The sequence below is a fragment of the Crateriforma conspicua genome, from assembly GCF_007752935.1.
Taxonomy (GTDB): domain Bacteria; phylum Planctomycetota; class Planctomycetia; order Pirellulales; family Pirellulaceae; genus Crateriforma; species Crateriforma conspicua.
In genome coordinates this window covers 1,384,113-1,441,783 of sequence record NZ_CP036319.1, presented here as the reverse complement: position 1 = coordinate 1,441,783, position 57,671 = coordinate 1,384,113, and the positions used below count along the sequence as shown (strand labels likewise).

At 58.9% G+C, this 57,671-nt stretch carries 40 protein-coding genes and 1 tRNA gene (2 of these 41 cut by a window edge); 16 read left to right on the top strand and 25 right to left on the bottom strand.

Annotated features, from left to right (window positions below):
• On the top strand, positions 1 to 306 hold the 3' end of the coding sequence (locus Mal65_RS05235; protein ID WP_165701078.1) for an ankyrin repeat domain-containing protein. 402 nt of this gene lie to the left of the window's left edge; the window shows 306 of its 708 coding nt (coding positions 403–708); its start codon lies off the left edge, out of view; it ends in the stop codon at positions 304 to 306.
• A gap of 69 nt (positions 307 to 375) precedes the next feature.
• On the opposite strand, the gene Mal65_RS05230 is transcribed toward Mal65_RS05235, so the two are convergent.
• Genes Mal65_RS05230 through Mal65_RS05220 form a run of 3 tightly spaced genes read right to left on the bottom strand, consistent with a single transcriptional unit; the run spans position 376 to position 2,946 of the window.
• Positions 376 to 1,209, bottom strand: a complete 834-nt coding sequence (locus tag Mal65_RS05230) for a toll/interleukin-1 receptor domain-containing protein (RefSeq protein WP_231131284.1) — start codon at positions 1,207 to 1,209, stop codon at positions 376 to 378.
• Positions 1,210 to 1,250: 41 nt separating this feature from the next.
• Entirely contained in the window at positions 1,251 to 2,291 is a 1,041-nt protein-coding gene (locus tag Mal65_RS05225; protein ID WP_145294438.1) for a tyrosine-type recombinase/integrase, read from the bottom strand.
• A 10-nt stretch (positions 2,292 to 2,301) separates the two neighbouring features.
• Positions 2,302 to 2,946: a DUF4145 domain-containing protein gene (locus Mal65_RS05220; protein WP_145294435.1), complete on the bottom strand. Its 645-nt coding sequence runs from the start codon at positions 2,944 to 2,946 to the stop codon at positions 2,302 to 2,304.
• A 996-nt stretch (positions 2,947 to 3,942) separates the two neighbouring features.
• On the opposite strand from Mal65_RS05220, the gene Mal65_RS05215 reads away from it, so the two are divergent.
• Positions 3,943 to 4,254, top strand: a complete 312-nt coding sequence (locus tag Mal65_RS05215; protein WP_165701077.1) for a hypothetical protein — start codon at positions 3,943 to 3,945, stop codon at positions 4,252 to 4,254.
• A 442-nt stretch (positions 4,255 to 4,696) separates the two neighbouring features.
• Here the strand turns inward: Mal65_RS05215 and Mal65_RS27135 are convergent, their stop codons facing one another.
• Positions 4,697 to 5,698, bottom strand: a complete 1,002-nt coding sequence (locus Mal65_RS27135; RefSeq protein WP_174820135.1) for a tyrosine-type recombinase/integrase — start codon at positions 5,696 to 5,698, stop codon at positions 4,697 to 4,699.
• A gap of 119 nt (positions 5,699 to 5,817) precedes the next feature.
• Positions 5,818 to 5,891 (bottom strand) — tRNA-Pro (locus Mal65_RS05205).
• A gap of 266 nt (positions 5,892 to 6,157) precedes the next feature.
• Between Mal65_RS05205 and Mal65_RS05200 the strand changes: the two genes are divergently transcribed.
• The 5 genes from Mal65_RS05200 (at position 6,158) to recG (ending at position 15,564) form a co-directional block, all read left to right on the top strand.
• A complete protein-coding gene (locus Mal65_RS05200) occupies positions 6,158 to 9,778 on the top strand; it encodes a mechanosensitive ion channel domain-containing protein (protein WP_165701076.1) in 3,621 nt (1,206 codons plus the stop codon).
• A 245-nt stretch (positions 9,779 to 10,023) separates the two neighbouring features.
• Positions 10,024 to 11,247 (top strand): nucleoside monophosphate kinase, encoded by a 1,224-nt coding sequence (locus tag Mal65_RS05195; protein WP_145294428.1) that lies wholly within the window; start codon positions 10,024 to 10,026, stop codon positions 11,245 to 11,247.
• A gap of 108 nt (positions 11,248 to 11,355) precedes the next feature.
• Positions 11,356 to 12,033 (top strand): toprim domain-containing protein, encoded by a 678-nt coding sequence (locus Mal65_RS05190; RefSeq protein ID WP_145294424.1) that lies wholly within the window; start codon positions 11,356 to 11,358, stop codon positions 12,031 to 12,033.
• A 169-nt stretch (positions 12,034 to 12,202) separates the two neighbouring features.
• Entirely contained in the window at positions 12,203 to 13,237 is a 1,035-nt protein-coding gene (locus tag Mal65_RS05185; RefSeq protein ID WP_145294412.1) for an EF-hand domain-containing protein, read from the top strand.
• Positions 13,238 to 13,380: 143 nt separating this feature from the next.
• The gene (gene recG / locus Mal65_RS05180) at positions 13,381 to 15,564 is read left to right on the top strand and encodes an ATP-dependent DNA helicase RecG (protein WP_145294410.1); all 2,184 of its coding nucleotides are present in this window, start codon (positions 13,381 to 13,383) and stop codon (positions 15,562 to 15,564) included.
• A 141-nt stretch (positions 15,565 to 15,705) separates the two neighbouring features.
• On the opposite strand, the gene Mal65_RS05175 is transcribed toward recG, so the two are convergent.
• The 10 genes from Mal65_RS05175 to Mal65_RS05130 all read right to left on the bottom strand — a co-directional run bounded on the left by Mal65_RS05175 (position 15,706) and on the right by Mal65_RS05130 (position 34,756).
• On the bottom strand, positions 15,706 to 18,162 hold the full coding sequence (locus tag Mal65_RS05175) for a glutamine amidotransferase (protein WP_145294407.1): 2,457 nt from the start codon (positions 18,160 to 18,162) through the stop codon (positions 15,706 to 15,708).
• The gene (locus tag Mal65_RS05170) at positions 18,159 to 22,094 is read right to left on the bottom strand and encodes a hypothetical protein (protein WP_145294404.1); all 3,936 of its coding nucleotides are present in this window, start codon (positions 22,092 to 22,094) and stop codon (positions 18,159 to 18,161) included. The genes Mal65_RS05175 and Mal65_RS05170 overlap by 4 nt, the downstream gene beginning before the upstream one ends.
• A complete protein-coding gene (locus Mal65_RS05165; protein WP_145294401.1) occupies positions 22,094 to 24,196 on the bottom strand; it encodes an N-terminal double-transmembrane domain-containing protein in 2,103 nt (700 codons plus the stop codon). Before Mal65_RS05165 ends, Mal65_RS05170 begins: the two co-directional genes overlap by 1 nt.
• A complete protein-coding gene (locus tag Mal65_RS05160) occupies positions 24,196 to 25,320 on the bottom strand; it encodes a DUF58 domain-containing protein (protein WP_231131283.1) in 1,125 nt (374 codons plus the stop codon). Before Mal65_RS05160 ends, Mal65_RS05165 begins: the two co-directional genes overlap by 1 nt.
• A gap of 157 nt (positions 25,321 to 25,477) precedes the next feature.
• Complete coding sequence (locus tag Mal65_RS05155) at positions 25,478 to 26,380, bottom strand: hypothetical protein (RefSeq protein ID WP_196784588.1); 903 nt, start codon at positions 26,378 to 26,380, stop codon at positions 25,478 to 25,480.
• A 133-nt stretch (positions 26,381 to 26,513) separates the two neighbouring features.
• Positions 26,514 to 27,137 carry a peptidylprolyl isomerase gene (locus Mal65_RS05150; protein ID WP_145294399.1) on the bottom strand — a complete coding sequence of 208 codons (624 nt, stop codon included), beginning with the start codon at positions 27,135 to 27,137 and terminating at the stop codon, positions 26,514 to 26,516.
• 168 nt (positions 27,138 to 27,305) lie between these two features.
• Positions 27,306 to 28,106, bottom strand: coding sequence for a formylmethanofuran dehydrogenase subunit C (locus Mal65_RS05145; RefSeq protein ID WP_145294396.1), 801 nt, complete (start codon positions 28,104 to 28,106; stop codon positions 27,306 to 27,308).
• On the bottom strand, positions 28,103 to 29,065 hold the full coding sequence (gene fhcD, locus Mal65_RS05140; RefSeq protein ID WP_145294394.1) for a formylmethanofuran--tetrahydromethanopterin N-formyltransferase: 963 nt from the start codon (positions 29,063 to 29,065) through the stop codon (positions 28,103 to 28,105). The genes Mal65_RS05145 and fhcD overlap by 4 nt, the downstream gene beginning before the upstream one ends.
• Before the next feature lie 44 nt (positions 29,066 to 29,109).
• Positions 29,110 to 30,798 carry a formylmethanofuran dehydrogenase subunit A gene (locus tag Mal65_RS05135; protein WP_145294391.1) on the bottom strand — a complete coding sequence of 563 codons (1,689 nt, stop codon included), beginning with the start codon at positions 30,796 to 30,798 and terminating at the stop codon, positions 29,110 to 29,112.
• Between the two features lie 46 nt (positions 30,799 to 30,844).
• A complete protein-coding gene (locus Mal65_RS05130) occupies positions 30,845 to 34,756 on the bottom strand; it encodes an efflux RND transporter permease subunit (RefSeq protein ID WP_145294388.1) in 3,912 nt (1,303 codons plus the stop codon).
• A gap of 602 nt (positions 34,757 to 35,358) precedes the next feature.
• Between Mal65_RS05130 and Mal65_RS05125 the strand changes: the two genes are divergently transcribed.
• On the top strand, positions 35,359 to 36,414 hold the full coding sequence (locus Mal65_RS05125) for a transaldolase family protein (protein WP_145294386.1): 1,056 nt from the start codon (positions 35,359 to 35,361) through the stop codon (positions 36,412 to 36,414).
• Positions 36,415 to 36,565: 151 nt separating this feature from the next.
• Here the strand turns inward: Mal65_RS05125 and Mal65_RS05120 are convergent, their stop codons facing one another.
• Together Mal65_RS05120 and Mal65_RS05115 are read right to left on the bottom strand one after the other, a co-directional pair.
• On the bottom strand, positions 36,566 to 37,765 hold the full coding sequence (locus tag Mal65_RS05120) for a GIY-YIG nuclease family protein (protein WP_196784587.1): 1,200 nt from the start codon (positions 37,763 to 37,765) through the stop codon (positions 36,566 to 36,568).
• Between the two features lie 115 nt (positions 37,766 to 37,880).
• Positions 37,881 to 38,882, bottom strand: coding sequence for a Gfo/Idh/MocA family protein (locus tag Mal65_RS05115; RefSeq protein WP_145294380.1), 1,002 nt, complete (start codon positions 38,880 to 38,882; stop codon positions 37,881 to 37,883).
• Positions 38,883 to 39,181: 299 nt separating this feature from the next.
• Here Mal65_RS05115 and Mal65_RS05110 point away from each other — a divergent pair, with 299 nt between their 5' ends.
• The 3 genes from Mal65_RS05110 (at position 39,182) to Mal65_RS05100 (ending at position 42,615) form a co-directional block, all read left to right on the top strand.
• Entirely contained in the window at positions 39,182 to 40,501 is a 1,320-nt protein-coding gene (locus Mal65_RS05110) for a TadA family conjugal transfer-associated ATPase (RefSeq protein WP_145294377.1), read from the top strand.
• 69 nt (positions 40,502 to 40,570) lie between these two features.
• Positions 40,571 to 41,539, top strand: a complete 969-nt coding sequence (locus tag Mal65_RS05105; RefSeq protein WP_145294374.1) for a type II secretion system F family protein — start codon at positions 40,571 to 40,573, stop codon at positions 41,537 to 41,539.
• A 95-nt stretch (positions 41,540 to 41,634) separates the two neighbouring features.
• Complete coding sequence (locus Mal65_RS05100; RefSeq protein ID WP_145294372.1) at positions 41,635 to 42,615, top strand: type II secretion system F family protein; 981 nt, start codon at positions 41,635 to 41,637, stop codon at positions 42,613 to 42,615.
• 20 nt (positions 42,616 to 42,635) lie between these two features.
• On the opposite strand, the gene Mal65_RS05095 is transcribed toward Mal65_RS05100, so the two are convergent.
• Complete coding sequence (locus tag Mal65_RS05095; protein ID WP_145294369.1) at positions 42,636 to 43,766, bottom strand: tRNA-queuosine alpha-mannosyltransferase domain-containing protein; 1,131 nt, start codon at positions 43,764 to 43,766, stop codon at positions 42,636 to 42,638.
• A gap of 35 nt (positions 43,767 to 43,801) precedes the next feature.
• Here Mal65_RS05095 and Mal65_RS05090 point away from each other — a divergent pair, with 35 nt between their 5' ends.
• On the top strand, positions 43,802 to 44,983 hold the full coding sequence (locus Mal65_RS05090) for an alanine racemase (protein ID WP_145294366.1): 1,182 nt from the start codon (positions 43,802 to 43,804) through the stop codon (positions 44,981 to 44,983).
• Here Mal65_RS05090 and Mal65_RS05085 read toward each other — a convergent pair.
• Positions 44,949 to 46,277, bottom strand: coding sequence for a 3-hydroxyacyl-CoA dehydrogenase family protein (locus tag Mal65_RS05085; protein ID WP_145294363.1), 1,329 nt, complete (start codon positions 46,275 to 46,277; stop codon positions 44,949 to 44,951). The genes Mal65_RS05090 and Mal65_RS05085 overlap by 35 nt on opposite strands.
• On the bottom strand, positions 46,274 to 47,341 hold the full coding sequence (locus Mal65_RS05080; RefSeq protein ID WP_145294360.1) for a YdjY domain-containing protein: 1,068 nt from the start codon (positions 47,339 to 47,341) through the stop codon (positions 46,274 to 46,276). Before Mal65_RS05080 ends, Mal65_RS05085 begins: the two co-directional genes overlap by 4 nt.
• 165 nt (positions 47,342 to 47,506) lie before the next feature.
• On the opposite strand from Mal65_RS05080, the gene Mal65_RS05075 reads away from it, so the two are divergent.
• Together Mal65_RS05075 and Mal65_RS05070 are read left to right on the top strand one after the other, a co-directional pair.
• Positions 47,507 to 49,432, top strand: a complete 1,926-nt coding sequence (locus tag Mal65_RS05075) for a hypothetical protein (RefSeq protein WP_145294357.1) — start codon at positions 47,507 to 47,509, stop codon at positions 49,430 to 49,432.
• A complete protein-coding gene (locus Mal65_RS05070) occupies positions 49,425 to 50,174 on the top strand; it encodes a YggS family pyridoxal phosphate-dependent enzyme (protein WP_145294354.1) in 750 nt (249 codons plus the stop codon). The genes Mal65_RS05075 and Mal65_RS05070 overlap by 8 nt, the downstream gene beginning before the upstream one ends.
• A gap of 39 nt (positions 50,175 to 50,213) precedes the next feature.
• Here Mal65_RS05070 and Mal65_RS05065 read toward each other — a convergent pair whose 3' ends face one another.
• From Mal65_RS05065 to Mal65_RS05050, 4 genes are all read right to left on the bottom strand, one after another.
• Entirely contained in the window at positions 50,214 to 50,888 is a 675-nt protein-coding gene (locus tag Mal65_RS05065; protein ID WP_145294351.1) for an esterase/lipase family protein, read from the bottom strand.
• The gene (locus Mal65_RS05060; protein ID WP_145294347.1) at positions 50,885 to 54,148 is read right to left on the bottom strand and encodes a hypothetical protein; all 3,264 of its coding nucleotides are present in this window, start codon (positions 54,146 to 54,148) and stop codon (positions 50,885 to 50,887) included. Before Mal65_RS05060 ends, Mal65_RS05065 begins: the two co-directional genes overlap by 4 nt.
• A gap of 87 nt (positions 54,149 to 54,235) precedes the next feature.
• Positions 54,236 to 54,772, bottom strand: a complete 537-nt coding sequence (locus Mal65_RS05055) for a KdsC family phosphatase (protein ID WP_145294344.1) — start codon at positions 54,770 to 54,772, stop codon at positions 54,236 to 54,238.
• Positions 54,765 to 55,913 (bottom strand): KpsF/GutQ family sugar-phosphate isomerase, encoded by a 1,149-nt coding sequence (locus tag Mal65_RS05050; RefSeq protein ID WP_145304691.1) that lies wholly within the window; start codon positions 55,911 to 55,913, stop codon positions 54,765 to 54,767. Before Mal65_RS05050 ends, Mal65_RS05055 begins: the two co-directional genes overlap by 8 nt.
• A 229-nt stretch (positions 55,914 to 56,142) precedes the next feature.
• On the opposite strand from Mal65_RS05050, the gene Mal65_RS05045 reads away from it, so the two are divergent.
• Both Mal65_RS05045 and hisG read left to right on the top strand, forming a co-directional pair.
• Positions 56,143 to 56,484, top strand: a complete 342-nt coding sequence (locus Mal65_RS05045; RefSeq protein ID WP_145294342.1) for a phosphoribosyl-ATP diphosphatase — start codon at positions 56,143 to 56,145, stop codon at positions 56,482 to 56,484.
• Positions 56,485 to 56,584: 100 nt separating this feature from the next.
• A complete protein-coding gene (gene hisG / locus Mal65_RS05040; protein WP_196784585.1) occupies positions 56,585 to 57,454 on the top strand; it encodes an ATP phosphoribosyltransferase in 870 nt (289 codons plus the stop codon).
• A 78-nt stretch (positions 57,455 to 57,532) separates the two neighbouring features.
• Here hisG and Mal65_RS05035 read toward each other — a convergent pair whose 3' ends face one another.
• Positions 57,533 to 57,671 carry the final stretch of an MBL fold metallo-hydrolase gene (locus Mal65_RS05035; RefSeq protein WP_145294339.1) on the bottom strand. Its footprint extends 665 nt past the window's final position, so 139 of the gene's 804 nt are visible here — the last part of the coding sequence; its start codon lies off the right edge, out of view; the stop codon is at positions 57,533 to 57,535.

Sequence of the window (57,671 nt, the reverse complement as noted above, 5' to 3'; positions counted from 1 at the left end):
GTTCGTGACACTCCACTCCACATTGCAGCCGCGACAAACCAGCCAGCAATGATTCGCCGGCTCATAAAGAGCGGTGCCGATCCCCTCGCCACGAACCGAACCAACTACACCGCCATGCACGTCGCGGCTGCGGGCGGCAAGCGTGAAGCCCTTGACGTGTTCCTCAAGCACGATCAACTACGTCCTCCCAGATCCGATCGGTTATGGCATCGGGTTGCAAAAGCCGCAGAAATTCATGGATGTGATGAGATCGCAAACGCGATCCTTGCCGCCAAAGGGCAGTCCTGCTTGGAGGCTAGACGCTAATGAGGATAGTCAGGAACTAAAACGCGGATCGGCATCTCGCTTCCATGTCGTATGGGCAGATAGCAGATTTTATCTTGACCGAGACCCTTTGCTCGCCTTCGGAAGGGCCATGTCATTTGCCTTGAGATCATTCTCTAGGCGTGGTCTGATACTGTCGAACTTGTCAGGGTGATTGCTTCGCGAGAACACAATGTGCTCATAGATGCTCTGCAGCTCTCCCACGTATTCTCTATCTATCCCCTCTTCGACGAGCAGGAGCGGGCGTTTCCCGAATGCGACGGCAACCCCAGTCTCTTGATAGAGCCATACGCTAGACGCAGAACCACCTGCTGTGAGGCTATTCCGTTTAGTGAGAAGGCAAACAAAGAACCTCGCTCGACGAATCTTCTCGACGATCGCGGTGCGGAAAGCTTCGAGACCATCTGCTCGACCGTCGATGGCGTTGAATCCTGCAGGCTCTAGAACACGGCCACGGATGTAGGAAACAAGCTCGCTGTCTTGGGTGTTGAATTGATGTGCGATAAAGACCTCGTGTGGCTCTTCTTGTCCGTGAAGCAACCTTCGGTCTTCTTCAGCGAGCTCACCCTTCTTGGCCGCAGCACGTCCCTTCTCCGTCAGTTCAGTCCAAATGCTCTGGCCTCCGAAATTCACCTCTTTTGAGCCGATTAGGTAGTCGCAATAGGTCAACCATCGCAATGCGGCATCGATCGTCGTAAGATCGAACTTCGGAAGTAGGGCTCTATACAGCTCGGGATCTTTGAAGCACTCAGGGCGTGAAACCACTTCTTCCGTGCGATCGGCTCCAGATCCGGATGTCCGTCGTTGTTCGAGAACATGGGCCGCTGCGAACGATAGAATTGCCATGCAGGATGGTTCTGACAGCAACCGGGCGCTCTGATTCATTTCACTTCAGCAGTGTCGTTGAGTGGCTGGATGGAAAGCAACTAGCCGTACCGAATGGTGTAAGCTGGACTACGATCGAGGTTTTCAGTTCCTCGAATATAGCGAAGCGTTGTTCGCGGGTCTTTGTGCCCAAGCCAATGCTGAATATCGATCAGCGGAATCCCCGCCTTGTCGGCTTCGGTCGCGGCGGTCACCCGGAGCGAGTGAACACTGACTTCCTCGTCGATCCCGACGGCTAGGCAATACTTCTTCACCAGACGCTGTATCGAGCGGATGGTCATTCGCCCACGTTTGAAGCCGTCTCGGCCCTGACCGCGGGGCGATAGGGATGGACGAAACAGGGGACCAGAGCGGTCTTTTTCGATCTTGGCGTGTTCGATCCATTCGTTGACGGCCGAGGCTGCGATCGGTGGCATCACACCGCGACGAAGCTCATTGCCTTTGCCCTTGATGCGGACGACGGTGTGTTCCCCGTCACGCTGGATGTTGCCGACGTTGATGTGGTACAGCTCGTCGACGCGAAGGGCCATGTAGGCGAACACCGCCAAGACAGCCCGGTCGCGTTTCCCCGATGGCGTGTCGCAAGAGGGGGCATCCAGCAATTGCCCGACCATCTTCGGCAGGATCGAAGGTGTCAGCCCTTTGTCGGACACCTTGGGAGCTTTCACGAAGTCCGGAGCGGCGGGGTTGGCTCCGCGGTAGCCGTAGTTTTGCAGGAACGAGAAAAACGAGCGGAGGGAAGTGATCTTGCGAGTAACGGTTGAGTTCTCGCCAGGCGTCTTGTTTCCGACGCGATCCGGGCGACCGCCTTCGGAAAGCAGGTGATCCCGCCACCGCGTGACATCATCGGGAACGAACTGGATCATGGTCTCCAAGTGGTCGATGTCGACGTTCTGAAACCGCAAAAACTGCTCGACATCGTTGCGATAGGCCGTGCGTGTTGCCTTGCTCTCGGTCTTGTTGAGCCAGGCTTCGAACGCTTGGGCGACCAGCGGCCGGAGCTCCATCGGCTCGGCGGGAAGTTGACCACCGAAAGACGGGGGCAGGGCGTTGTTGGTGGTGATCAGTTCTGTTTTGGTCATGGTGCTCTCCTTAGCTCATGTGTTTGGCCACAAAATCACGGATCCCCGTGATCATTTGGTTGACCTGCTGGTGGTCGAATTCGTCCGGTCGACCGTGGGCAGCGTCATTTCGGATGTCGCCCCATGATCCAACCTGTTTATTGACGGCTTTTCCGTACACGCCGCCCGTGTAGAGATCGGTGTTCATACCGTTGATGTTGTCGGATGGCGACAACTCCGGATGCGTGTCGCACATCCTGCGAAGCGTGGTTTCCAGCACGGTGCCCGCGATGACGGCAGCGGCAACCTTGAAGTTGTTGTCCAGGAAGTGTTTTGCTTGTTCGAGTTCGTCAGCGAAGACGTCGGCATGGACGAGATTGGCCACGTCGAACAGGTAGCCGCCTTCAAAATCATTCTTTGCCGACCGAAACAGCGATTCGAGCCGACGGAAATCTTGGTGCGATTGAGTATTCGGAGAGTATGCGGACCGGAAACTCTCACGCGTCGGATGGCTTTCGCCGAGGATCCGGTCAATTAGGGACAGGACCGATGCATGCCATTCGGTGAGCAGACTGCAGTCCAGCACCTCGAATTTCCGATCGCTGCTTCCATCGCCATACCAATTCGCGACACGTCGTGTCTCGATCGAAAGACTGTCCGAAATCTCTTTCGCCATCTCCGCGAGTTCGTCGAACCGCTTCTGAATTCTGTCCAATCCGGCCATCTCGTCCTCCTATTGCCCGATCGCGGGCGGTGAAAACCGGTCCACCACCGAGCTCGTTTTAACGTCGTATAACCCACTTTATACGACGTTAAAAATCAAGTCAATGAGAGAGGTGGTGGGAAACACCCCCTCTTCAGGTGTTGATCGTCTATATTCCCGATCACGTTTATGTCGCTTGACGGGGATAGTCGTCAGGACGTGGGCTTTCAATCACGACGCACATTTGGAGATATGCATGAAATCGGGCTTACTTCTTCTTTGCATTTTTGTTTCGTTGCCGTCGGTGGCCTTTGGCCAGTGTCGGTTTTCCTGTGGGCCAGGAGAACGACCATCGGGAAGCTGTTGTCGTACCTGGTACTACGATCAAGACGGGAACCGGATTTGTACTGGCTATGGAACTTATTGTGTCCCAGACAATTGGGGTTGCGGAGTCCCTGTTCAGGACTGCGACGTTGTGTGCCAGCAGCGATCGAGTTGCTCACCCTGTGCGGTAACGACCGTTCCGGTGCAGTCCTGCCCAGGAATCAGTGATGTCTGTGGACCAAACGAGTATCCCTGTGGCCAGTATTGTTGCGGATGGTACTACGACGAGAACGGCAACCGCATCTGCACTCGTTACTGCACCCGTTGCTGTTACGATCCAACCTCTTCAGCCTGCGGACCTGGTGAGTATCCTTCTCGGCAATACTGCGAAACGGATGTTTCTGTATGCGGCAAGAAGAAGTACTGCACCCCCTGGACCGGAACCGAGGCGGACCCATGCATCCGATTCCGCGATTGCAGATACTGCAAGAAGGATCCAATCACTGGCTTGCCGTATAGCTGCGGTAGCTCTTTCAGTGAGCAGAAGCGGGTTTGTCTTACCACCGTCCGATAAGCGGCGGTTTGTTGCGTTCGCCAAAACGCCTGCCGTCGGGTTGGCCGGAAGCGATTTCCTAAGGAGACAGAATGCTCGTTAGATTGACGCACGAGGGCGGACCGCTCGACGGTACAATTGAATTCGAAGAAGGCAGTCCTCCGCCAACTGACAAAGGAATGGATGTATTCCTCGCGTGGGGTACATTTGATTTGACGGGCGGGGAGGTTGGCAAAGGAGCAATGGCGGCGGCACCCTCGGTTACCGAGGCGGCCATAAGTAACACGCTTCCGAAGGAGGAAGCGGGGAAATCAACCATTCACAAGTACTTCATCACCGAGAATGAAGTCCGTGACGGTGTTCGCTATGTGAAGGCCGAGCATCGCCCTCAGTTTCGTGGCTAAATGAGAATTTGAAGGCAGAACACGCCAACGCGGCTTCCCTCGGGGTTGGCCGTTTTTTTTTCTTTGAGTCAGGTCTCCGAAACTGCCCCTCTCGCTTCGCAAATGCCCTTCCAGTCGGGTCATTGGCCACGAAAACAAAGCCTGAGGCTGTCCGAGATAGGATGGCCGAGCGGGTATGTAATCCCGTCGGACGGTGGACGACATCGCGTTTTGACTCCGGTCCGAAAAAGGGTGTACCTTTTTTCGGACACGATGGCCAACGTTGAGGGGGCGATCGATGCTCAAGAGTCCCGCTCAGCACCGCAGTGCAGCGGTCGCGATCCGTGCACGATATAGCTCCAAATCAGTGAAAGATCGTGCATTGGGTGAAACACAATTTCGCCTAGAACTCTGTAAAAACGACGTTTTTGACCCGAGAACGCCGCACTGGGGGTGCGGAGCCCTAGGCGGTTGGACTTACGGCATTCAATGCTTGCTTCCGAAGGAAGTCGGGGTTCTTGGCGATGTGGCTATAGACGCGTGCCACCATCGTCGGATCTCGGTGTCCCATCAGATGGGCGGCCGAAATCGGATCGACACCGCCGGAGGTCAACGCATTGGTCGCCCAGCTATGCCGAGCACCGTAGGCGATACATCGGAAACCGACCTTGCCCGAGATGCGATCGAGCCTGCACTTGATCGAGTCCTTTGTCCATGGATTTCCGCGACTGTTGATGAACACTGGTCCGGACGGATGCTTCGCCGCCAGTCGATCCAAGATCGTTTTTGCTTTCGGCACCAGATAGATCACCCGCGGTTCAATTTCGCCTTTGGATTCATCGGTGGGAAAGATCACCATGTCGTTCAGGATGAATCTGGCTTCGATCGTGCGAGCTTCTTTCGGGCGGCAGCCCGTGCAATATAGGAAGTCGAGGAAGTCGTCGAATGGCGGGCGGGCGTGTTCGCGAATTTGTTCCCATTGCTCTGGCGTGTAGAACACGTCTCGCCGTTTCCGTCGTGGCTTCGCCATACCCGCGATCGGGTTTCGATTCAGATAGCCTTGCTCGACGGACCAATTCAGCATCCGTTGTACTTTCTGTATCGCATCGTTTTGGCTGGTCGAGTTGATCGTCGTCAGTGTCTCCAGCCATCTCGTGACGTGGTGGACTCTCAATTGTCCTGGTCTTAGCCTGCGACCGACGTGGCCAATAAACGTTTTCAGGTAGTGACGGTGCAGCTTGTACGTGCCCGGTTTGCGATTGGCTTGGCACCAGTCGAGGTAGCACTGGGTCAACTCGTCGAGCGTTGTCATCTCGCCTGCGAGTTGATCGCGGTCTGCCATCAGGCTGTGAAACTTCTCGAACGCGGCTTCGCGGTTCTTGCCCAGAGAGATTTGCCGACCACCAATCGAGCAATACCAGCTCTTGGTTTGTTTGCGAAGGAAGGGCCTGGACTGACGTGGCATGGAATCGGCTCCGTTTCGTGCATTGAATCGTGCAAAGACGATTTCATGGTCACAATCGAAGCCAAAGTGGCAAATAAAAAACCCTCTGAAACACTTGGCTTCAGAGGGTTTTGAATGAGTCGGGGCGACTAGATTCGAACTAGCGACCTCTACGTCCCGAACGTAGCGCTCTACCAGGCTGAGCCACGCCCCGAGGGAAGTCGCCAATGTTGGCGACTGGAAGACGTCGCGTCAATGCCGGTTTGCGAGGGCGGCATGAAAATTGCCCGCAGGTGGCGGCAACGTCCCGGCGTCCACCGCCCACGCGGACGCCTCCGACACCGCTCGCATTGGTCTTTCGCCGACGCGATCACTTTCACGACAATCCGCGCCGGGGATGCGCCCATTTGGGGGCATCCTTTATGCATGCCCGTCGAATGCTCTGTTGGCCCCTTCCCTAAAATTCTGTCGCTAGCGTTGATGCCCAAATTCCGACCGAATCCGCGATCGTTCGCCCTTCGTCGGCAGGTCGTCTTGGCCTTGGCCGCATCGTTGATGGCGGTTCTGTGTGCGTCGGTCCCGGCATGGGTGACCGCACAGAATTTTGTGATCCCCACCGGCCCACAGCCCCAACACACCGCGCCCGCCTCGTCCGGGTCACTGGCACAGGGCACCGTACGGCAAGCGTCATCCGGAGTGGTGCGTCAGCCCGGGGCGGGTGTCCCGACATCGCCCACCGCGTCAGCCCCCCAGATCCGACTGGCCGCCGCCCGAATGCAGGCGACCGAGACGGCGACATCCGATCCGGCAGAAGATGCGGCACCGCTGCTGGACGCCGAAGACTTGACCAACGAAGAGGCGATCACAACTGCGATTGCCAACGTTAAAAAATCCGAAATCGATGACGATCTGCGTGAACGGATACTGAAGATCCTGGCAACGGCCCAATCGGCATACAAAGACCGTCGATCCGATAGCGAAAAGCAATCCTCCTATGAGAAAACGCTATCGACCATCGGCTTTGACACCGCCGATGCGAGACGCCAGGTCGAAGCCAAGGAACCATCGCCGGTCGAGCGTCCCGACAGCCGCTTTTTGAGCCTGGAACAACTGCGGCAAGAGCTGGCCAACCAGGACGCCGTTGTGGAGGCGGCCCGACAAAAGTTGCAGGCAATCAATCAAGAGATCAGCCAACGTCAACCACGCCGCGCCGCCCTGCCGCAACTGATCGCCGAAGCGAAACAACAACTGGCGGACTTGCAATCCAAAGGCGATGCCAAGCCGGTGGACGACGAAAACGGCGACGTGGCCGAAGCCTTGCAAGCCCAACGGGAAGCCCAAATCGCGGCGACCGAACAGCGGATCAAAACGCTGGAAAACGAACTGAAGGCGATCGAGGCCGAAGCGGATTTGTTGCCGCTGAATCGGACGTTGGCCGAGCGTGAACTGGCACGTGCGACCCAATTGCAACAGTACTGGGCCGAAGCGGTCCGGCAAAGCAAGGAAGCACGCACCCGGTCCGATCTTAGACAATACCGCGATTCGCTGAGTGAAACAGAGGCGGAAGAATCGGCAATCTTGAAGTCCGAAGATTCATGGATCGAGATCTTGTCGGAGACCGAACGAGTCCGCCGACGATTGACCGAAGAGGAAGCGAAGGCCGAAGAGATCACTCGGCTGTTGAACGAAAAGATCGAAACGATCGAACGGGATTTGGAATCCGAAGGCCGCATTCGCCCCAGCTTGGGTGTCGAATTGCAACTGTTGCAGGGCAGATTGCCTGATCCTGGATCGCTGGCATCGGAAATACGCCGTGTTCGCACGCGGATCGATCAACTGCGTGCCGAGAAAGCGGAGCTGCAGATCCAAACCCAGTGGAACAGTTCCGCCAGTTCCAGCCTTTGGTCGGGATCCATTCCGAAGAGCCAGATCAGCGAAACCGAACAACGTCTGCTTGATCGCTTTATCGCGGACATCGACACCGACATCGACCTACATCTTCGCACACAGCGTCAACTGGAAACGCAGCAAAGCAACCTGGATGAACTGCGTCACTTGATCAATCGACATGTGCTGTGGATCCGCAACCGCAGCCCGCTGTCGATGCGAGACTTTCCGACCGCATGGAACAGTCTGATTCGGATCATGCATCCGTTCACGTTGGGTCAAGTCTTGACGGCATTCTGGGTTGGCTTGAAAGGGCAACCGCATCTGCCCGCCCTACTGATTTTGGCGTTGCTTTCGATGATCTTTGCCGGCACGCGATTGCGGCGGCGGATGACGGCACTGGCAAAGAAAGCAAGGGCTTGGAACACGACGTCGCTGGTTCCCACGTTGTCGGCGATTTTGATCACCGTCGCGTTAGCCTTACCCGTCTTTATCTTGCTGTATTTCATCGGCGAGGCGATCGAGAAATCTGAATCGTCTGATCGTTTGATCCAAGCGTATGCGCAAGGTTTCAAGGTCGCGGCGTACTTCATCCTGCCCTTGGAACTGATGCGTCAGGTATTGCGTCCGCAAGGCTTGGCGATCGCCCACTTCAACAGCGACGAACCGTCCGTTGAACAACTGCGCAAGGGATTAAGGATTCTGATCGACGTCGGATTACCGATTTTGTTGCTGTGGACCGTGTGCCAGCAAATCGGAAACCCTCAAGTCGAAGGATCTTTGGGGCGTGGCCTGTTCGTCGCCGGCATGTTTTTGGCGTCGGTGTTCTTCTGGGATTGTTTTCATCCCAAGCACGGCATCTTCACAACGCGGATGCAGCATTATCCCGACAGCTGGCTCAGTCGCTTGCGGATGTTCTGGTTTCCATTGATCGTGGCCACACCGTTTATTCTGTGCACGATTTCATTGCTGGGGTATCAATACGCGGCGTTGTCGCTGGCCGAATGCGGATACGGGACGATTTGGTTGATCGTCATCGCATTTGTCGTCAGCGGTTTCCTGTGGCGTTGGTTGCTTCTGCAGCGTCGGCGGGTCGCGTACGCGTTGTACAAGGAAAAACGCGATGAGACGGACCGTGTCAATGTCGAAGGCTTTGACATTGAACAGGAAGACAATTTGCCGGCCGCAGAAATCAGCGCTCAGACAACGCGGATGATGCAAGCGATCATCTGGTTGTCCGTGATCGTCGGCTTGGTCCTGGTTTGGGCACCGGTGTTGCCCGCGGTCGAGTTTCTGAATCGCTTTGAATTGTGGAGCGTCTCGGTCAGCAACCCCGACGGCACGGTGGAAGTCCGCTGGATCACCCTGGCCAATGTGGTGTTGGCCATTCCCGTGGTCGTGCTGACGTGGGTGATCGTTCGCAACCTGCCCGGCCTGGTCGAAGGATTGTTGCTGGAGCGTTTGCCGATCGACAAAGCGGCGCGTTACGCGATCACATCGGTCGGCACTTATGCGTTGGCCGCCTTTGGGATTTTCATGTCTTGCCAAACGCTGGGTTTGCGATGGGACAGCATCCAGTGGCTGGTCGCCGCGTTGGGTGTAGGCTTGGGATTCGGGCTGCAAGAGATCTTTGCGAACTTTATCAGCGGGATCATCTTGTTGTTCGAACAACCCATCCGCGTCGGCGACATCGTGACGCTGGGCGACACCACAGGCGTGGTGTCACGGATACGGATTCGGGCCACAACGATCACCAATTGGGATCGTCAGGAATTGGTCGTTCCGAACAAGGACTTGGTCACCGGACGCCTGATCAACTGGACGTTGACCGACAGCACCAACCGTGTCGTGATGAACATCGGCATTGCGTATGGCAGCGACACGCGGCGGGCGTGCGAATTGCTGAAAGAGATTTGCGACCAACACGAAAACATCAGCGAAGATCCAGGACCGATCGTTACCTTCGAAGGCTTCGGCGATTCGACGCTGAACCTGGTGTTGCGATGCTATCTGTCGACGCTGGATGTGCGTTTGACGACGATCCATGAGCTGCACACCGCCATCAACGATCGCTTCAACGCCGAAGGCATCGAGATTGCTTTCCCGCAGCGGGATTTGCACATCCGATCGTTTCCCCCTGGGATGACAGTGCCCACGACACCGCCGACGGTGATGCCGCCGACTGCGGGCGGGTCGGAAACAGCGGCCAGCTGAGGCAGTCGGGTCGACCAACGCCACGGTGTCACGCGTCACCATGCCGCATTCCGGGCATCGGGCGAACAAAAGCCACGAAAACACGGGTCAAATCAGCCCCCGACGGCGGCCGCCAACCGCACCATTCGCGACAAGGCGTCACACTTGGACCGATGGTGGTTGAAAGAATTGGTCCGCGGCGACACGATGCACCGGTCACTTCGCGTGCGTCCCTCCCCTCCTTCATTTGTTTTGACAAGAAAGCCATGTCGTCCAACTTAGACGAATTGCCGCAGACCCAGCAAAACGACAACGAAGACTTGGAAGTCAAAGACGCCCAGGTCATCTTCACCAACGTGTGGACGGAGCTGGAAGAAGAACTGGGCCACGAAAACTTGCGTTTCGGCAAGGAGCTGATCCTGCTGGGCGGGGCACCTGGTGCGGGGAAAGGAACCAACACCGAGTTCATTGCCAAAGCCCGTGGATTGACCTGTCCGCCGATCGTGGTCAGCGATTTGCTGGACAGTCCTGAGGCCAGAGCGATCAAGGAATCCGGCGGCATGGTCGGTGATACCGACGTGATCAACTTGCTGTTTCGCAAGATGCTGCACGAGGAATTCCGCGACGGGTGCATCATCGACGGCTTCCCGCGGACGCGTGTCCAAGTCGAGTGTTTGAAGCTGTTGGTCCAGAAGATGAACTTGCTGTATCGCGAGTACCATCAAACGCCGCTGGCCATCAACTTTCGTAAGCCGACCATTCACGCGGTCGTGCTGTTCGTCGACGAACGAACCAGTATTGATCGCCAATTGGAACGTGGTCGCAAGATCGCCGCGGAGAATGAAAAGATCCTGTCCGAGGGTGGCACCGAAGACATGCTGTTGGAACAGCGTCCGACGGACATCGATCCCGCGGCCGCCAAGCACCGTTACCGTGTGTTCAAGGAACAGACGTGGGACGCGCTGCAGTCGCTGAAGGAAATCTATCATTATCACTTCATCGATGCCCAAGGTGACATTGCCGAAGTCGAACGCAACATCCTGAAGGAACTGAAGTACCAGTCGTCACTGGAACTGGATCCGGAAACCTATGATGCGGTCCGTCACCTGCCGTTGGCACAAGACCTGTCGATCCATGCACGCCAAGAATTGGTTCGCCGGATGGATGGGTATCAACTGGAACACGCGGGCATGTTCCATTCGGTGATTCGCTTGATCAACGATCGGTTCATGCCAATCATCATGCGTCACGCGATTCCCGGCATGGCCCAGATCAATTCGGAAGACCCCATTTTCGAAGACCCGTTGGCACTGGCCATGGTGATCGACATCTTTGCCGAACGTGGTTACCGCGCGGTCGCCAACGTGAATCGCACCGAAGTCCCCAGGACGGTGAACTTGCAAACCGGTGAGATTGTTTGTGAGACGAAACGGATTTACCGATTTACGGTTCAGTTCCAGGCCAGCGAAATTCGTCGCGGCACGAGCTGAACAGGCAAAGGTTGGCCAGGTAAGAGCTGGTCAGAGACCGGTTATCGACGCGGCGCGCGACCATCATGCGGCCGCGGGAATGGCATCGACCGGGGAAACGACATCCACATGACGTTTCCCACCCAGCACACACGTCTGCACCCGTGCGTGGCCGGACCGACGGCGGGTCATCCGGACGGGCCGGCGACCGAGTTGCTAATCGTGGAAGGTCAGAGCGCGTCCAAGTCGGTTCTGGCTCTTCGTGATGCCACCTTCCAAGCGGTGTTGCCGATGCAGGGCAAGCCGCTGAACGCCGCCAAAGCATCGGCCAAGGCGGTGCGTTCCAACCCGCTGTATGGCTGTTTGGCCGAGGCGATCGGTGCCGGCTGGGGAAACGATTTTCAAGTCGAACGGGTCCGTTTCCAGCGGATCGTGTTGCTGTTCGATCCCGACGCCGACGGCATTCACTGTGGCGTCCTGGTGACGCTGTTCTTTGACCGCTGGATGCCCGGCTTGGTCGAATCCGGTCGGGTCGTTGTGGCTCGCGTTCCGCTGTTTGAAATCACTGCCGAGGACGCGACCGAGGTCCGCTATGCTTTGGATGAAATGGATTTGGCCGATCAACTGGAAAGCCTGCGACTATCGGGGCACCATCTACGCCACCGACGCTTTCGTGGCTTGGCCGGGTTGCCCACCGATGTTCTGCGACGCGCCGGTGTGGTCCCGGAAACTCGGATTTGCCAACGGATCGGCCCGCGCGATGTCGTCGCAATGAAGTCAATCTTTCTGGCCGGGCAATCCCGCTGAAGTCCCTTTGGGCAGGCCGCATCGGCTCGGCCGAGGCCTGAAAGGACTGCTCATTTTTCCTTCTGCGGCGGTCAATGGTTGATTTTTGCGGTGCGGGTCAGTCATGATAGGGCCACGTTCTTTTCCCCAAGTGTCCATCTTTGGGCCCGGTTTTTAGGCTGGTTTCCTCATGTCTGACCCCAACGCTGATCACCCCACCGACGACGTCCAACAAGATCCCGCCGCCGCCCCCGCCGGTGATGTCGAATTCACCGATGTGCAGGCCGGCGAACCCGTTACCACCACCGAAGCGGCGACGCCGGAACCGGCCGCCGAAAAGCCGAAATCCAACGTTCGCCAGTACGTTCTTCTGGGCGTGTTGGCCCTGTTGTTGGCCGCACTGGGGTACGACTACAAAGTCGCTCGCCCCCAAGTGGACGAGGCCTTTGCGAAGGTGGAATCCAAGGCAATCGAATTCGGTCGCAAACCGGATCAATTCCTTAGCAACGACATTGTCCAGAGCACGTTGGGATTCGCTCCCATGGACACGTTCATGGAAGGCAGCCGCAAAGTCGAAGTCTACGGCTTTCAGTCCGGACTGCCGCTTCGCAAACACAAGATGTACGTGACCTACAAACCGTTTGAAGGTCGCGACATGTACCTGAGTCACCAAAAGTACGTTTACGAAGAACAAGACATCCAAGGCAACATGGTCGCCGGCGATGACGGAACGTTGACGGTCATTGACGAGTATTCCGGCGAAGTCATTTCCAGTACTCCCGGCGGCGCCGTCCCCGGTGCCCCGGAAGAGATGGACGGCGGCAGTGGTGGTGGCGGACAGCCGCCCGCAGCCGGTGGTGATGATAGCGATTACCAAGACATGGAGCCGGCCGCCAACGGAGGCGATCAACCCGCCGACGATTCCACCGCCGATGAAGAACCGGCCGTCGCCGAAGCCCGCCCGGCACCCGCCGCATCAGGCGATGAAGAGGAAGAAGGGGCCATCATTCCCGGATCCGCAGAATGGGTCCGCTTCGAAGCATTAATTGCCAAATACGACTCCGACGGCGACGGCCTGCTTGCCGGCGACGAGCTGACCGAAGACATGAAGTCACAGCTGGACAAGGTCGACATCGATAACAACGACGCGTTGGACATCGAAGAAATCATCATCTTCGCTCGTGCGAAAGCCGCAGCCAAAGCGGCGGCCGAAGAAGGCAACTGATTGACCGCGATCCGAATGGAACAGCATTTTCGGGCGGCGTGATGAATCACGCCGCCCGTTTTTTTGGGTCATTGGTCGCTTTGGCACGACGAGGGTCGATCACCACCGCTGCGTGATTTCGTCGATGCGTTTAAAATCTGCGCATGAGCGACGCTTCTTCCCTGACGCCGACGACCAAGATTCAGTTTCTGGCCGGCGTCGGGCCTCAACGTGCCGAGCGTCTGGCGAAGCTGGGCATCTACACGCTGCGTGATTTGCTGTTCTTCTTCCCGCGCGACTACGAACACCCTGCTGCCGAAGTCGCAATTGATCGCCTGAAAGACGGCCAGGCCGCATCGGTCACCGGCGTGATCACCGACGCGGAACTATCCGCACGCAGTCCGGGTAAATCGATTTTCGGCGCGGTCGTGACCAACGAAACCGGCTCGGTTCGGATCGTATTTTTCAACCAGCCGTTTCGCGCCGACACGTTGACTTTCGAGCGGCGAGTGATGATCAGCGGCGTGCCGACACAGAAAGGTCTGCGGATGGAATTCGTCCATCCGAAAGTCAAAATCTTGCGTGAGGACGAAGCCGCCGGGGCCGGCGAAATCTTGCCCGTCTATCCGTTGACCGACGGGTTCAAGCAATATGACATGCGTCGATACACACGCGAAGTCTTGGAACAATTGGCACGCGAAACCACGGAAGTCATGCCGGAGGATTTGCGTCGCGCCGTGGTGCGTCGATTGCGCGACGCGAGCATTGATCCGGGCGGGATCGACCATGACGGCCCCCTGCCGCCGATCGACCGGGCGTTGTGGCAAATCCACTTTCCCACGGATGATCGGTCGCTGATCGCCGCGCGAACGCGATTCGTTTCCCAGGAATTGCTGGTCATGCAATTGGCCCTAGCCATGCGTCGACGCAGTCTGACCACGGATCTGAACGCACCGGTCATCGATGCCAGCCCGGAAACACATGCGGCTATTTTGGATCGGTTCGGATTCACCCTGACCGACGACCAACGCCAGGTCGTTCAAGAAATCCGTCACGATTTACGGCGTCAGTTCCCAATGAACCGTCTGCTGCAGGGCGACGTCGGCAGCGGCAAAACCGCCGTTGCGTTTTACGCCATGATGCTGGCTCACGCATCGTCGCACCAAAGCGTCCTGATGGCACCGACGGAAGTCTTGGCACGCCAGCACTATGAAAATCTGCGGCACATCCATGCGGACAACAGCGACCACATCGGTCTGTTGTCGGGATCACTGGGCACCGCGCAGCGACGCGACGTTTTACAACGAGTCGCCGACGGGCGCGTCACGATGTTGGTCGGCACGCAAGCGTTGTTGTACGACGTTAAATTTCAATCGCTTGGGGTTTGCGTCATCGATGAACAACACAAGTTCGGCGTCCGGCAACGAACCGCGCTGCGGGGCGACGACATGGACCCTCATTGCCTGGTGATGTCGGCCACACCGATCCCTCGATCGATCGGCATGACATTGTTCGGCGATGTGGACATGAGCACGATTCGTCAAAAGCCGCCGGGTCGTACGGAAGTCCACACCTATTTAGCACAAGACGAATGGACCCAGCGTTGGTGGCAATTCGTTCGTCAACGCTTGGACGAAGGACGCCAAGTCTACGTGGTCGCACCACGTGTTGGTCCCGCAACGGCGTCCGCCCCCAGTGACCCGTCCAACAACGATGCCAACGCGGATGGCTGCGAAGACGTTGCATCGGTGGAAAGCATCTATGCCCAGTTGCGTGACGACGTGTTGGCGGATTTTCGCGTCGGGCTGTTGCATGGACGAATGAAACCGGACGAGAAGAACGCAACGATGGAAGCGTTCGCCGACGGGGCGATTCAGGTTTTGGTCAGCACCACGGTCATCGAAGTCGGTGTCGATGTGCCCAATGCCACCGTGATGACCATTTTGGGTGCCAACCGATTCGGCCTGGCACAACTGCATCAACTGCGCGGCCGCATCAACCGTGGCGTTCACCCGGGACATGTGGCCGTTTTCACCGATGGGGACGTCCCACCAGACGAAGTCGAACGGTTGAAAATTTTCGAATCCACCGACGACGGATTTGAACTGGCCGAAGCGGATTTCCGAATGCGTGGCCCCGGCGATATGTTGGGAAAACAGCAAAGCGGTTTGCCACCGCTGCGTGTTGCCGATCTAGCCCGTGACCGCGAAATCCTGGCGGTGGTTCGGGAACTGGCACAGGACATGATCGACGGGGACCCGGAAATGAACGACGAAGCATTGTCGGATCTGCGACGACAGGTGCTGCGGCGCTATGGGGACCGAATGGAATTGGCCGACGGAGCCTGATGGCATCGCCGGAACGGACCGCCCGTACATTTGCACACAACAAATTGCACCGGAGCCTTTCACGGCGTCGCATGACATTGCCGGTCAATCGGACTGGGAGATAGAGCCGACGTCATGATAGACGCATTGGCAAACCGAGCGTTAGCGGGCTCCTTGCCAGCGACGCAACGTCCACTCGCCGCACAGACAGGCCATGGCGATGCACAGCACCCAAGGTTGGTGCCACAACGGATACTGCCAGATTTCAGTCACCGGCACCTTTCGATTGGGCAGTGATTTGGCAAAGGATCCCAAATCACCGGCGGAGATCACTTCGCCGCCGGTTTGTCGGGCGATTTCCGCCAACCCATCGCGATCCCAAGTCAAGCGTTCGAATTCGCTGGCATCACTTCGGCTGACCCAACCGGTTTCGGCACGCCCCACCGGGCTGCCGTCTTCCGCCTGCACATCCGCGGTGAAGCGATACGCACCTTCGTCACGCGGCCAGAAGCGACCGACATACTTGCCAGGCTCCGTCTCACTTGGCTGAAGCTGAACGTCCAGCCTTTCGGAGGCTTGTGTGGCGGGCTTATCTGTGGTGCCGAATTGCTGTTGTTGGACTTTCAAATCGATCGATGCGTTGTCCAGCGGCAGATATTCTGCATCACGACAATCGACGGTGATTTGAACCGGGCTGCCGAGCGATCGTCCGCCTTCCAACTGCAACTGCAACTGCACCCGACGCGGAACCTCGCCGACCAACCAGTGCGTGGTTTGACGCCATGCTTGGCCGGGATCATCGTTGGCCGAACGGTCGCGCCGCATCGACCATCGCCATGCGTCTGCGATCGTCCAAGCGGCGGTGCGACCGTTTCCAAAACGCTGGACGACCAAGCCCGGGACCCGGTTGCCATCTTCATCCCGCAACATCAACATCGTCTGGGCCCCCGGCTTGATGTCACCGACCGGATTGACGGTTCGAAACGCGGGCATCCGATCCAAACGTTGCCGTTCGGCTGACTCGTTGTCACGCAATCGGACCCAGGGGCTGAGCATGCCTTCGCGGGTCAGTTCCAACTTGCGATCGCGTCGCGGGGCGGACCGTTCATCGCGGAACACCGCACGACCGGGGGCATAGACCGGCGACATTTCGCCCAAAGGCGTGTTCGCAAAATCCGACGCGCCGAACGATTCGGCGCCCCCCATCAACATCAGCGCGCCGCCGCGTGCAGCCACAAAGCGACGCAGCAACAACAGTTGGTCTGCGGTGAAGAACGCCGGTTCGATGTCGTCCAAAATCACGGCGTGATAGGCGAACAGTTCCTCCGCAGTGTCGGGAAACCCGTCGCTAAGTTCATCGGAATCCTTGATACCCAGTCGGATCACGACCGGTTCGTCGTACTGTTCGGCGGTCTCTTCTTCGTCCTGTCCCAGCCCCGCAAACAGCGGATTGGTCTCATTGATTGTGGAATCGCGAAACGTGAATTTCGGTTCCTTGTTGGCGATTCGCAACAACCCCACCAAATCAATCTCGGCATCCTCCTGAAGGGCGCGCCGCATGAATTTGAAATCCCAGTTCGGACGCCCGGCCATGTACAAAACACGATAGGGTCCGCCCCGTCGGTCGACCGCGACCAGACGACGGTTGTTCAACAACGTGGCTTCCCAGCGGCTGGCGGATTCCAATTCATCCGAATCCGGTTTGCCGACCGTCGCGGGAAAACGATCACGATCGCGTTGGTCAAACACCGCCACTTCGTAAAAATTGACACCGGATTGTTGGGGACGAAATTGGAAACGCGACTGGAATGTACGACCGTCGGCACCGGCGGCAACCGATTGCTCGGCCACGACGTTGCCTGAAACGCAATCGATCAACCGCATTTGAATTTCTGACAAATCATCGTCAGACGCCTGGGCGGAAACCGTCACCGTCACGGGTGACGTTTCAAAGTCGGTCTGCCGCACGGTGACGCTGCTGATCCGCAAATCGTCCGGCGTTCGAACCGAATCGGGGACCACCGGATAGACGGGGAATCCCAAGTCGGCCCACTGAAAATCGTCCACCGCATCGTCGGTCGCGTTGCCGTCGGTCATCAAGACGACGCCGGCCATCGGACGCCGGTCGAAGCGTTGTTGCAGCTGAACCAGACTGGTCCGCAACGTCGACGCGCCGCCGTCGAACGTCAAATCGGCGGGATCAGCCATCTGGTCCAGTCGAGCCGCGAAACGATAGGGACGCACATCAAAATCTTGTGCAACGCGGACCATCCAGCCGTTTTCGCGATCCAGCCACTGTTGAACCGATTCGCCGCGTGACCGGTCACCCCGATCGGCTTTCAACTGCATGCTGCGGCTGTCGTCGATCAAGATGGGCAACAGGTTCGCCTGTGGCCGCGGACGACGGGCCTGGACCATCGGCTGAACGATGCAAACGGCGAGCAGCACCAACGCCGTCAGCTTTAACAAGACACCAAGACACTTGACCCACCAAGCGGCCCGCATCCGCCAGTAGTTGGTGACGACCAGCAACGCGATGACGCCCAACAGCAAAAACGCGACGGGCGCCCAATCGGGCGACTGCAGGATGATGTTTTTCGGCAACAGATCGAACGTCAAGGCTGGCGGTCCTCCGAACTGACTTGGCCGCTGCCCAAGTTTTCATAGTACCGCTGGACCGCATCGGCAAACCGACCGGGCACCGGATCGCGGTCGATGGGAACCTTGGAATTCTTTTCCGCCGTACGCCGCATCAATTCTTCACGAACCGCGCGACGCAGTTCGCGCAGGGGCGTTGCGATCATCTCGTCAACGACTTCCCACTGCGGCGGTTGTGAATGGCGGATTTGTTCGCGACGCAATTCGCGGGCACGATCGCGGATCTGTGTGGCCCGGGATCGCAGCTCGGGCGTTTCTAGCATTTCTTCGACGTCGCGAAGTTCATCGGTCCATTCACTGTAGGCGTCCCCGTTGAACGGTCCCGCCATCGGTTGGCCTTCGTCCGGGCTTTCACCGCCATGCATGATCTGGCCGCCGCCACCCTCGGTGCCACGACGATCGTTCTGCGCCGGACCGCCACGCAGCGACGGGCGCTGGCGCGGCGTCGTGCCTTGCTGCGGCGATTGTGAAGCCCCGCCACGCTGACCATCCGATGACGCTTGTGACGGACGTTGTCCCGGTTGCCCCGCTTGTCCTGGTTGCCTTTCACGCGACTGACTTTGTTCCGACCGGCGGTCAGAAGCCTGTCCTTGACCCGATCGCCCTTGTTGTTGCTGCTGTTGTTGTTGCTGCCCCTGCGATTGCTGGCCTTGTTGCTGATCCGATGGCTGCTGTGATTGCGGTCGTTGACTTGGCGAGGCCCCTGAATCTTCGGCGGATTGCCTGTCGGGACGGTCGGGATCTTGCCGTGATCCTTCATCGTCTGTCCGACGCCCATCGGACGATGCCTGGTCTTCGCTTGATGCTTCGCCGGATGCCGTGCCTTCCGCCGAACCTTGGCGGTCGCCGCGTTCGGTCTGCAGACTTTCGTCCAATCGCTCCAGCTTGTCAGCGGCGCGACGCAACCCTTCGGTCGGATCGCCCAGCACGGACTCGGCTGCCTGATCAACGTCTTGGCGAAGCGTTTCGATCGCCTCCAGGGCTTGTTCACCCAGCGGTCGAGACTCTTCCTCGAATCCGCGTTGTACCAACTGGTCCATGTTCGACAGAGCCTGATCGATTCGCGATTGCTTGCCGCGGCGATACCCGTCGTACAACTTCTGCGCCAACAAGGGTTCGGCCGTTTCCGCCTGTTGGACGGTGTCTTGGATTTGGTCCATCAAATCATCCAGGTCTTCGCGTTGGCGGCGAATTTGTTGCAGCAGCGAATCGTCACCTTGCTCACGACGCAGTCCGGGCTGTCGTTGTGATGATTCTTCGCGTTGGCCTTCATTGATTTCGCGTTGCTGTTGCTCCAGATCACGAGCCTGTTGCTGCAGTTGTCGCATTTGATCGTCGAACTGGCCCGCCGCCTGTTGTCGAACTTCGTCACGAAGCTGTTCGAATTCGCGTTCCGCCCGCTTCCCTGCTGACAGGGCACCGCCGACATCGCTTTGCTGTAAGGCCTCGCTGGCTTGACGAACGTTTTCGCGGGTTTGTTCCAGTTGTTGCGATTGCTGTGACATCTGGGACTGATTGACGGGCGATTGCATACGTTGATTCAATTCGTCGGTTTCTCGCAGCAATTCTTCTTGCTGCTGCCGCAATCGTTCCAGTTGTCGCTGCAGTTGCTGGCGTTCTTCTTCGTCTTCCGCATTTTGCAAAGCCGACTGCAGCGTTGCCAACTGTTGATTCAGATCCTGTTGGCGACGTGCCAGTTCACGCAATCGATTCAACACCTGTCGCGTTTCGCGTTGTTCGGCAGGTTCACCGGGCGATTCCGCTTGCTGTTGACTTTCATACCGGCTGGGGTCGCTTTCCAATTGCAATTGTTGCAGACGACGCTGTCGGTTTTGACTTTGCGAGCCGCTGCTGCTGCTTTGAGATCGGTTTTGTTGCGAACGCGACACTTGAAATTCACGGCCACGCAATTGCAGCAATTTTTGGTAAGCGTTTTGTTGGGCATCCAAAGCATCGCGTAGCGTGTCGTCGCGTTGTTCGCCCGACATGTCGATCGATTCGGCGACGCGGGAGAGTGTTTTTGCCGATCGTTCCATCAACGATAGGCCTTCGGCGGCGAATTGTTGTGATCGATTGTCTTGCAATTGCTTCGCCATTTCGTCCAGTTGCGTCATCGCCTCGGTTTGCGATTCGGCAACGACCGCCGCATCGACGGAAACCTTCGCGTCGGATTCTGAACGACGAATCAGCCCCCACGTCGCATTGATGATCTGTTTTTGCAGATCCGCGATTTGCTCGGCTTGCTGGCCGTTTTGTTGGTTCTGGTTGTTTTGGCTGGGCTGGCCACCGGGCGGCGACTGGCCTTCGCGAAAGATTTCTTCGAACGGTCGAACTTCGGCCAAGAACAGGTCACTGGTGGTCCGCCGCACCTGCCCATCGGGTCCGATGTCTTCGGCCCAGAAGTGATAGCTGATCAGATCGTCCGGTTGTGCCGACAGATCTTCGAGTGCCAACAGGTGTTCAATGGGCTTCGTCTGGTTGCCGTCGATGTCTTCGGCCAAGACGACTTCGGTTTCGTCGCCGTTGTGACGATAAGAAAGACCCGCCCGAGTGATACGAAAACCGTCTCGAACTTTGGCCGACAGATTGACTTCTTCCAACGCGGACACGATCAAATCACGAGGCTTGTCCAGTTTGATTTCCGGCGGCTTGTTGGGCAGCACTCGGATCACTAGATCGTCGGGCGTTTTGTTTTCGCGATCTTTGTCGTCGATCAGCCGCAGCTGATAGCGTCCACTGTTGACCAAAGTGGTGTCGAAACGCAGCACCGGAACATCGGATGACAACGCGGTCAGTGAAATCGTCTGGCCCTGTTCATCGATTAGCATGGCTTGCCGAACGACTTTGTTGATCGTCAAATCCCAAGTCAACTTTGTTCCTTCGACGGCCGCCACGCGGCGCGTGTCCTGGATCTTCTTTTCCGGCAAATTCGTGTACCCCGGATAGACCAATGTCGCGTCGCTGCGGAGCAACGCCGGGTAGTCGAAGACCTGAACGTCATAAATCGGGCTGGAACGTTGCGGGCGTGTCGCATTGCCGGGAATGACGACTTGATACTTCATCGGCTGGTCGACGCCTGATATCAGCGTCCCCAAAACGTCGTCGTTCAAGTTGCGCCGCATCGGCAATTCTTCACGCGATTCGTCTTTGTTTTGCCGCAGCAGGATTGCATCGTCCGGTAATGATTCGGTTGCACCCTTGCGACGGGCGGTGACCACCAAACCGGTTCCACGTTCGACCTCCACGTCACCGGGCTGAACATCCCAAGTCGCGTCAGACAGATTGGACGACGACGAAGCGGTGGCCGACGAAGGCATCGGCAGGTTCCCTAGTTGGAACAACAACAGGGACAACACCCCCACCGCACCGAGTCCCGCAAGACGGCTGAACCAAAGGTCTTTGCCGGAAACCACGTTCGCCCAGCGGTAGACGCTGCCGTGATGATTCACTTCATCCAACAGACGTTGCTGTAGATAGCCGTATCGATCTGGCGGGCTGTCCAACACCTTGACGGCGGTCATCAGTCGCTGGCCCAACGACGGATAACGTGACTCCAATCGTTCCGCCATCGAGTGCAAGTCACGATAGCCGCGACGGGTCATCCACCACATCGCGATCAACGCCACAAGCGTGGCCACCCCCATCGCCACGGCCCAATCCTTGGGCGTCGCTTCCGCACCAGCACCCTGGGTCAGGCCATACCAAACCGCCATGGCAAACAACGCCACGCCGATCCCGATGCCGGCGACGAAACGCCAGCGCAACCGTGATCGATAACGCGCCGACACCGTATCCAAACGGCGACGCAGACTGCCGGCGCTCTGTCGGCCCGACTGATGTTGGCTCAGGTTGGCCGCATTTTTGGACATTGCGTCCGACGTTGAACGCTGCATCACACCATCTCCGTCGATTCGACCTGACGTCGGATGGCGCTATAAACCGTCTCACAGGCAATCAGCCCGAGTGCGATCAGCAATGCCATCCGCCACAACCCTTGTTCCGATTCCAATTCCACATCCCGCAATTGTCGGTCTTTCATGGCGACCGTCGTTGCAGATTCCACTTTGCCCAGCGGGATGCCCAAATTCTCCAAAGCCGCCAAGTCCAGCGGTTCGGTCCGTGATTCCGACGCCGGCAAATTCACGGCGACCGTGGCGTCGCCGTCGTCCGACTTTTGGATTCCCGGCGCTTCCCAGACGATTCCCGCTGCGTCGGGAATCCCGACGATCCGAGCATTTCCTTGATCCGCGGCCACCGTGTCGCTGGCTTCAAACCAAGCAAACACCAGCGGTATGAATTTGGTGGACAACGCCAACTGACTGTCCTCGGTGTCCCAGCCAGAGGTCAGGATGGTCAATCGCCCCTTGCCCAACGTGCGTCTGGCGATCGCGATCTGTCCATCATCAAAACGACACGGCACTTTCCACATAGAATCCTCGGCCGGCGGATCCACGATCAATTCACGATGTGACCAAAACCGAATCTTGGAAAAATCATTGAACTTGGGATCCGCCATCGGCTTGAACAAAGGATCTCGAAAATCAATCTGGCTCCACATCGCATAATCGTCGACGGTCGCCTCGCTGATCCGGACACCGGTCAAATCGCCGATGGATTCCAGCGTCTGTTGCCACTGGGCGGCGTCGTCCGATGGACCAATGGCGACGACCACATGTCCACCGTTTTTAACATAGGATTGCAAGTCGTCGGCAACATCCGATTGCACCGGAGCCGTCAGAACGACCAAGGGCAGCGTCACTTCATCCGCTGAAGCTTCGGTTCGCAAGACGTCTCGGATCGCTGCCGAATCGGCGGCGGACAGATCGCGAAAGTCGACTTCGCGATCGGCGTTGGCCAACGGCACCTGTGACAGAAAGAAGCCTGGCCGCTGTTGCGGCGGCCCCTGAGCATTGCCCACGTGCAACAGGGTTAACCGCTTTACCTCGGGCGTGACGAAATAGAACGTGTTGTCAAAATCGTCATCGTCACCCGACAAGATCAGCGTGGCGTCACCTGGCTTGGGTGGCGTCATCGACACGACACGCGTTTGTCCCGGTGGCACTTGGATGTCCATTTCAGATTCGGATCGCTGGAATGCGTTGGCATCGCCCCACGCCAAGCGGAAATTTCCGTGGTCGGCGTTTTCCGAATTCGCGATGCGTATCCGCCACGCGTCGTCTGCCACTGCCACAAGATCCGACGTCGCGTCGGTTCGGTTCAACAGTCGCGGGGATGCGTTGGTGGATCCAGACGGCTTGACCAAACGAACATCCAAACGAACGTTGTCCGGCCAAGCGAACGCCTGCAATGCTTCCAAGTCCGCCCCGGCCTGCAGATCGCTGATCAACACCACTTGCGTGGGAACGGCAACGCCGTCGTCCAGTTCATCCAGCGTTCGCGTTGGATCGAGGCTTTCGTCATCGCTGATACCAACGGTGACCAAATCGGCGGCTTCCATCAACGCGGCGGCCATGTCCGTGTGTCGCCATGACGGCGGGGACTGGTCCACGGCATCCAAAACCAATTGGCGACGTGCCGCCAATTCGACCGCCGTGGCCTGTTGGAAATCGACCACCGTCCGTGGCTGTGAATCAAAGGCGATGATGCTGATCCTGTCGTCGGCCCCCAACTGATCGGCCAGGGTTTGGGCATGTCGCCGGACCGCATCGGGGATTCCCGCCCGTCGCATGCTGGCACTGGTATCGATCATCAAAACGACGTTTCGGCCGACGTCCCGCAACCCGGTGGTCTGGGACGATCGAAAGAAGGGCCTGGCAAATGCGATCGCGATCAACAACAACGCCAACGCCCGAATCAACAGCAACGGCCAGTCATCCAGTCGGCTGCGTTTGGTCAGTTTGGGTGGCGACGGCCGCAGGAACATCAGCGAACTGAACGTCATCTGCGACTTGGGTCTACGTCGAATCAAATGCAAAATGATGGGCAACGCGATCGCGGTCGCGCCGATCAAATACAGCGGTGCCAGCAGACTCATCAAGCATTCCCTCCGCCCAATCCAACCCCGCGGGCGGCCGATCGAATCGCATTATTTCGGGAAGCCGGCGAACGACGCCGCTGTTGATCTGTGATGACACTGAACAAGGCTTCATCGGGTGGCGTGTCGGTGGACCACTGGTGCAGTGGGACGCCCAGTGAATCGCACACCGCCTGAAGCTGGGTTCGATGCTGGTCGAAATGTTGCTGGTAATGCTGGCGGACTTCTTCCGGGTCCAAGTAGATCGCTTGGTCGGTTTCCGGATCACGGACCATGCCCGCTTGATCCAAATCGAAGCGTAATTCGCGCGGGTCCAGGATTCGCAACACGATCACTTCGTGTCCGCGGCTGCGCAGGTATGCCAGATTGGTCCGCATCGTTTCCGGCGGCGTCAACAAATCGCTTAACAGAACAATCAGCCCACGCTTGCGGATCAGCGTCGCCATCTGTTCCAGCGGGGCGGCGATGTCCGTTCCCTTGCCGGTCACGTCACGCGACAGACACTGCATCAACTGATGCAGGTGACCGGGGCGGTGGCGAGCACTGAGGAATTCGCCGATGGTTTCATCGAACGTCAGCAGCCCGACGCTGTCACGCTGCAGCGTCAAGAAGTACGCCAGGGACGCCGCGATCGTCCGCGCATACTCCATCTTGCTGTATTCCAGCGATCCGTATCCCATCGATCGGCTTTGATCGACCACCAGATAGCATCGCCGGTTCGTTTCGTCTTCGAACTTTTTGATGAAATAACGATCGGTCCGGGCGAACAGCTTCCAGTCCAATCCGCGAGTATCGTCGCCGACGGTGTACGGCCGGTATTCGCTGAATTCAACGGAAAACCCGTGGTAGGGGCTCCGGTGCAATCCATTGTAAAACCCTTCGACCACCGCTTTGGCACGAAGCTGCAGATTCTTGATCCGCATCACGGCGGCGGGGTCCACTGCAGCGGTGGGCGATAGCGAACGATTCTGGTGGGCGTCGGACATCAACAGACAGACGATTCCGTAACGAGCCGGAGTGAACCCCAATGGTGGACGCCCCCGCGCCGACGCGGCGGTGGATAGCCGGCCCCGTGGTCGACCGGCGGTTTCCCCGGTCGCGGCGTCCCCATGACGATGGTTCATGATAGGGCAACGAACAACGCCGCGTGCAAATCCATTGCACGCGGCGTTGTCGGAATTCAGTCGTGTCACGCCCGGGCAGTCCGGCCCGGTGAATCAGCCCAGCAGCCGTGCCCCCCGCTGTGTCCTGTGCGGGGTCGGCCGATCAGGGTCAGACCGATCAGGGGCGGGCGGCGGTGTGCGTGGGGGAATCCAGCAGATTTTCGGTCATCCGAGCCCGGTATTCCATCGCGCTGGTCGGCCCTTGGAACCCGACCACGTTTTCATCCCAATCCAGCTGTTTTTGAATCATTCGGCCATTGTCGACGTCGAAACGCAGGCTGCCGTTGCTGAGCTGTTGGACAACTTGGGCGCGAACGGATTCTTCGCGGATCGGCGTCAGCGGCTGACTGGTCACTTTCAGCGTCGCGACGCCGGTTTGAACTTTGTCCAACGTGTATTTTTCCCGGATTTTGATCGTCTTGACCAATCCGTCCTTGGTTCGCGCTTTGAACTCGCGAGGCACCGACCAAGATTCCCCGACCGCGATCGGTTGTTCGGGCATGGTCAGGGTCAGCGATCCCATGCCCAGGGATGCCTCGGTCCCGCCGTGATTTTCGCGGCTGATTTCTTCGCCACGCTCGTTCACGGTGATCGTGGCCAACGTTTGGCCGATACGGCTGGCGACCAACTGGAACGCCGGCGGTGCTTCTTCGCCGCTTTCGCTGTCCCAACGCAATTCTTCGGCATCGCCGTTTTGCTGCGTCATGCTGACCGAATCGATGACGTGGTCGAACACCATCGTGCCGTCTTCGTTCCGGCGAACAACTTTCCAGTGTCGACGGCTGGTCGTGTGAACTTGGCTGGTCTGCGACTTGCCACGAACCGACGTCTTGGTCTTGGCAACGTGCGTCACCTCATAGGGCAACACGTCGCCTTCGTTTAGGTCATACCGCAGCAGATAGGTGGCGGCATCGTCGTCGGCAACCGCTGTTTCGGCTGTTCCCAAAGCGACCGTTCCCAGCCCCGCAGCCACAGCGGCGACCCATAGATTTCGACCCAAAGCAGCAATGATCGTCTTCACGAGAAGCGTCTCCGTACGCATGGAAAGACTGTCTTGATTTCGGCGGCATGATCGCAGAATCCGTGCCGCCACAGCAAGGGCGATGCCCAGTCCGATCGGACATCACCCTAAAAGCGTTGCCATTTGGCGTGGATCACTTGGTCAGTTTGTCTTGCTTGACCACTTTGGTGCCCAGAATGGTCACCGGTTCGACCGGCACGTCTTCCATCGGGAATCCTTCAGGGGTCCGCGCCACTTGGGTGGGAACCGCCTTGATCTTTTCGACGGTTTCAAACCCGTCGATGACCTTGCCGAACACCGCATACCCCCAGCCGTCGGCCGCATTGGCACGGTCCAGGAAACTGGGATTGCGGTCCGAAACGTTGATAAAGAATTGCGCGGTCGCGCTGTGGGGATCGCCGGTCCGCGCCATCGCGATCGTGTAGGTCTTGTTGGAAAGCCCGTTGCTGGCTTCATTGCGGATCGGGCTGCGAGTCAGCTTCTTCTTCAAATCGGGGCCCAATCCACCGCCCTGGATCATGAAGTTCTTGATCACGCGGTGAAAAACGGTGCCTTTGTAAAAGTCGTCTTCGACGTACTTCAAGAAGTTGTCGACCGTCTTGGGTGCTTTGGTTTTGTTCAGTTCCAACAGGATGTCGCCTTCGGAGGTCTGCAATAGCACGTTAACGGTTTCATCTTGGGCCGACGCATTGGGGGCCAATGCACATCCGACCAGAGACGCAAACGTCAAACCTAGGCAAACGAATCGCTGATACATCGTGGGTCCAAATCGTTGGAAATTGGGGGGCAGGACTTCGGAAGGAAAAGGGCTTCCTATCGTCACACGAAAGTTGCCTGGCCGTCGTTGACGACAGGTTCAATTTTCGCGTCGCCCCAAGTCTACGCAATCGACCGACCGGAAGAAAACCGGAATCGTCCGCTGAGATCAGTCCTTTGGCGGTATCCAGATTTCTCCCATCCCGCCGTCGGCCAAATCACCACGCAAACAGTCCAGCGATTCTGATAAGCGGGCAAACCGCTTGGCCACCCTCGGACAATGCGGCTTCCATGGTTCAACCGATCGCAGCATCGGGCCGATCACGGCAGTCCACATCGGAACCGGCGTGGTGAACCGCCGGCGGTCAATGGCCGACAATTCGCCGCAAACGATCGTCCCGCGTCGCATGCCGAATCCGACCCGACCGCCGTCATCGCCGGTAGCAACGGTTCGACCGCCGATGACGATCGTGCCCGCGATCATCCAGGCCCCGACGCCCGGCATCACATCACCGTTGATCCACAGATCCCCACGACGCATGCGGATTCCGGCGCGACGCCCGGCATCGCCGGTGATCACGACTTTGCCACCCGACATGCCGACACGCCCGTGGTCGACCGGGCCACCGACACGATCACCCGCATCACCGTGCACAATGACTTCGCCGCCCGCCATGCCGGACGCCAAGTCATGTCCGACATTGCCTTGGACTTCAAACCGTCCACCATGATGACCGGATGCCAGGTGATCGAACCGGCTCAAATCACCTTCGACCATAATGGTTGGTTGCTCCGACGTCAGATCTTCGACGTTGAAATACTCCGCCAATTCGACCGATTTGTGACCGGCCGACAAGCGAGCGTGCCGGACTTGGTCGATGGTCATCTTGGCGAAAGCCTGCAAACCGATCACGCGAGCGTCGATACGTTGATGCGGTGTTTGCCGCAGCGAAAGCTTCCATGACTTCATGACGATGCATCCTCGGTCGATGAGTCCGGACTTTCGGCTGACCCGGACAACAAAGCATGCAAATGAAAGTGGTGCTTACCCAATTTTCCGCCATAGTTTCCAGCGGTGATCCGGTGCAAACCTTGGGAACCGCATTTCATTGCGGCTGCCAAAATGCCGACCCGGGTGGCGTTGGCGATGCTGGCTTGATCGACACCATCGATCACCACTTCCAAGACGGCGTGCGTCTGGTCATCGATCTGGGACTGGGGCAAATGCCGCAGCGTTGGACAGAATGCTTCGTTGGTCGACGCGAACAGGGCATCGTACTTTGACCCCACCTTGGAGCCACTACGAGTCGCGCCGCCGGGAAACGGCGTGATCACGCCCGGCAGCGATGCGATCGCCTCGGTTGCCGCGCGACAGGCATCGGCCACCACCGCAACCGAATCACCGCACAACAGAAAATTGCCACCGCCGATCCCCGAAAACCACCCGAGGTCGTGCTGGCAAACGAATTCGCCATCCATCACGGGGATTCGCCAGTACCGAACGGCGTCGATCGTTTTGCTGATTTGATGCCCGTCGCCAAAGAAACGCAACGTTTTGCCCAGCGGCACCGGATCATCGCGATGCACCGGAACGCTGAGGTCGCCGGTGCCGTCAAACACCGCGGTGGTCGGGCAGGTCAGAACACACTGGCCGCATCGAGTCGGTATTTGTTTTCGCAATTCCGTCCCCGACGCGGCAAACGCCAACACCATCGCACCGGGACGACCGTCGGGTGTTTGATCCGGTGCAAGCGTTTGTTCGACATCGATTTCGACACCGCATGCGATCACGCTGGTGCCAAAACCGGTCAAAGCGTCACAGGCACGCGACACCCACCAAGGATCTTGCCCCGTCACCACGAGCCGAGTCGCTTTCATATCGAAAGCTTCGGCAAACGTGTCGTCGATGGTGACGCCGTTGATCTGCATCGCCGTGTTTGATCCCTTCGGTGTGTTACAAACTGTCTATGGCGTCAGCGTTGCCGCGGCCGGGGCGCATGGTTCACTAATGTCGATCCCAATTGCGTCCGCATTTCATCATCGCTGATGGCAAGTCGACCAAGGGACGACGAACCGGCTGCGGGATACCGGCGAACGATCGATTTCCACGCAGATTTATCCAAAGAAAGATCCACACGGTGCGTCCGGTGCAGCGATTCCGCCGCGGTGGAAACCTGTGGTCTCCCACTTCCCGTCGATGGCACATCAGTGCCGGCGATACATCGCCCCGACTTCAGCACATATTTCGCTTGGGCAAACGTCTGGTCCCAAGTCGACCGCTGTGGATACACGACGACGTCGGCCGGTGCCCCTGGCCGCAGGGTCCCGGTATCGCCCAGACCCAAAATCTTCGACGGTCCGACACGCGTCATCGCCACCAGTTCGTTGATCGTGTACTGACGATCCAAACCGGACAGGTCGCTGGCGGCCGCGGCATCGGTGTGGATTTCGGCCAAAGCGGTTTCGCGAAAGCTGTGGTCGGCCAACAACCGAATCAAGTGCGGATAACTGGTGAACGGTGCTCCGTTGGGATGATCGGTCGTCAAAAACACGCGTTCCGGATCGTCGATCATCAAGAACAGTTCCAATCCGATCGCCCACTGCAAACTGTGCACAAATTGCCGGCGTCGATAGCGGAACGGCACCACACCACAGCCGGCTTCGCATTCGATGTCCACCAACGCCGATTTTCGCGGCTTGGCGTGACGATGGTTGGCAAACTGGTGCGCCGTGTCGCCGCTGATTGTCACGGTTTGGCCGAACATGATTTGGCCGACATCCACGGTGACGTTGGGATGCTTCTGCATCGCCCTGACCAACTGCTGGGCAGCCGACGACATGCCGTAGGGGCCTTCATCGCCGTAGCAATGAAATTGAACGTGCGTCAGATGAATCGGCAAACCATCGGCGGCTTCGATCGTTTTGATGGTCGAAGCGATGTTGCCGGGCACACCCAGGTTGCTGCAATGAACATGCAGCGGATGCGGCAATCCAATTTCGTAAACCGCACGACAAAGGGTGCGAATGATCTCTGATGGGGTGACGCCATAACGTGGATGCGGCGTATCCACGTCCAGATCGCGAACGTTGTACTTGAACGCATTGATGCCGCCTGGATTGACCACTTTGACCGCAATGCACTGCGTTGCTGCCACCATCGCGGCGACGTAATCGTTGACCATGACTTGGGGGACACCATCGCCGATCATCTGCAGTAACAGATCGTCGTTGCCCAACAAGCAATATCCGCCCGTATCTAACCCGTGGGCCAACGCCATTTCCGCATGCGCGGCTCGTGCGTTACACGGCAATACGGCCGGTTCAAAGCAAGACGTGTACCCCATTTGCAGGTAACGCTGTGCGGCCACCGTGGGCGATGGCAAGAATTCACTTTCCGGTCCATCGGTCAGGTCTTGCAACAACAACCGCGCCAAAGCCACTTTACCGCCGCCGATGTGCGTGTGCACATCGATGCCACCGGCCATGACCAGACAATCTCTTGCATCGATCGCATGGTCCGACGAAGCATCCAATGCCGCCGGACCGGTTGCATCGGGTGATTGGACCGCTTCGATTTGCCCATCAACGATCACCAGGTCGGCAACGCGATCCAGACTTTGGCTGGGATCGATCAAGCGTCCGCCGCGAATGAAGGTGCGCATCGATGGGGCCTAAACGGAAAACGATGTCAACGAAACGGCCGAGCGTTCAACGACGCTTGGGCAGCGAATCGGACGGTTCGTTCGAAGGCGGCCGATGCAACTTCAACCTTGGCAACTCATCGCGGTCGATGATGGCAACGGTTTGGTCCTGAGCGGTCACCTCCGTCGCGTCATCGGCCTTGGACGGTTGCTCGGGCTGCGCCGTCGGCGTGTCGCTGTCGGTGCCGGACGAATCGTCATCGATGCCATCATAAGTGGGCAACGGATCGGGGGTGGCCGGCTTGGGATCACGGGGACGGAAACAGCGTCCCAACGGACCGACCAACAAAGCGGGCAGGAACACCAAATCACCGACCAATGCCGCCCCCAACAGAATCAGCATCAACGAACCAAACCGCTGTGTGGGCGTGAACGTCGACAACGCGAAAACGAACAGCCCCAAGCCACCGACGATCGTCGTCTGCGTCATCGCGGGGCCCACGCGTCGATACGTCTCGATCACCGAATCGCGACGCGACATGCCATCGTCCAAATACGAGCGGAACCACGAAAGGAAGTGAATCGTGTCGTCCACCGCGACGCCCATGGCCACCGATGCGGTCATCATCGTTCCGATGTCCACCAAAAACTGGCCCGGCATCCACTGATTCAAATGCCCCATCGCGCCGAAGACCAACAGCACGGGGAACATGTTGGGGATCATCGATACACAACCGGCCGCCGCACCCGAAAACAATCGACTGGGATGCCAACGCTGGGCGATGCTTCGGCCCGGGTTCAACAACACCATCATCACCGCGGCGATCAACACGAACGCCAACCCGATGGATTCGGCAAGGCTGCCAAGCAACGTCCGCTGGGCCTTGTAAACGACCGGCACGACGCCGGTGTAGACGACTTGTACAGCGCCGTCGCCGGAAACGTCCGGAAAGCCATCGGTCAAAATCGGTTGCGGCTGGCTGAGCCGGATCTGTTGGGCATCGACCAAGACCTTGGCATCAGCCAACTTATCCAATCCGACCGAATCGGCACCCAAGTAGACCACCGCATCGGCCTTTTCGACCGTTCGTTGCCACTGCTGGGGATCGACGTTTTCAAAGCGATCGTCTTGATCAGGATCGAACCATCCCGCTCGGACGTTTTCGTAGGCCAACAGTTCGCCCAGCACCGACAAGTAAATCGCTTCGGTATCGACCCGGACCTGACCGGGCAGTTGGTCGTCACCGGTGGAACGAACGGTCAATACGCTGTCGTCGATGGTCGCGGGGTGTTCGTTGCCGACCATCCATACCAGCGGTCGATCTTTGGCCGTCGTCTTGATTCCCGCATCGGCCAAGCCACGCAGCAACGCATCGCGTGTGTCGTAGGCTCGCAACACCGGTTCGGTGGCCAGTCGCAACGACGAGATGAATTGACCGTAATCGACATCGGTCAACGCACCGACACGCAAACTGATCCGCCACAGTTCACTGCCGGCAAATGGGCCGTCTTCTTCCACGCGGAAATAATCGCTGTCGGCAAGCTGTTGGTACTGCTCGGCCAACTCGTTTTGCATCCGACGCCGGGTCATTCCTGTGGCCGACAGATTGCTGGACGCCGGTCCGGGCAGCGGCGGCAAGAACGTATCCACGCTCATCGCCTGGCCGACGACGTCCGCGCCGGCTTCGCCCAACGTCTTGTGCACCACGCGACGAATCCGCGACACCGCTTCGATTCGTTCCAACAGCGGCAGCGCAGTCACTTCGACGGGATCGTTCGACGCCAACGCGTCGTCGGCTGTATCTAATGGTTCGGATTCATCGTCATCGCTGGTGATCGACGACGCCAACGAAGATTCCTTTTGAATCGACGGCGGCATGCGGACCACCAATTCCATCGGCACCAGTTTGCCGAATTCCTTTTCGATCCACGCATAATCGCGGATGATCCGAGCGTCTTGGTCGAACAGTTTTAGCAACTGGACGGACGTCTTGATCTTGAAAACGCCGACCGCAACGACCGCCATCACAAGTGCGCAAACGATGGCGACCGGCGCGTGGTATCGCGTGATCCAGCGTCCCACACCTGCCCACCAAGCCGCCATGGGATTGGTTCCCACCGTGACCTCAGTGCCCCCACCGTTCGGGCCGGCTTGATTCGGTTCGGTGGCTCCGATCACCGGGGTGAATACGTTCAGAGCGGCGGGCAAGTAGGTGAACAGAATCGCCAACGTCGCGACCACACCGATCGCCGAATACAAACCGAAGTTGCTGATCGGGACCAAGTTGCTGGTCGACAGAGATGCCAAGCCGATGGCGGTCGTCGCAGCCGCCAACGAACACGGACCGATCGCGTGACGCAGCGCACGTCCGGCCGCACCGGTACGCCCACCGCTGCGCACCTCATCGCGATAGTAATTGATGACGTGAATCGCCCCGGACAATCCCAGGACGTACACCAATGACGGCATGCTCATCAAAATTGCGTCGACACGTCCGTTGGTCCAGCCGACAAACGCCATGCTAAGCATCGCCGCGGTCCCGCCGACGACGAACACCATCAGCGTGACTTTGACGCTGGCAAAGCACAGGTAGGACAGCACGACGCCGACCAAGACGCTGTAGCCGACCAAGCGGACCAGGGTCACGCTGCCTTCTTCGTCGATCGCAACATTATCCACCGGTGGGCCACCCATCCGCAGCGGCGGCAAACCACCGACCGATTCGGGACGCGGCCGGTTGAACGGCGGCGGTGCCATCGACGGTGGCGGTGCGGCGGACAATCCACATTCCTCCGCCAATTGCAACAACCGCCCGCGTGGACCGCCCAGCACACCGCGGCCCAGAGCAAACGCCAAGTGGTCTTTGGCCAGATCGGTCAACGTCACGACGATCGCCGTCATTCGCTCCGGTGCATCGACCTGCAATGCATCGAAGACGGCATACCAGGCATCGGCTTGAACCTCGGTCGGGGCATCTGCAATCTGGGCGACGTCGCCGTCGGTATTCTCGTCGGCAAAACGCTGCATCGCATCGCCGATGGTTTGGGCAAAGTCTTCCGGCAACGGATCATCGGGACCGATCCCGTTATCGGGATCCTGTCGAACGACGCGAGCGAACGCTTCGACCGTCCAGTCGAATCCGTGTGGCACCGCGGGCGCGAATAACGACCCACTCAATCGTTCCATCGCACGTCGACGGGCCACCGTTTCGCGGCGGTCGGCGGCGGTCAGGTCGATCGGCCACAGCGAACCACCTTCGCTGGCCAAATCGTCAACAATCGTCGCGCCGGTTTGGACGCCGGCGAACAACGGTGCGCACAACAACGTCGGATCGTTATGAAACGGATTGATCGTATCCTGGTCACCGGGCGGACCAAGCGCGGTGATGAATTGCCCCTTCAATTCGAATGAACCGATGGCTCGCTGGACCGCGCGGACCAATCCGGCCGGCCCGGTCATCGATCCTTCCCAACGATAAAGCTTGCCATCGGGCGTCAGGTAATACCAACCGCCGTCGGCCGACTGCAGCCATTTTTCGTCCAGCCCGCCCCAATCGTTCAGCCCTTCGCCGGGGTACAGCAGCCCCATTTCCTGGCCCAATTGGCGGGCCCGAATCCGGTCCTGGGTTTCTTCGTCCGACCATTCCGGATGTCCGGCTTCCTGGGCAGCCCAGTCGACCTGCAAGGATTCGTGACGGATTTTCTGTTCCAGCAACTTCAGCCGCTGGTCATCGGCAGTACACCCCGGCCAGGTCGCCAAGACAAAGCTTTCGCCCGCGAAATGATTCGCAAACCACTCCAGTTCGGTCGTTTCGGAAAAGTCGCTGGGCAGCCAATCCTTCACATCGTTTTCTCGTTTCTGCAGGCTCATCCGAGCCGCCTGGAACCCGAAGGGCAACAGAAAGAAGAAAATCATCAACACCCAGAGCGCGTACGATCCGTTCAAGGGGCCGCGACGGTCGAGCAACGATGGACGCATGGGGTGAGCAAAAACGAGGGCGAAATAGGGGGATCTTTCCCTGAATCCCGTGCGCTTAGGCTATCGACCAAGCGGCAAACGGTCTACTTCACTGTCCCGCCCGGCCTTGGCCGCCACCAATTCGGGTGTCGGGTCCTGCCGGTGGGCGAATCTTTGCAGGGGCAGCCTCCAGCCCCCGAATTGGGGAACCGTCGCCGCCGCATGCCCCTGTTTCGGGTCCCACATTCGGTATCATGAACGCGGCGGCGCGGTTCGGAACGTCATCGGCGGCCCGAAACGATCGTCGGGCGAACACGGGCAAAGGCTGGTCGCTCGGGCCTTTTGGCATCACAGCTGCACGCCAAACCGACGGCATGCGACGGATGCGAAAACAACCATGCAAGCGACGTGCACGCACAATACGTGCTTGCAAACGCGTGCGATTCCCGCCCCCGGGGCGTTGCGGCCGCGGCGGTGGGACTGGTCGTTGCGGTTGCCCCGCGTTTGGGTTGCCGGCAAGGGCCTTTCGTGCGGACGTCGGGCCAACATTGGTCGCCGGGCAAACATCCAACGCGTTGCCATCGCAAGTCACTTTCAATCTTCACCGCCAGACGGATGCCGACATGGCTGCACCACTGAAATCACTGATCGACACGGGCACCAAGCTCTATTTGGATTCAGTCGACCCCTCCGAAGTCGACATCAATCTGCGATACGGCGCGGTCGGGGCGACCAGCAATCCGGCCATCATCTCGTCGATCGTGGCCAGCGGAAATCTGGACGACCAAATTGAACAGATGCTGGCCGACGGCAAAGACGACTCCGATATCGCCTGGGCGTTGACCGATCGTCTGGTCACCGACGCGGAAGCCAAGTTTGCCGACATTCATGCGTCGACCAATGGCAACGCGGGCTGGGTCAGTTTTGAACTGGACCCGCTGATCGAAGATCCGTCGCTGAACATGGACATCGATCAACGCGTCCAAACCTACATTGAACTGGGCAAACGCTGGTCCGATGGCCACGTCAATCGCATGATCAAAGTCCCCGCGACCGAGGCCGGATTGCGGGCGTTGGAACCGCTGGCCGCCGCCGGCGTGACGTTGAACGTGACGCTGATCTTCACCGACCAGCAATACCGCAGTGCTCGCGAAGCGATCTGGCGTGGAGTCGAAGGCAAAGTCGATCCGGCCAAAATCAAGTCGGTGTACAGCATCTTCATTTCCCGGATCGATGTTTACACCCAACAGCAATTGCAACTTTCCGACCGAGCCCAAGGCATGGTGGGAATCGTCAACGCGAAACGCATTTGGCAAGAAAACCAACAGTTCTGGGCCGACAAGAACTTGCCGCTGCAACAAGAATTGATCTTTGCCAGCACCGGCACCAAAGATCCCAACGATCCGCCTTGGAAGTACGTCCAAGCTCTCGCCGGCAGCGACATCCAAACCAATCCGCCGGAAACCAACGCCGCGGTCGCCGAAAGCGATCTAACGTTCCACCGAACGGTCGATGAAATGCCCGATGCCGACGTCTTGTCGGAGATCGATTCGGCCGTGGACATGAACGCCATGCACGACGTGCTGATGGCCGAGGGGATCGCAAAGTTCGTCAAACCTCAACGTGCCCTGCTGGATCTGATCGCCAAGAAACGCAGCGAATTGGCATCGGCCAGCTGACGGGTGAACCGGCACCGGCCGATTGATGTCGCATGCATCCGGCCGACGCTGGTGCCAGGGCGACGCGTACGGCCAAAGCGACGAAAACAAGCAAGCCTTCCTGCATCCGGATTGCCCCGCAGCTAGCGGGTGGACTCAGCGTCGCGACTAGCTAGGACGCGATCGAACTCAGGCTGCGACGAAAATACCTGCGGCCGCTTTGCTCCGGTGCAAACGTTCGTTTCAATTCACCGCGATTCTTTTTGAACCACGACGCGACCACGGACAACGTTTCGCTGAAGCGGCCATGCCCGCGATCCGCACCACTGGCCAATGTTGCTTGCCAAACCTTCAACTTCGGCTTCAATTCCGCGTATTCGACCGGGTTGCGTGGCGCGGGCAACACATCGGCGACTTCACCGCCGCGGATCAGGTACCACGTGCTGCAGCCGTCAAAACTGGACGCCGCGTAAACGAACGAGTAATCACGGCGTGCCTTGGCCAGGTAGGTCAATTTTCGATTGACGTATTCCAGGGACTTCAACGTGTCTCGGCTGCGTGACGCCAGTTCGTACTGCCGGTTCTCGGCGGCACGTTCCATCTGGTCGCGAATCTTCACCAGCGGTTCGTCATTGAAGCCGTCCAGAAAACTTTGGGCCGCATTGACTTGAACGTCGTAGGCTTCGCGCGTGCATGCCGCGGCACAGGGTCCCATGCAGGTATCCAGTTCCAAACGCAGACATCCGGCACGATGATCCAGATCGAACAACTGCATTTGTTCGGCAAAATGGAACACTTGTTGTTGGCTACAGTCGCGCAGACGAAAGACTTTGTTCAACGCATCGACCGCGACGTTCATTCGCTTCGTACCGTGGAACGGCCCTTCGACAGCCACACAGTCTTTCGGCGGGATGGCGGTCAAGAAAAACGTCGCCGCCGGTTGGCGTCCCAAACACAGATAGACCGGACGCTGACGCTGGGGGACCCCCTGGACGTTCCAACGCGGACTGTAGCGTCGGATCAATTGCTGTTCGCGCAACAGAGCGGCGAAATCACTGGGCTGGGTTTCCCACTGGATCGCGCGTGTGGATTCGATGATCCGGCCGCCTTTGTTCTCTGTATTGCTGTCGGCGAAATAGCTAAGCAGACGCGAACGCAGGGATTTACTTTTGCCGACGTAGATCAATTCACCGCGTCGGCAAAGCATGCCGTACACGCCGGGAACGCGGGGACAGTTCCGCAGAATCTGGGTCCGCAATTCGTCGGACCGCTGACCGCCGACGATCTCGATCCGACGTCGCGGGTGCGGGTTCAACGGATCGATGCCGAAATCGGTGACCGGCGAATGCCCTAGCAATACGTCCTTGTCCACTCGGTTCCCTCCCTGATCGATCCGTCATCGACACATTCCACCGGCGAAACGTGTCGGGCCAAAGATTATGCGCCAGATCCATCAGTGTCGGCAAATCCGAATCTTTCGATGCGGATCATCCCGCCTGCATCTGGCAGATTTCGATCGCGTCGGCGGCGATGCTAGCATCCAAGACCGGATGAATTTTGCCGGTGCGAACCGATTCGGCGGCGGCATCGATTTCCGCGGCGAATGCGGTGATCGGATCACCATCGCCCAGGGTCGGCATTTCCACAGTGCCGTCGACGTGCATGATGGTCAGCGGGACAATCGACGTTTGACCGTCGGCGTAGGCGGCGAATTCGAATCGCACGGTCGCCTTTTCAAAACTGACTTCGAAACCGTGGGTGAACGGACGCGCCGGGCTGTCGATGACTCCCCCGCCGCACGAAACGACAACGGGCGAATCGTTGAAGTGGAACACGGTTTCATAAAGCTTGGGCACGCCCTGATGTTGCCGCGATGCGGTGTCGACGCGGTCGGGCATGCCGAACAGCAACCGGATCAAGTGCGCGTCATGGACGTGCAAGTCCAACAAAGGCCCGCCGACGCTGGTGGCGTCATAGAAATCGGGGATCCAATCCGGCGGTCCGATCGTCCGTTTGAAACGTCCGGCAATCGGCTTGCCCCAACGTTGATCCCCGGCGGCATCGACCAACAACTGAAATTCCGGATGGAACGGCAAAATGTGGGCCACCATCAATCGGCCGTCGCCACGATCGGCCAATCGCCGTGCGGTGTCCGCCTGTAGAGCCAATGGTTTTTCACACAGGACATGCTTGCCGGCATCGAGCGCCGCCACGACGACTTCCTCATGCATGCGTGGCGGCAAACAGACGTCGATCACATCAACGCCCGAATCCTCCAGCAACGCTTGCCAGTGCTCGGCGACCGTCAATCCGCTGACATCGATCTGGCGTCCGGGCGGGCCAAAATTCCCCTGGATCGACGTCCAGTCCCCGGACCGCTTGGCTTCGCTGCGTGAACAAAACCCGACCAGTTCGGCGTGGGGGCTGCGTTGATAGGCCAGGTAGTGGATCCATCCCATGAATCCGACGCCGACGATGGCGGTACGCATGGTTTCCCTTTCTGCGGGTGCGGGGTCAGTTCGGTGAATCAAAGTTCGGCGGATCAGTGTATCCGTTGACGGCGTCGTTGTTGCCCCGCATCCCCCACGTCAGTGCGTGTCAATTTGTGTCGATTCGTTGAACGCTTTCGACTGCGTCAACTTTTGCGATCTATGTTTCGATGGGTCGTTGCAATGCGCGGCGATCGATCACAGGCGATTGATCGCTGTGACCGGTGCCACCGTTACGACCCGCACGATTTCGTTTGCAAAGGCTTTGCAAATCCACGACGCACGGGAAGAACATCAGCATGGCAACCCTCAATCAGGCTGCACGACCGGAACCGAACCGCCAAGAACAGTTCGAAGAAATCAAACGCCGGATTCACGGCAAGTTGGTCGACAAGTTGGACTTGTCGCGTGTCGGTGACCTTCAAGGCGACACGCTGAAACGTGAAATCCGCATGGTCGTCGAACATTTGTGCGACGCCGAAGACACGTTGCTGAACCGCCAAGAACGCGAGCGGATCGTCGACGAGGTCTTGGATGAAACCTTTGGCCTGGGACCCTTGGAACTGATCCTGAAGGACCCGAAGGTCAGCGACATCATGATCAACGGTCCGAAAAGCATCTACGTCGAAAAGGGCGGACAGATGCAGAAGACCGAAGTGGAATTTCGCGACAACAAACACTTGTTGCAGATCGTCGACCGAATCGTCAGTAAAGTCGGCCGGCGGGTCGACGAAACCTGTCCGATGGTTGACGCCCGGATGGAAGACGGCAGTCGTTTCAACGCGATCATCCCGCCTTTGGCACTGGACGGTGCCGCAGTTTCGATTCGCCGTTTCGGCAGCAACCCGCTGAAACTGGAAGACTTGCTGAACTATCGCGCGTTCACGCCTGAAATGGTCATGCTGCTGGAAGGCTGCATCAAATCACGGCTGAACATGATCATCGCCGGTGGTACCGGTTCGGGTAAAACGACGCTGCTGAACACGCTGTCGTCTTTCATCGGCAGTGCCGACCGGATCGTGACGATCGAGGACGCGGCCGAGTTGCAACTGCAACAAGACCACGTCGTTCGCTTGGAAACACGTCCGCCCAACATCGAAGGCAACGGTGCGGTCACGGCGACGGACTTGGTGAAAAACGCCCTGCGGATGCGTCCCGAACGGATCATCATCGGGGAATGTCGTGGTGGTGAAACGCTGGACATGTTGCAAGCCATGAACACCGGTCACGACGGATCGCTGACGACGATTCACGCCAACACGCCGCGTGATGCGATCGCACGTTTGGAAACGCTGGTGATGATGTCGGGATTCGAATTGCCCGTCAAAGCCATCCGCCAGCAGATCTCCGGTGCGGTCGATGTGCTGATCCAAGCCAACCGCTTGCAGGGCGGTCCACGTCGTGTCACCGCGATCACCGAAGTGGTCGGGATGGAAGGCGACACGATCATCCTGCAAGACATCTATCGGTACGTGCAAAAGGGCGTCGACGAAGACGGCAAAGCGTACGGTCACTTCGAATGCACCGGCGTCCGCCCCAGCTTCATGGACCGCCTGGAATCCAGCGGCGTTCGCTTGCCCGCCAGCGCATTCCGCGAACGGGTCATCATGCCCGCCTAATTCGTGGGTTAATCACCACGCCGCTCGTTTGTCACTTACACGTCACCTTTTCCAACCCGATACAAAGCAATGCCTGGAACGTTCGTCATCATTGCCGCGGGCATGTTCGTCGCCGCGTTGGTCGCCCTGGTCGCTTCGGCGGTCATGCCCAACGAAGAAAGCTCGGCTACCGAAGACCGATTGGCCACCTTGGCTTCGCGCCGCCCCGGCGGCCCGGATTCCAAGGACCAGCCGTCGTTGTTGGTGGCCGGATCGTTGGACGACCAAAAGGTCGGCTTCAAAGCAATCTTCGACAGCATGCCGCAATTGCGACAGTACCTGGAACAGGCCGACATTGAAATGTCGCCGGCCCTGTTCGCGGGAATCTGCGGCGGCTGTTTTGCCGGTGGCGTGTTCGTCACGGTCGTTTCACCATTGCCCGTTTTGTTGGCACCGGTGGCGGGTCTGTTGATCGCCGCGATCCCGATCGGATGGCTGTTGATGAAACGCAAACGCCGCCTGGCCAAGTTCGGCAAACAAATGCCGGAGGCTTTGGAACTGCTCAGCCGTTCGCTTCGCGCCGGACACTCGCTGAACGCGGGATTCGGTTTGGTCGGCCAGGAAATGGAAGCCCCGTTGTCGGTGGAATTCGCACGCTGTTTCGAAGAACAAAAGTTCGGCATCCCGCTGGATGAAGCGATTGAAGACATGGCCGCTCGGGTCCCCAACATGGACCTGCGTTTCTTTGCGACGGCGATCATCCTGCAGCGTCAAACCGGGGGCGACCTGAGCGAGATCTTGGACAAGATCGGACGCTTGGTGCGTGAACGTTTACAGATCCAAGGTCAAATCCAAGCGTTGACCGGCGAAGGCCGCATGAGCGGTGCGGTGCTGCTGGCACTGCCTCCGGTGCTTTTCCTTGTCATGCTGAAGCTGAACTACGACTACGTGATGATGTTGTTCACCGATCCCGCCGGTCGCTACATGCTGGGGGCCGCGTTGTTCTCGCAACTGCTGGGTGCTTTGGCCATCAAAAAGATCATCACGATCAAGGTCTAATCCCCGCGTGGTCGCCCACGTTTGCGCCAGTTGTTTTTGTCCGCCTGTTGCCGTCTTGACGTCTCGCTTTTGTGTTTTTGATTGGAATGTCTGTCATGTTGACGCCCATGATGCTCGCCAGCTCAACGATGCCCATCATCCTGACCTGCGTTGCCGCGTTTGTCGGTGTGACCGCGGTCGCTTGGCTGGTTCTCGGTCGTGTCAGCGGTGATGATCGGCCGACCGCCGAAAGCCGTTTGGACATCCTGAAGGACCCTCGCAAAACGCGTTCGCAGTCCGAAGGCGACGACAAACGCAAAAAGAAGAACGAAGCGTTGACCGCGGCGTTGGAAAAAGCGTCGTCGCCGATCGGCGACAAGATCGCCGGCAACGAAGCGGAGATGGGCAAGCTTCGCGAAAAGATGGTCAACGCGGGTTTCCGTCACGAATCGGCCCCGCTGATCTTCAAGTTCATCCAGTTGGTCTTTTCCGCGTCGGGCTTGCTGGTCGGCGGCGTGACCGGGCTGGTCATGAACGGCGTGAATTCAGACATGATCATGAAGCTGGCGATCGGTGTGATCATTGGCTTCGGACTGCCCAACTTCATCCTGAACTTCTTGGCCAATCGACGCAAGCAATCGATCTTCCTGGGCCTTCCCGACGCATTGGACTTGATGGTCGTCTGTGTGGAAGCCGGCTTGGGGATGGACCAAACGCTGCGAAAAGTCGCCGAAGAGATGAAGAAGTCGCACAAGAACATCGGCGAAGAATTCGCGATTGCCAACCAGCAACTGCAATTCGGTCGTCCAAGAAATGAAGTGCTGGCGGCATTGGGATACCGCAGCGGTGTGGACGACCTGAAACAGTTGGCCAACATCTTGATCCAAGCCGACAAATTTGGCTCCAGCGTCTCGCAAGCCCTGCGGGTGCAGAGTGATTCGATGCGGACCAAACGGCGGCAGATCGCCGAAGAAAAGGCGGCCAAGACGGCGGTGAAGATGATTTTCCCGCTGGTGCTGTTCATCTTCCCCGGCATCTTCGTGATCCTGGTCGGGCCCGCGGCGATCAACATGTCGCGGCAAATGCTGGGCAACTGATCCAGCAAACGCATCGGCAACTAGGCATCGTCGACGGCGGATCGGATCACGCGACCGATCGCTTCGTCCAGTTCCGCCACGGTACGACGTGCCTGCAAACGTTCGACTTGCCGCCGCAAAGCCGCCTGTTTGCTTTGGCGAAAACCTACGCTGGTCAAGCGGCTGATCAAGTCCGCCGCCTGATCCACGGTCGAATACAGACAAGCGTCCGGAAAAAGCTCCGGATAGCTCAAACGATCGGGCAACACGGGTACGGCACCGGCCCAAACCGCTTCGCAAATCGCGATGCCGAAAAACTCATGGTCCGCCGTCGACAACACGACGTCCATCTTTGCCAGCATCGACCAATACGCCCGGGATGTCTCGGCGAAGCCATCGTGTTCGATGTAGTGACCATACGACATGCGGATGCACCGGAGTGTCTCGGGTTCCCTGACCGGCCGGTTGCCCAACAAGACCAAGCGAAACGGAATTCCGCGTGACTGCAACTCCTGGCACAGGGATACAAGCCGATCCGGACGTTTGTCGTGTTCCCATCGTGACACCCACCCGATGCGTATCGGACCATCATCGGATGTTCGACTGGCCGGCAAGTCATCACCTGGCGGAGGTTCAAATCCCGGATAAATCACCCGGCACTTTGACGCCACCGCCTCCAAATCATAGTCACCGCGACCGTCGGGCATTTGAGCCAACAAGCGGTCCGATTCTCGCAGGAATGTGTCACGGTGAAAGGCGGAATTGAACCAGCATTGCCCGGCGGCCAACGCGGTCAACAAGTTGCGATAAGCGTAGTGCAAGTCCACCCGCGCATCGGGCGACGTCGGGTACGTGAACTGACTTTCGTGGAAATAGGCGACGATCGGCACGCCGGCAGACAACGAATGCCGCATCAGTCCGGCCCACGCGGCCAAATCCAACATGTCGGTGCAGAACACCATGTCGGGTTGGCCATGTTTTTCGATCCAAGCTTGCGCCGAATTCGACATGGAAACCGGTGAATGACTGGTTCGCCATTTCCAGTGCACGGGTTTGTCGGTCATCACATGCCAGTCGAAACGGCTATGCTTGCGTACCTGCTGCATAAAAACGCGATGACTGCCGCCATGAAACGGGTCGATCGCCAAAATGGTCGGTGCGGAATCTGGCACGGCCACGTCGCTTCTTTCAGTCTTTGTCGATCACGATGAATTACCAACCGCAACGATCGTGGCGTGGCGACCGCTGGTCAAGCCTGGACCTTTCGGTGGTGTCCGACTTGCCGACACCGGCATTGTTGTGGGATGTCGAGGCGATTGCTGCGAACTTGGAACGCATGATCGATATTGCGGGCGGACCGGACCAAGTGGATCGCCTTTGCCCTCACGTGAAAACCCACAAGTCGCGGGATGTCACGGCCATGCAAGTCGACCGAGGCATCCGGTCTTTCAAAGCGTCCACCATCGCCGAAGCCGCCATGGCCGCCAAGGCTCGTGCGGCCGATGTGTTGTTGGCACATCCACTGGTGGGCCCCAAGGCCGAGGCGGTGGTTCGTCTGGCCCGACAATTTCCCGCAACACGTTTCGCGGGGATCATCGACAACTTGGAAAGCATTGACCAGTCGGCACCGACGATTCAGTCGTACGAGATGGTTCTGGATGTCTACATCGATGTCGACGTTGGCATGCACCGAACTGGGGTGCCGTTTGGCAACGAACTGAACCAGGTGCGGTCGCGCATCATCGAATCGGAATCACTGCGTTACGCCGGACTGCACGTCTACGACGGCCATTTGCATCAAGCCAGTCGCCAAAAGCGAAACGATTTCGCTCGCCTGATCTTGGATCAAATCCGATCCGATCTGGATCGACATCCCACCGAAACGATCATCGTCGGCGGGTCACCCAACTTTGAATTCTGGGCGGCGCAAACCAGTGCAGTCGGCGGTGCAGACACCGGAACCAGCACGCGTTGGCGATTGAGCCCTGGAACGACAACGCTGTGGGACATCGGCTATGCCGAAATGTACAGCGAAGCAGACTTCCAAATCGCCGCGGCATTGCTGACGCGAGTGATCAGTCGACCGGGATCGGATCTGCTTTGTTTGGATCTCGGCACCAAAGCGATCGCATCGGAAATGGCGATCACGGACCGATTCGTCTTGCCCGCGATTCCCGACGCAACCATCGTCGCACACAACGAAGAACACGCGGTGATTCAAACCGATCGCCGATCCGATTTTGCAATCGGCCAACCCTTGATTGCTTTGCCCAGGCACATTTGCCCAAGTGTTTGTCGCTATCCCGATGCCCATCTGATTCGCGACGGACGCATCACCCATGACCGATGGACGATCACCGCACGTGATCGCTGGCCGTCAGATTGGTGACCAAGACGTCACGCGGGCTTTGACCGTTGGCAACCGCGGATTCGCATTGATGTTCCAGCCATGCCGGCACATGAATCGGATCTTCACCGGACCACTGCGTTCGCAGGATGTCCCACCCCAAAGAATCGCAGTGCCGCGTGAATGACTGGCGCTCGGAATCGTTGACGGTGGGCATGTCCATGACGGGCATCCCGTCAACACCAAGACTCATTCGATAGCCCAGACCGCCCCACATCGCATCGTCGATCACACCAACGTCCTTGACGACGCCGTCACGAATCAGACACGCGGCTTCGGTCCAAAGCGTGGCCGCCAACCGGTGATGAATTTGATCGACCGTCCAATCCCGACTTTGGCGGGTGTACCGGGTCACCAAACCGTCGACCTCCGGTGCAAGAAGATGTTGACCTGCATCATTTTGGTTGTCGAAAAAACCACCGCCGTCATGGCGACCGCGACGTTTGCGTTTCACCAACGCCGGCAACAGCGGTGCCGATACGAATCGATCGGGGAATGCCCGCCAGTAACTGCGTCCACCGTCGAATGCGGTACGGGTTCCGATCACGTCCACCAATGCCAGCGGGCTGATCGGCATCCCGAACCGCGTGGCAGCATCCGCGATTTGCGATGCCGTTGCACCGCGACACAACATCGTGATTGATTCATTGATGTAAGGGGCCAGCATGCGGTTGACGACAAACCCGACGTGGTCGCCAACCCGCAAAGGGACTTTGCCCAATCGTCGAACATGATCCGCACAAACATCGACGATCACCGGATCGGTTTTGGGCGAAGCGATGATCTCCACCGCGGGCCGCTGATCGACCGGCATAAAAAAATGCATGCCAACTACTCGTTCAGCCTGGTCCAGCGAACCGGAGATATCGCGAATCGGCAGCGTGGACGTATTCGAGCAATAGATCGAACCGCCGGGCAGAACGGATTGTGCCTGTCGAAACAACGCCTGCTTGACTTCCAAGTTCTCAGCGACGGATTCAATCAAAAGCGCCGGACGACCGTCGTCTGCCCGATCAGCCGCGCCGTCGGCATCATGAAGATCGTTTGGCTGGATACGGATCGACGTTAAGGTACCGATGACCGATGGAATCGACCGAATGTTCCAGGCGTTGCCGGACAGATCATCGCCGGCGAAGGTCTGTTGCAGCAGCTCGGATGCCGACTGCAGGGCCGACGCGTCTTGATCCACCACATCAACGGCAATGCCCCGCCGCAAATGTTCGGCACACACGGCGCGACCGACGACACCGAACCCGACCAATACGGTTCGCATCATGGTGTGGAGGTCGCCGACGAATCATTGTCGTTTGCTGGCTTGGCCGGAGGCAGCAAGACACGTTCGGTCGGCTTTCTCAACAGCGGCGGGACCGCCGGCGATTTGCCGTCGTCATCACCGGTGGATTTGGCATCTTCACCGGGAACGTCGTCACCGGGATCGTCGTCGGTCGGGAACGGGATCGGCACCATCACCACGCGAACCGGTGTATCGCGTGGCGGCAAGTTTTCGGTGAACGGTTCAAACAACAAATCGGCCGACTGGGCACTACTTTCGAAAGGCACGTCCAGCATCGCGGTGCCGAAATTGGAAACACAGATCATGTCGCCACCATCCGCCTGGTAATAGCGTTTGCCGTCGATCGGGTCGGTCCAAAACTCGCTGCCCGCAAACACCCAATTCTCGCTCAGTGGTTTCTTTGTCTTGATGTTACGGACCAGCTTTCGCCCATCGACCACTTGGAACTGCTGGTTCTTGTCACGAAAGCACACCCAAACGCGGATCGCTTGACCGGTGGGCGGAACGAAACGCGGTTCGTAACGCACCACCGTTCCCGATTTGGCCCCCACGGCCAACAACGCCGTATGGACTTCGCGGCTCTTGGCCAACAGGGCGACGACCGATTCGTGTTCTTTGGTGCCCGACGGACAGGCGAACATTTCCAACATGCCACGATCCAGTGTCACGTAACCATCGACATAAACGCGTTTGCGTTGACGGTCGATCCAAAGATTGGAACTCTTTGAAAGACGTGTCGCTTCGGGCGGCGCCGCGAAAGCCTTGGCCGCGACTTGGTCGACGTACTGTGGCGTGTCATCGTCGCCGGGCATCGGCGAATCATCCGCTTGGGATTGGATTTCATCCAGCGACGGCAACCCCTGCCCGGTGACCGTCCCGCCGGTCAAAATGATTGCCACGGTGGCGATGTTTGCGACGAAGAGCCGCCATCGTTGACGGTGAGTGGGCATCGGTTTTCGCAGCGAAAATTCCATCTTGGTTTGATTCCTAACGTGATTTCCAAACGGATGCTGGCGGACCCGCGACGTGGGCATTTCGCGGGTCATGTACGTTTTCGTTCATCACGATTACCGTACGGCGTTGCCCGATGACCGTACGGTGGGCCGCGGCATGCAGGGCGAAGCCGGGTATGCTGGGAACGGCGGTCGCACCGCTCGGCAGGACGCCAGGTTTGCCCCTTGTGATTATCAGTTTCAACCACAGCCACGTCCATGTCGACCCTTACGATTGACGAAGCCTTTGAGCACGACCGACTGTCCGATGCCGAAAAGGACCAGTGGGCCAAATTGCAGAAAAAGGTCCGCAAGCATGCCGAAAAGCTGTCCGCCCAACGAATCTTTGGTGATGCGGCCGACAGCGGCGTGATTTACCGCTGGGGCGTTGCCGCGGCCCTGCGATCGGCCTGTCCGGCGAATTGGCAACTGTTAAGTCGGCTGGCGGCGACCGGAAAGCTGTCGCCGCGATACAGCAAATCGATCGACTTGGTCCGATTGGCCGAAGACTTTTGCGATGACGTTCCGGGGCCGCGTGCCGACGCATTGGAATCGACACACGCGGTGTTATGGGCCGCGGCAATGCCTTGGCTGACCGACCGATTGCCCACACGATTGTGGTGGGACCTTTTAGGTAAGTTGCAGCATTCGGCCGAACAGCAGCGGGAAAGTGACCAGCCTGATGCGACGGCACGTTTGATCCTGGGCGGCGAACTGGGGCTGACGATGGCATGGCGATTGAAGGACTTGCCATCGTGCCACCGCATGCGGGATGCATCGGTGAAGGTCGTCAAACAATGGTTGGACGCGGAAGGCGACGCGATCGCCGACGCCATGCGGGGCGGTCGCAACGCCCGACTGGTTGCCGCGTCCTTGCTCCGGTGCGAAGACTTGTTCGCCGCGACGACCAAATCAAGTTTTACCAAACGACAACGTGCCATTGCGGCGGACGTCGCCACTTGGGTGGCCGGGCTGACCAGCCCCGGCGGTCAACCTTCGCTATTGATCGATGACGCCCGCGTCGACGATTCGGTGCCGGACAAGTACTTTCGCGATGACGTCGGCGGCGTCGTGTCGGCACAATCAAAACGCCCCACCAAACAGACCACGGGACTGTTGGAACGGATGTGCCGCTGGGACCCGGAAACGCTGCGTCCGGCCGTCGAAGCCGCCCTTGGGGTTTCGCACAGCGGCGGACGTTTGGCTTGGTCCGTTTCGTTGCCCGAATCCTTGATCCACTGCGACGACGCCAAGTTGGGCGTGATGCTTCCCGAATGGGACGTCCGTCGCGGCCGAACCGTGATCGATTATTCCCAGCCGGATTGTCGCATCGAAATGTGCTGTGGCCGCAAACAGCTTCTTGCCGGCCAGTGGCAAACGATGATTCGCGTCGGCGGTATCGAACAAACCAGCGAAGGCGACTGGGAATCGACATGTGAATACAGTGACGACGACGTCCACTACTTGGAATTCGAACAGCCGTGGTCCGGCGGACTGATGCTGCAGCGTCACGTCATGCTGCTGCGTGATGATCGCTGTGCAATGTTGGCCGACAGCGTCTTGCCGTCCCCCGAAGCGGATCCGGATGACGATCGTCTGATCCAGTACGTCAGCCGTTTGCCCCTGGCCCAATCGGTACAAGCCCGCGACGAGCTGGAAACCCGCGAAGTCTACTTGCATGCCAAACCGGCGAATCCCTCCGGTGCAAAGACACGTAAAAAGAAGACAAGTTCATTGGCCGATGCCTTGGCGATCCCGTTATCGGCGGGTGAATGGCGGGTCGGCCCCAGTGCGGCCCAACTTGACGCGACCGACGACGGCGTGCTGGTTTTGACCGCCGAAGCCCGATCAGCATTGTTCGCCCCGCTGTGGTTGGACTTGATGCCAAAGCGTTTCAAACGCAAACGCACATGGCGGACGCTGACGATCGCCGACGAACTGAAACTGGTGCCAAGCGACCAAGCGGGCGGCTTCCGCGTCCAAATGGGCAGCGAACAATGGATCGTCTATCGGTCGCTGCGTGGGCAGCGGGTCCGCAGCGTGATGGGAAAACACCTGATCGCCGACTTCTTTGCGGCGCGATTCCACATGGACGAAGGCGATTTCGAAGAACTGGTCACGGTGGAAGGCAGCCAGGATGACTGAGACTTTGCAACGGTTGGATGAAGCGTCCTTTCAACGTCTGCGTGACAACTGGCAATCGGTCGTCGATGACGTTGCCGAAGCAACCCATCAAGCCGGCAGGGACCCAAACACGGTTCAAATCATTGGCGTGACCAAGTACGTCGACGCCAACCTGACCGCGGCGTTGTGCGAAATCGGTTGCCAAGACTTGGGTGAAAACCGTCCCCAAGTGTTGTGGAAAAAGGCCGAGCAGATGGCTCCCGAGGCTTTGGCCGCGGCGGGCTACGCCAATGCTGCCCCGCGGTGGCATCAAATCGGACACCTGCAATCCAACAAAGTCCGTCGGTTGCTGCGGCACCGACCGATGATTCATTCGATCGACAGTCAAAAATTGCTGGACGTTGTTGCCCAACAATCGGTCGACGCCGGGATCACGACCACCTGTCTTTTGGAGGTCAACATCAGCGGTGAACAGGCCAAAACGGGAATGGCAATCGACGATACCCGGCGATGCTTCGACGCGGGTATTCCCACCGGCGTTCAGGTCGACGGCCTAATGGCGATGGCATCCTTGCACGGCGGCCAAGACGACGCCGCGGCACAGTTCGATCGGCTGCGAATGCTGCGTGACGAGTTCCAAGAAAAGTATTCGCGACCGCTGCCGACCCTTTCGATGGGAATGAGCGGTGATTTCCCCGCAGCGATCGCCGCCGGTGCGACCATGGTCCGCATTGGTTCGCGGATCTTTGCGGGGCTGATGTAACAAGTGCACTGGATCGTCAACGTTCGACGACGCGAATCACTACGCCGCGCGACGACGCGTCACCGCGGGACGATCGAAACAGCCGTGCAGCAGGAAGTGTTGGACTTGTCGCACGGCTTCCTCGTGCCCAGGTAATCGCTGGTGTGTCGCTGAGACGACCAAATGGTCATGGGAACATCGCAACCGGGTCGCTTCCAATTCGACGACCCGGTCCCAACGTGCCGCGACCACCCCAACGTCCAGCCCCGTTGGTGAAGGCAGGCGATTGACCAAGCTGTCACGATGTTCGGCCAATTCGGCGAACGGTGGAAACCAACGGGCAAGCGGGCCAGAGGGCAAACGTGTCAAACGCGAACCGCCGTTGGGCGGTGCCAGCATGACGAATCGGGCACCGGACAAACGAAACCGCAGCAGCGTTTGCCGCAGGATGATGCACCCCATGCTGTGACCGACAAAGTGCAACGTTTCGACGTCACGATCGGCCAAGTGACGCAAGACAACGCGTGCCAAACGATCCGCATGATCACGGATCGAATGAATCAGCGTGGAATACCGCCAACTGGTCACGTGCATCCCCACACCCGACAGCGAATCGGCGATCGGTCGCATGCTGCGATGACTGGCCAACATGCCATGGACCAAGATGACCGATGTCCGCGGGGCGTCGGTTTGGCATTGCGGGGCGATGCGTGGAAGGTTCGTGCGAACGTTCACCGCAGATTCCCCTGGTTTTGTGCCGCCTGACTGCCACCACCGGGACCGTAGTGGAACCCGGTCACGTTCATCTGAACCTTCATGTTGGGTGACATGGGATCTTGGATGCTCATGTTTTCACCGGTCAAGAACATCGGCTCGGCGCCCGGACGACTCTGTCGCATCTGCAACGCATTGCCGGGGGCGCCTTGCAGGGTGAACAGACTTTTGCCCGATTGATAGGCCGCACGACTGGCGGCGATCTCCCGGGTCACTTCGTCTTGCAGGCTGCGGAACAACACACCACCGTCGGCCAACAGTTCGAAGGAACGCGTGGCCGCACCCGCAAGCGACGGTGCCAGGCTGGCCGGATCGACCCCCAACTGCAAACGCTGGCATCGGATCGTCGCATCACCACTGGCCAAGTGCTGCATGCGAGTCACGTCGACCGGCGTTTCCCAATCCGGAACCGCTCGAGTTCCGATTTGCACGTCACGATGAAACGTCAGACTTTGGTTCTGCAAACTGCCCACCATGCGGTCATAGTAGGTCAGGTGCACGCCTTGCAGGGTCGGCGTGTCCACGTCCGCGATCGGGCTGGAACGGGCCGCCTCGTTTTGCTGGCGACTTGCCAGCTGGGCGGCTTCCAAAGTGGTTCGCGGTCGGGGCTGCGAATCATCACCGCCGCTTGCACCGGAGATTGAGTTCGCCTTTTCTTGCAATAACCAAGCCCAGTAGGCACCGGGACCTTCGGCCAATAGTTGGCCACCGCTGTCGGGCAGATAGACCAACGACGGTGCACGCAACAGGTGGCGTGACTGTGTTTGCCCGTTCACGTTGTTGGATACCGCTTCGATCGACACCGGCAAATCGCCTTCACGCAGCAGTGCAACGCGTGCCAATGTTGCCTGCCGCAAAGTTTTCATGTCGCGGAGCTGGACACCATCGGTCAGATCGGCGACCAACGAATCACCCCGCAGCTGGAATTGCCACGGTTGATCCCGGTGCGTCATCGCGGCGTCGATGGTCACGCCACCTCGCAATCGGATTTGGCGTCCGTCAAAGATCATGCCACCGGCAAAGTGACACCGTGGCGCGGTGGTCCACTTCAACGATGGTGGTTGTCCATCATCCTTCGCATCCGCCGGTTCACCGGCCAGTCCGCTGGGCAAAATTGCCGTCGGCATTTGGAACTGACCGGCCTCGTTGATCTCCACCACGTTGTCCATCGGACGAATGTGCAAAGCGGGACCGGCAAAGAAGCCGTCGCCCAAGTCCAATCGGGCCGGACGATTCGGCCCGCTGAACAGGCTGATCCGTTCCGATCCGCCGCCACCGGTCAATCGCAGTTGATCACCCTGCAGGACGGCGTCCAACGCTTGCTGTCCGACGTTGACCACATGCGTCAGACGGACGTCGCCGCGAACGGACAAGTCTTCGGCAGTCAGATCACGATCGGCGATTCGCAACTTGGCGGCGATCTGGCGTCCGGCGATCTCCGGACGCGGACGGGCCACCGGTTCGGCTGGTCCATCGGCGGGCCCCGGCTGGACGACCCAGCGTCGCACCCCGCTGGTGTCACCACTCGTTGCACCGGAGTCGCCTGCCTCACGCCCGGTGGTCGAAAGCATCGAATCCGTTTTTGTCGCGGCGGGATCCACTTCTTGGAACACCAGTGTCAGACTATCCGTCATCGCTCGAATGGTCGGCGTGTCCAACAACACGGCTTCCTTCGCGATAAAGCCAGATGGCACCAACGATGTCTCGTCATCAGAAAACCGTGACGGTTGCAGGTCACAGCGGACGTGCGCGGCCGAAAAGGCACCACCGGCTGACAGGATCGCTTGGACGTTACCGTCGACGTTGACTTGCGTGGCGGCAAGCGTGATCGGCGGGCCCGATTCGCCATCGATCGATGTCCCGCCGGCGGATCCTCTTGTGATCAACGTCCCAGCGGGTGCGTCCAGCGGTGTGGCGGCATGGTGCCTGGTCTCGGTCGGTTTGATTTCCAAGCCCTCCGACCACGCCAGGTGCCGCACCGGCGAATTTTCAATCTCGATTCGGATTCGGCCCGCACCGGCGGCCAACAACCGCCCCAGCACGCGTGGTTGTCGCGGATCAAATTCATAGACCATCTGCTGCAAGCCGGCGACGATCCCGTTGTACCGCATCGTGACCAGCTTGGTCTGTTGTGAGTTTGCCGAGGCGTCGTTCGACGTTTCGCGCGGATTGGACACTCGCAGCACGCCCCGCTGTGCATCGAAAAAGATGTCGTCGGCGACCAGTCCGAAACCACGGCTTGGCATGTACAACGATGCCGGTGCGTCCGACGAACCGACTGCTTGCACCTGAGAAATCCAGTCCAGGGGGCCTTCGCGGCGAAGCTTACGGTTCAGCGGATCACGCAGGGTCAGTGTCAGTTCCGCACAATCAAATCGATCGTCGTCTTGGCCGGGAGTTTGCAAGACAAAGGCGACCGAATCATGCAGGGTCAATTCGTTGACGCCAAAGTCGAATTCAATCCCGCCGCCGGATTCCATGCTCAGCACCGATCCCGGCATGTCTCGCATCGGAACGGTCAACTGGTCCAGATAGATCAGTTCCATTCGATCGACGATGGATTGCAAGTTATCAGCGGCCGGACCGGCGGCTTCCATCAGGTGCAAGGTCAAGTCACGTCCGACCAATTTGACGTCGCCGAAGGACATGTCGATTTGCTGGGTCGTCCAGATTTTCTGGCGATCCACGCTGATGTAGCTGGTACGGATATCGATGGCGGGTGAATCGGTCGCCGGCACAGCGGTTGCTTTCGATATCGACGGGGCGCCACCGTGCACGTGGACGTTCCCGATCAGGTTGGCGGTCTTGATCGGCGGGGCGTTTTCGCCCATCGAATCCAGGTTCAACGAACCGTCGAACTCAATTTCCGCCGTTTCCGCTTCCAAGATCAACGGTCGTTCGGCGCGATCGATCGCCAGATCGCGACCGTACACCACGGTGACCGGCTTGGCCGTCATCCGATTGCCTTCGTCCCGGATCAGTTCGCCGAACAACAGCACGGCGTCCCGCATCTGTAGTTGCTGGCAGGTCCCGCGTTGCCAAGCGTCGTCGGGAAACAAGTAGGCCAGCGATTCGCGGGGGCGCAGCGATGCCTGTTCGGCCATCGGGACCGATTCAATCTGGGGCGGCCGCAACCACCAATCGGTCGCGGTCTGGTAGGTCAGCGCGGCGGCAATCAGCACACCCAGCGCCAAGAAGTAGTCCTTGCTGTGTTGCATCATGGGTTGCGGCCCCGTTGCCGATGCGATCCCCGGGGCGGGGCCCCGTTTGGCATCTCGGCAGACATCGGCCCGACCGTCATCGGGCGATCACGTCGGCACGTGCTCCTCCCATCGACCTTTGGCTTTCAACAAACACTCCACCAGTTCACGCAACGCACCCTGACCGCCGCCGGTGCGTAGCACCCAATCGGCGATGTCGCGGGCGTCAGCCGATGCATCCGCCGGGGCGACGCTTAGCCCCACACGGCGCATCACCGCGATGTCGGGCAGATCATCGCCGATGTAACAGGTTTGTTCCGGCGTGCATCCGATGTGGCGCATGATCTGTTCGGCGGCCGGCCACTTGTCTTCGAAGCCTTGCACGCATTGATCGATGCCCAATTCGCCGGCGCGATGGGGCACGATCTTGCTTTTTCGTGCGGTCAAGATGCCAAAGCCGAAACCGCTGCGCATCCACAGCTTGATCGCCAAGCCGTCACGGGCGTGAAAGCTTTTGGATTCCACCAGTTGGTCGTCGTAGGTGATCCGTCCATCGGTCATCACGCCATCGACATCACTGATCAAACAGCGGATTTGGTCGGCGATATCGTTCGGACTTGGCTGAAAGCCGTTTGCATCAGACATGGGCGGTCAACTTCACCGAAGACGGACTTGGGGTTGCACCGGAGCCTTCCAGCGAAACCACATCCGTGATGTCGATCAATCCGATGGGGCGTCCTGTGGTGTCAACGACGGGCAATTCACTGATCCGACGCTGGGACAAGATCGCGATCGCGTCACGCAGTTGCGATCCGGACCGGATCGTTGTCGGGCAGCGCGTCATCAATTCCGAAACGGGGCGATCCAGTTCGCCTTCGCGTCGCGATTCCAACAACCGTGCCAGATCGCTGTCGGTAAAAATCCCGGACAACGTTTGATCGGCCGGATCGACCAGCATCACGGCGCCGCTGCGTCGTCCGTGCAGCCCCGCGACGACCATTGCCTGACGCACCGGCACGTCGTGCGGCGCGATGCGACAATGGGCGACGTCCCGCATGATGTCGTCGACGACGGTCAGTTTCCGGCCCAGTGCACCACCGGGATGGAAGCGGGCAAAATCCTGGGGTGTGAATCGGCGGATGCGGCTGGACAACAGCGCGATCGCATCGCCGACGGCCAGCATGGCGGTGGTGCTGCAGGTTGGTGCCAAGCCGTTGTGACAGGCTTCGCGGTGTTTGCCGATGGTCACGACCAAGTCGGCAGCGGCGGCCAGAGGGTTGTCCGCGTCAGCGGTGATCGCGACCAAGCCGTGACTGTACTGTCGCAAGTGCGCGGCGATCGCCAGGACTTCTTCGCTGCGACCGGAATTGGAAAACGCCCATACCAGGTCGTCTTTTCGCACCCGGCCCAGGTCCCCGTGGACGGCTTCGCTGGGATGCAGAAAGTGGGCGGGGGTGCCGACGCTGGCCAGGGTGGCGGCGATCTTTTGACCGATCCAGCCGGCTTTGCCGATGCCCGTGACGATCACGCTGCCCCGGCAATCGGCGGTCAGTTCGGCCGCGCGGACGGCGTCGGCCGACAACGTTTGGGCGGTCCGCCGCAACGCTTCGGATTCGGCCAAAACCGTATCACGAAGGCAACGCAAACGTTCCAACGGGGTTTCCGGCGGGACGTCGATCGTGTCGCCCAAACGCGGGTCAATCGAACGTGGGTCCGCTGCGGGCGCGACGGGGGCGCTGGCGGACGCGTCGTCCAGACCTGACGGGCGAGGCTTGGGGGCCGGCATGGCGTTCACGTGGCGCTTCCTTGCGTCAACGGTGGGGGGCCGATCGACCACGTCGGGCCGGATCGGCCGTAACGGATCGACAGGATTTTCAGGGCGACATTAGCGAAACACTCCGCGCGGCGGCAACGGCCATTTCCCCGCTCGTTGGCAATCCGGAATGTGGTGTCTAGGATTCACGGGCCACAACGGTCCATTTTCATGATTTTCCCCACGCTGCGGGACCCTTTTGATGCCGGAATCGCTGGATCCGATCGCCCGACTGATGGCCACTTTGGCCGAGCGGGCTGAAACCATGCCCGAAGGTTCGTACACCACCAGGCTGATGCGGGGTGGGACCGAAAAGATCGGCAAGAAGATCCTGGAGGAAGCCGGGGAATTGGTCGAAGCCGCCGACGAACCCGGCGACGAAGGACGCAATCACTTCATCTACGAAGCCGGCGATTTGATCTACCACACGCTGGTTTTGCTGGCCCACAAACGCGTCGACATTTCCGAAGTCGCCGCCGAATTAGCCCGTCGCGAAGGCACGTCGGGGCTGGTCGAAAAGGCCAGTCGCCCGCCCAAAGACTGACCGTCGCTGATGCCCTGACGGTCCGCCCACCGGCCCCAAAAATTACACACTTCACCACGGCGAACGCACGTCACCCGACCCATCACGGAGAACCCGCATCGTGTCCGCGTCCCTGTCCACCGACACCCTTCGCATCGGCATTCCCAGTAAAGGCCGCTTGAGTGAATTGGCCGAAGACCTGCTGAGCCAAGCCGGGCTGCGATTCCGCCGTCAAAACCGCGGGCTGTTCGCACGCGTGGCGGGGTTGCCGATCGATCTGATCTTCTTGCGGACCGATGACATCCCCACGCTGTGTGCCGAAGGCGCGATCGACATGGGCGTGACCGGCAGCGATTTGGTGGAAGAAGCCGACGCCGACGTGACGACGCGGATGAACTTTGGTGTCGGGCGTTGCCGTCTGGCGTTCTGCGTACCCGACGATTCACCGATCCGTTCGGCGGCCGAACTGGACGGCAAACGGATCGCCACCAGCTTTCCGGCGGTGACCGCACGTTATTTGGCGCAACACGACGCCAAGGCTCATCTGGTTTCGCTGGCCGGCAGCGTGGAAGTGATGATCCAACTGGGTGTCGCCGACGCGATCGTCGACTTGGTCGAAACCGGCAGCACTTTGGCGGCCAACCGGCTGAAGATCTTGGAAGAAATCGGTGCCTACGAAACGGTGCTGATCCAAGGCCCACGTTGCCGCGACACTGACACCGCCGACCGGCTGGTCGCACGACTGGAAGGCGTCGTTCTGGCTCGTGACTATTCGATGGTCGAATACAACATCCCGCGGTCGAAGTTGCCCGAAGCCGAAAAGATCACCCCCGGCTATAACTCGCCGACCGTCAATTCGCTGGAAGATTCCGACTGGTGCAGCGTCCAGGTCATGGTGCGTCGCGGCGAAGTCGCCGAAGTCATGGATCGGCTGAAGTCCATCGGTGCGTCGGCCATCTTTGAAATGCTGATCCACAACTGCCGCCTGTAGTCCACAGCGACCGTGATCAGCAACGGTCCTGGGACCGTGATCAGCAACGGTCCTGGTTAGGCCCTGTGGGCGATTCGCCTAGGCCGACGGCGGCTGCAGGCCCTCGGGCATCGTCCCGGCGGCCACCTCGTCGTGCCACTGGTCCATCAACGGCCACGATTCGGCCAGCGTGCCGAAGTCGGCCATCTGCAGGTAGCCCCGCACCCGCTGGATCGTT

Excerpts from the sequence above, each read along its gene's own strand:
- Mal65_RS05075 (WP_145294357.1), top strand. The coding sequence starts at position 47,507 with ATGTCGACCCTTACGATTGACGAAGCCTTTGAGCACGACCGACTGTCC.
- Mal65_RS05105 (WP_145294374.1), top strand. The coding sequence starts at position 40,571 with ATGCCTGGAACGTTCGTCATCATTGCCGCGGGCATGTTCGTCGCCGCG.
- Mal65_RS05185 (WP_145294412.1), top strand. The coding sequence starts at position 12,203 with ATGTCTGACCCCAACGCTGATCACCCCACCGACGACGTCCAACAAGAT.
- Mal65_RS05220 (WP_145294435.1), bottom strand. The coding sequence starts at position 2,946 with ATGGCGAAAGAGATTTCGGACAGTCTTTCGATCGAGACACGACGTGTC.
- fhcD (WP_145294394.1), bottom strand. The coding sequence starts at position 29,065 with ATGCAGATCAACGGCGTCACCATCGACGACACGTTTGCCGAAGCTTTC.
- Mal65_RS05060 (WP_145294347.1), bottom strand. The coding sequence starts at position 54,148 with ATGATGCAACACAGCAAGGACTACTTCTTGGCGCTGGGTGTGCTGATT.
- Mal65_RS05215 (WP_165701077.1), top strand. The coding sequence starts at position 3,943 with ATGCTCGTTAGATTGACGCACGAGGGCGGACCGCTCGACGGTACAATT.
- Mal65_RS05135 (WP_145294391.1), bottom strand. The coding sequence starts at position 30,798 with ATGCGCACCTTCATTCGCGGCGGACGCTTGATCGATCCCAGCCAAAGT.
- Mal65_RS05200 (WP_165701076.1), top strand. The coding sequence starts at position 6,158 with ATGCCCAAATTCCGACCGAATCCGCGATCGTTCGCCCTTCGTCGGCAG.
- Mal65_RS05230 (WP_231131284.1), bottom strand. The coding sequence starts at position 1,209 with ATGAATCAGAGCGCCCGGTTGCTGTCAGAACCATCCTGCATGGCAATT.
- Mal65_RS05115 (WP_145294380.1), bottom strand. The coding sequence starts at position 38,882 with ATGCGTACCGCCATCGTCGGCGTCGGATTCATGGGATGGATCCACTAC.
- Mal65_RS05045 (WP_145294342.1), top strand. The coding sequence starts at position 56,143 with ATGCCGGAATCGCTGGATCCGATCGCCCGACTGATGGCCACTTTGGCC.
- Mal65_RS05170 (WP_145294404.1), bottom strand. The coding sequence starts at position 22,094 with ATGCAGCGTTCAACGTCGGACGCAATGTCCAAAAATGCGGCCAACCTG.
- Mal65_RS05225 (WP_145294438.1), bottom strand. The coding sequence starts at position 2,291 with ATGACCAAAACAGAACTGATCACCACCAACAACGCCCTGCCCCCGTCT.
- recG (WP_145294410.1), top strand. The coding sequence starts at position 13,381 with ATGAGCGACGCTTCTTCCCTGACGCCGACGACCAAGATTCAGTTTCTG.
- Mal65_RS05165 (WP_145294401.1), bottom strand. The coding sequence starts at position 24,196 with ATGAGTCTGCTGGCACCGCTGTATTTGATCGGCGCGACCGCGATCGCG.
- Mal65_RS05055 (WP_145294344.1), bottom strand. The coding sequence starts at position 54,772 with ATGTCTGATGCAAACGGCTTTCAGCCAAGTCCGAACGATATCGCCGAC.
- Mal65_RS05090 (WP_145294366.1), top strand. The coding sequence starts at position 43,802 with ATGAATTACCAACCGCAACGATCGTGGCGTGGCGACCGCTGGTCAAGC.
- Mal65_RS05080 (WP_145294360.1), bottom strand. The coding sequence starts at position 47,341 with ATGACCCGCGAAATGCCCACGTCGCGGGTCCGCCAGCATCCGTTTGGA.
- Mal65_RS05150 (WP_145294399.1), bottom strand. The coding sequence starts at position 27,137 with ATGTATCAGCGATTCGTTTGCCTAGGTTTGACGTTTGCGTCTCTGGTC.
- Mal65_RS05160 (WP_231131283.1), bottom strand. The coding sequence starts at position 25,320 with ATGAACCATCGTCATGGGGACGCCGCGACCGGGGAAACCGCCGGTCGA.
- Mal65_RS05130 (WP_145294388.1), bottom strand. The coding sequence starts at position 34,756 with ATGCGTCCATCGTTGCTCGACCGTCGCGGCCCCTTGAACGGATCGTAC.
- Mal65_RS05145 (WP_145294396.1), bottom strand. The coding sequence starts at position 28,106 with ATGAAGTCATGGAAGCTTTCGCTGCGGCAAACACCGCATCAACGTATC.
- Mal65_RS05070 (WP_145294354.1), top strand. The coding sequence starts at position 49,425 with ATGACTGAGACTTTGCAACGGTTGGATGAAGCGTCCTTTCAACGTCTG.
- Mal65_RS05125 (WP_145294386.1), top strand. The coding sequence starts at position 35,359 with ATGGCTGCACCACTGAAATCACTGATCGACACGGGCACCAAGCTCTAT.
- Mal65_RS27135 (WP_174820135.1), bottom strand. The coding sequence starts at position 5,698 with ATGCCACGTCAGTCCAGGCCCTTCCTTCGCAAACAAACCAAGAGCTGG.
- Mal65_RS05100 (WP_145294372.1), top strand. The coding sequence starts at position 41,635 with ATGTTGACGCCCATGATGCTCGCCAGCTCAACGATGCCCATCATCCTG.
- Mal65_RS05050 (WP_145304691.1), bottom strand. The coding sequence starts at position 55,913 with ATGCCGGCCCCCAAGCCTCGCCCGTCAGGTCTGGACGACGCGTCCGCC.
- Mal65_RS05195 (WP_145294428.1), top strand. The coding sequence starts at position 10,024 with ATGTCGTCCAACTTAGACGAATTGCCGCAGACCCAGCAAAACGACAAC.
- Mal65_RS05110 (WP_145294377.1), top strand. The coding sequence starts at position 39,182 with ATGGCAACCCTCAATCAGGCTGCACGACCGGAACCGAACCGCCAAGAA.
- Mal65_RS05085 (WP_145294363.1), bottom strand. The coding sequence starts at position 46,277 with ATGATGCGAACCGTATTGGTCGGGTTCGGTGTCGTCGGTCGCGCCGTG.
- Mal65_RS05190 (WP_145294424.1), top strand. The coding sequence starts at position 11,356 with ATGACGTTTCCCACCCAGCACACACGTCTGCACCCGTGCGTGGCCGGA.